Origin of the sequence: Paenibacillus sp. OAE614, assembly GCF_040546645.1 — a bacterium.
Lineage (GTDB): Bacteria > Bacillota > Bacilli > Paenibacillales > Paenibacillaceae > Paenibacillus_AQ > Paenibacillus_AQ favisporus.
The window spans coordinates 5,864,704-5,922,374 of record NZ_JBEPOD010000001.1 but is presented as its reverse complement, the minus strand read 5'-3'; the positions used below and the strand labels follow the sequence as shown (position 1 = coordinate 5,922,374).

Annotated in this window: 57 protein-coding genes and 2 pseudogenes (1 of these 59 running past the window's edge); 54 read left to right on the top strand and 5 right to left on the bottom strand. The window is 47.8% G+C overall.

Going from position 1 to position 57,671, the window contains the following annotated elements:
- The first annotated feature begins 321 nt into the window (after positions 1-321).
- The 17 genes from ABIE48_RS27225 (at position 322) to ABIE48_RS27145 (ending at position 16,035) form a co-directional block, all read left to right on the top strand.
- A complete protein-coding gene (locus ABIE48_RS27225) occupies positions 322-612 on the top strand; it encodes a YerC/YecD family TrpR-related protein (protein ID WP_076176780.1) in 291 nt (96 codons plus the stop codon).
- A gap of 1 nt (position 613) precedes the next feature.
- Positions 614-1,393, top strand: coding sequence for a sirohydrochlorin chelatase (locus ABIE48_RS27220; RefSeq protein ID WP_192717185.1), 780 nt, complete (start codon positions 614-616; stop codon positions 1,391-1,393).
- A 48-nt stretch (positions 1,394-1,441) separates the two neighbouring features.
- Positions 1,442-2,323, top strand: a complete 882-nt coding sequence (locus ABIE48_RS27215; RefSeq protein ID WP_076176778.1) for a diacylglycerol kinase — start codon at positions 1,442-1,444, stop codon at positions 2,321-2,323.
- A gap of 550 nt (positions 2,324-2,873) precedes the next feature.
- Positions 2,874-4,217: a 23S rRNA (uracil(1939)-C(5))-methyltransferase RlmD gene (gene rlmD, locus ABIE48_RS27210; RefSeq protein WP_483312670.1), complete on the top strand. Its 1,344-nt coding sequence runs from the start codon at positions 2,874-2,876 to the stop codon at positions 4,215-4,217.
- Between the two features lie 346 nt (positions 4,218-4,563).
- The gene (locus ABIE48_RS27205; RefSeq protein WP_192717183.1) at positions 4,564-5,142 is read left to right on the top strand and encodes a TetR/AcrR family transcriptional regulator; all 579 of its coding nucleotides are present in this window, start codon (positions 4,564-4,566) and stop codon (positions 5,140-5,142) included.
- 516 nt (positions 5,143-5,658) lie between these two features.
- Positions 5,659-6,174 (top strand): hypothetical protein, encoded by a 516-nt coding sequence (locus ABIE48_RS27200; protein WP_192717182.1) that lies wholly within the window; start codon positions 5,659-5,661, stop codon positions 6,172-6,174.
- 100 nt (positions 6,175-6,274) lie between these two features.
- The gene (locus ABIE48_RS27195) at positions 6,275-6,916 is read left to right on the top strand and encodes a peroxiredoxin-like family protein (RefSeq protein WP_192717181.1); all 642 of its coding nucleotides are present in this window, start codon (positions 6,275-6,277) and stop codon (positions 6,914-6,916) included.
- A 790-nt stretch (positions 6,917-7,706) separates the two neighbouring features.
- A complete protein-coding gene (locus ABIE48_RS27190) occupies positions 7,707-8,636 on the top strand; it encodes a tRNA dihydrouridine synthase (protein ID WP_483312697.1) in 930 nt (309 codons plus the stop codon).
- 155 nt (positions 8,637-8,791) lie between these two features.
- Positions 8,792-9,067 (top strand): hypothetical protein, encoded by a 276-nt coding sequence (locus ABIE48_RS27185; RefSeq protein WP_354520028.1) that lies wholly within the window; start codon positions 8,792-8,794, stop codon positions 9,065-9,067.
- Between the two features lie 69 nt (positions 9,068-9,136).
- Positions 9,137-9,859 (top strand): nucleotidyltransferase domain-containing protein, encoded by a 723-nt coding sequence (locus ABIE48_RS27180; RefSeq protein WP_192717179.1) that lies wholly within the window; start codon positions 9,137-9,139, stop codon positions 9,857-9,859.
- 153 nt (positions 9,860-10,012) lie between these two features.
- Positions 10,013-10,609 carry a chloramphenicol phosphotransferase CPT family protein gene (locus tag ABIE48_RS27175; RefSeq protein WP_192717178.1) on the top strand — a complete coding sequence of 199 codons (597 nt, stop codon included), beginning with the start codon at positions 10,013-10,015 and terminating at the stop codon, positions 10,607-10,609.
- Between the two features lie 187 nt (positions 10,610-10,796).
- Positions 10,797-11,462, top strand: a complete 666-nt coding sequence (locus tag ABIE48_RS27170) for an HAD family hydrolase (RefSeq protein ID WP_192717177.1) — start codon at positions 10,797-10,799, stop codon at positions 11,460-11,462.
- Between the two features lie 97 nt (positions 11,463-11,559).
- On the top strand, positions 11,560-12,093 hold the full coding sequence (locus tag ABIE48_RS27165; protein ID WP_192717176.1) for a GNAT family N-acetyltransferase: 534 nt from the start codon (positions 11,560-11,562) through the stop codon (positions 12,091-12,093).
- 239 nt (positions 12,094-12,332) lie between these two features.
- Complete coding sequence (locus ABIE48_RS27160) at positions 12,333-12,998, top strand: TetR/AcrR family transcriptional regulator (RefSeq protein ID WP_145164658.1); 666 nt, start codon at positions 12,333-12,335, stop codon at positions 12,996-12,998.
- Positions 12,999-13,112: 114 nt separating this feature from the next.
- The gene (locus tag ABIE48_RS27155) at positions 13,113-13,790 is read left to right on the top strand and encodes a pentapeptide repeat-containing protein (protein ID WP_260867104.1); all 678 of its coding nucleotides are present in this window, start codon (positions 13,113-13,115) and stop codon (positions 13,788-13,790) included.
- Positions 13,791-14,000: 210 nt separating this feature from the next.
- Positions 14,001-15,185: a serine hydrolase domain-containing protein gene (locus ABIE48_RS27150; protein ID WP_354520025.1), complete on the top strand. Its 1,185-nt coding sequence runs from the start codon at positions 14,001-14,003 to the stop codon at positions 15,183-15,185.
- Positions 15,186-15,393: 208 nt separating this feature from the next.
- A complete protein-coding gene (locus ABIE48_RS27145) occupies positions 15,394-16,035 on the top strand; it encodes an HAD family hydrolase (RefSeq protein WP_192717175.1) in 642 nt (213 codons plus the stop codon).
- A 58-nt stretch (positions 16,036-16,093) separates the two neighbouring features.
- Here the strand turns inward: ABIE48_RS27145 and ABIE48_RS27140 are convergent, their stop codons facing one another.
- Positions 16,094-17,044, bottom strand: a complete 951-nt coding sequence (locus tag ABIE48_RS27140; protein WP_145164652.1) for an aldo/keto reductase — start codon at positions 17,042-17,044, stop codon at positions 16,094-16,096.
- Between the two features lie 210 nt (positions 17,045-17,254).
- Positions 17,255-18,202 (bottom strand): helix-turn-helix domain-containing protein, encoded by a 948-nt coding sequence (locus ABIE48_RS27135; RefSeq protein WP_354520022.1) that lies wholly within the window; start codon positions 18,200-18,202, stop codon positions 17,255-17,257.
- A gap of 792 nt (positions 18,203-18,994) precedes the next feature.
- Between ABIE48_RS27135 and yidC the strand changes: the two genes are divergently transcribed.
- The 5 genes from yidC to ABIE48_RS27110 all read left to right on the top strand — a co-directional run bounded on the left by yidC (position 18,995) and on the right by ABIE48_RS27110 (position 22,887).
- Positions 18,995-19,837, top strand: coding sequence for a membrane protein insertase YidC (gene yidC, locus ABIE48_RS27130; RefSeq protein ID WP_192717174.1), 843 nt, complete (start codon positions 18,995-18,997; stop codon positions 19,835-19,837).
- Positions 19,838-20,165: 328 nt separating this feature from the next.
- Positions 20,166-21,104, top strand: coding sequence for a phosphotransferase (locus tag ABIE48_RS27125; RefSeq protein ID WP_192717173.1), 939 nt, complete (start codon positions 20,166-20,168; stop codon positions 21,102-21,104).
- A gap of 126 nt (positions 21,105-21,230) precedes the next feature.
- Positions 21,231-21,704, top strand: a complete 474-nt coding sequence (locus ABIE48_RS27120) for an HIT family protein (RefSeq protein WP_192717235.1) — start codon at positions 21,231-21,233, stop codon at positions 21,702-21,704.
- 229 nt (positions 21,705-21,933) lie between these two features.
- Positions 21,934-22,401, top strand: a complete 468-nt coding sequence (locus ABIE48_RS27115) for an SRPBCC family protein (protein ID WP_192717172.1) — start codon at positions 21,934-21,936, stop codon at positions 22,399-22,401.
- 189 nt (positions 22,402-22,590) lie between these two features.
- The gene (locus ABIE48_RS27110) at positions 22,591-22,887 is read left to right on the top strand and encodes a hypothetical protein (RefSeq protein ID WP_354520019.1); all 297 of its coding nucleotides are present in this window, start codon (positions 22,591-22,593) and stop codon (positions 22,885-22,887) included.
- Positions 22,888-23,117: 230 nt separating this feature from the next.
- Here ABIE48_RS27110 and ABIE48_RS27105 read toward each other — a convergent pair whose 3' ends face one another.
- Positions 23,118-23,912: an SDR family NAD(P)-dependent oxidoreductase gene (locus ABIE48_RS27105; protein ID WP_192717171.1), complete on the bottom strand. Its 795-nt coding sequence runs from the start codon at positions 23,910-23,912 to the stop codon at positions 23,118-23,120.
- A gap of 148 nt (positions 23,913-24,060) precedes the next feature.
- Here ABIE48_RS27105 and ABIE48_RS27100 point away from each other — a divergent pair, with 148 nt between their 5' ends.
- The 15 genes and pseudogenes from ABIE48_RS27100 (at position 24,061) to ABIE48_RS27030 (ending at position 39,078) form a co-directional block, all read left to right on the top strand.
- Entirely contained in the window at positions 24,061-24,912 is an 852-nt protein-coding gene (locus tag ABIE48_RS27100) for a helix-turn-helix transcriptional regulator (protein WP_192717170.1), read from the top strand.
- A gap of 400 nt (positions 24,913-25,312) precedes the next feature.
- Positions 25,313-25,771, top strand: a complete 459-nt coding sequence (locus ABIE48_RS27095; RefSeq protein ID WP_192717169.1) for a hypothetical protein — start codon at positions 25,313-25,315, stop codon at positions 25,769-25,771.
- A 196-nt stretch (positions 25,772-25,967) separates the two neighbouring features.
- Positions 25,968-26,792 (top strand): copper amine oxidase N-terminal domain-containing protein, encoded by an 825-nt coding sequence (locus tag ABIE48_RS27090; protein WP_192717168.1) that lies wholly within the window; start codon positions 25,968-25,970, stop codon positions 26,790-26,792.
- Positions 26,793-26,857: 65 nt separating this feature from the next.
- Positions 26,858-27,490 carry a Type 1 glutamine amidotransferase-like domain-containing protein gene (locus tag ABIE48_RS27085; RefSeq protein WP_192717167.1) on the top strand — a complete coding sequence of 211 codons (633 nt, stop codon included), beginning with the start codon at positions 26,858-26,860 and terminating at the stop codon, positions 27,488-27,490.
- A 63-nt stretch (positions 27,491-27,553) separates the two neighbouring features.
- Positions 27,554-28,042 carry an NUDIX hydrolase gene (locus ABIE48_RS27080; RefSeq protein WP_192717233.1) on the top strand — a complete coding sequence of 163 codons (489 nt, stop codon included), beginning with the start codon at positions 27,554-27,556 and terminating at the stop codon, positions 28,040-28,042.
- 32 nt (positions 28,043-28,074) lie between these two features.
- Positions 28,075-28,287 (top strand): annotated as a pseudogene (locus ABIE48_RS27075) (GNAT family N-acetyltransferase); the annotation flags it as partial.
- A gap of 402 nt (positions 28,288-28,689) precedes the next feature.
- Entirely contained in the window at positions 28,690-31,011 is a 2,322-nt protein-coding gene (locus ABIE48_RS27070; RefSeq protein WP_192717166.1) for a helix-turn-helix domain-containing protein, read from the top strand.
- A 295-nt stretch (positions 31,012-31,306) separates the two neighbouring features.
- A complete protein-coding gene (locus ABIE48_RS27065) occupies positions 31,307-32,164 on the top strand; it encodes an ABC transporter permease (RefSeq protein WP_084204339.1) in 858 nt (285 codons plus the stop codon).
- A gap of 13 nt (positions 32,165-32,177) precedes the next feature.
- Complete coding sequence (locus ABIE48_RS27060) at positions 32,178-33,098, top strand: carbohydrate ABC transporter permease (protein ID WP_354520015.1); 921 nt, start codon at positions 32,178-32,180, stop codon at positions 33,096-33,098.
- A gap of 4 nt (positions 33,099-33,102) precedes the next feature.
- The gene (locus ABIE48_RS27055; protein ID WP_354520013.1) at positions 33,103-34,665 is read left to right on the top strand and encodes an extracellular solute-binding protein; all 1,563 of its coding nucleotides are present in this window, start codon (positions 33,103-33,105) and stop codon (positions 34,663-34,665) included.
- A 32-nt stretch (positions 34,666-34,697) separates the two neighbouring features.
- Positions 34,698-35,792, top strand: coding sequence for an amidohydrolase family protein (locus ABIE48_RS27050; RefSeq protein WP_192717164.1), 1,095 nt, complete (start codon positions 34,698-34,700; stop codon positions 35,790-35,792).
- Complete coding sequence (locus tag ABIE48_RS27045; RefSeq protein WP_145028394.1) at positions 35,789-36,151, top strand: Rieske (2Fe-2S) protein; 363 nt, start codon at positions 35,789-35,791, stop codon at positions 36,149-36,151. The genes ABIE48_RS27050 and ABIE48_RS27045 overlap by 4 nt, the downstream gene beginning before the upstream one ends.
- Positions 36,152-36,331: 180 nt before the next feature.
- Positions 36,332-37,027, top strand: coding sequence for an SDR family NAD(P)-dependent oxidoreductase (locus ABIE48_RS27040; protein WP_192717163.1), 696 nt, complete (start codon positions 36,332-36,334; stop codon positions 37,025-37,027).
- 267 nt (positions 37,028-37,294) lie between these two features.
- Complete coding sequence (locus ABIE48_RS27035; protein ID WP_354520010.1) at positions 37,295-37,714, top strand: MerR family transcriptional regulator; 420 nt, start codon at positions 37,295-37,297, stop codon at positions 37,712-37,714.
- Positions 37,715-37,914: 200 nt separating this feature from the next.
- Positions 37,915-39,078: an iron-containing alcohol dehydrogenase gene (locus tag ABIE48_RS27030; protein WP_192717162.1), complete on the top strand. Its 1,164-nt coding sequence runs from the start codon at positions 37,915-37,917 to the stop codon at positions 39,076-39,078.
- Between the two features lie 200 nt (positions 39,079-39,278).
- On the opposite strand, the gene ABIE48_RS27025 is transcribed toward ABIE48_RS27030, so the two are convergent.
- A complete protein-coding gene (locus ABIE48_RS27025) occupies positions 39,279-39,863 on the bottom strand; it encodes a TetR/AcrR family transcriptional regulator (protein ID WP_192717161.1) in 585 nt (194 codons plus the stop codon).
- Positions 39,864-40,122: 259 nt separating this feature from the next.
- On the opposite strand from ABIE48_RS27025, the gene ABIE48_RS27020 reads away from it, so the two are divergent.
- The 11 genes and pseudogenes from ABIE48_RS27020 (at position 40,123) to ABIE48_RS26970 (ending at position 48,328) form a co-directional block, all read left to right on the top strand.
- Entirely contained in the window at positions 40,123-40,881 is a 759-nt protein-coding gene (locus ABIE48_RS27020; RefSeq protein ID WP_145028404.1) for a glucose 1-dehydrogenase, read from the top strand.
- A gap of 93 nt (positions 40,882-40,974) precedes the next feature.
- Positions 40,975-41,874: an oxidoreductase gene (locus ABIE48_RS27015; RefSeq protein WP_192717160.1), complete on the top strand. Its 900-nt coding sequence runs from the start codon at positions 40,975-40,977 to the stop codon at positions 41,872-41,874.
- A 39-nt stretch (positions 41,875-41,913) separates the two neighbouring features.
- The gene (locus ABIE48_RS27010; RefSeq protein ID WP_354520006.1) at positions 41,914-42,906 is read left to right on the top strand and encodes an NADP-dependent oxidoreductase; all 993 of its coding nucleotides are present in this window, start codon (positions 41,914-41,916) and stop codon (positions 42,904-42,906) included.
- 270 nt (positions 42,907-43,176) lie between these two features.
- Positions 43,177-43,482: pseudogene (locus ABIE48_RS27005) on the top strand (amidase domain-containing protein); the annotation flags it as partial.
- A gap of 182 nt (positions 43,483-43,664) precedes the next feature.
- Entirely contained in the window at positions 43,665-44,162 is a 498-nt protein-coding gene (locus tag ABIE48_RS27000; protein ID WP_192717159.1) for an AAA family ATPase, read from the top strand.
- A 106-nt stretch (positions 44,163-44,268) separates the two neighbouring features.
- Positions 44,269-44,724, top strand: a complete 456-nt coding sequence (locus ABIE48_RS26995) for a ParB N-terminal domain-containing protein (RefSeq protein ID WP_192717158.1) — start codon at positions 44,269-44,271, stop codon at positions 44,722-44,724.
- Between the two features lie 166 nt (positions 44,725-44,890).
- Entirely contained in the window at positions 44,891-45,331 is a 441-nt protein-coding gene (locus ABIE48_RS26990) for a C2 domain-containing protein (protein ID WP_192717157.1), read from the top strand.
- 303 nt (positions 45,332-45,634) lie between these two features.
- A complete protein-coding gene (locus tag ABIE48_RS26985) occupies positions 45,635-46,090 on the top strand; it encodes a YdcF family protein (RefSeq protein WP_354520003.1) in 456 nt (151 codons plus the stop codon).
- Between the two features lie 229 nt (positions 46,091-46,319).
- Entirely contained in the window at positions 46,320-46,925 is a 606-nt protein-coding gene (locus tag ABIE48_RS26980) for a dihydrofolate reductase family protein (protein ID WP_192717156.1), read from the top strand.
- A 24-nt stretch (positions 46,926-46,949) separates the two neighbouring features.
- Positions 46,950-47,618, top strand: coding sequence for a Type 1 glutamine amidotransferase-like domain-containing protein (locus tag ABIE48_RS26975; RefSeq protein ID WP_192717155.1), 669 nt, complete (start codon positions 46,950-46,952; stop codon positions 47,616-47,618).
- Positions 47,619-47,791: 173 nt separating this feature from the next.
- Positions 47,792-48,328 (top strand): dihydrofolate reductase family protein, encoded by a 537-nt coding sequence (locus ABIE48_RS26970; protein ID WP_192717154.1) that lies wholly within the window; start codon positions 47,792-47,794, stop codon positions 48,326-48,328.
- A gap of 289 nt (positions 48,329-48,617) precedes the next feature.
- On the opposite strand, the gene ABIE48_RS26965 is transcribed toward ABIE48_RS26970, so the two are convergent.
- Positions 48,618-49,085, bottom strand: coding sequence for a DinB family protein (locus ABIE48_RS26965; protein ID WP_192717153.1), 468 nt, complete (start codon positions 49,083-49,085; stop codon positions 48,618-48,620).
- A gap of 194 nt (positions 49,086-49,279) precedes the next feature.
- Between ABIE48_RS26965 and ABIE48_RS26960 the strand changes: the two genes are divergently transcribed.
- The 6 genes from ABIE48_RS26960 to ABIE48_RS26935 form a co-directional block, all read left to right on the top strand.
- On the top strand, positions 49,280-50,179 hold the full coding sequence (locus ABIE48_RS26960; RefSeq protein WP_192717152.1) for a LysR family transcriptional regulator: 900 nt from the start codon (positions 49,280-49,282) through the stop codon (positions 50,177-50,179).
- 280 nt (positions 50,180-50,459) lie between these two features.
- Positions 50,460-51,551, top strand: a complete 1,092-nt coding sequence (locus ABIE48_RS26955) for a WG repeat-containing protein (RefSeq protein ID WP_354520000.1) — start codon at positions 50,460-50,462, stop codon at positions 51,549-51,551.
- Position 51,552: 1 nt separating this feature from the next.
- Positions 51,553-53,109: a copper amine oxidase N-terminal domain-containing protein gene (locus tag ABIE48_RS26950; RefSeq protein ID WP_192717150.1), complete on the top strand. Its 1,557-nt coding sequence runs from the start codon at positions 51,553-51,555 to the stop codon at positions 53,107-53,109.
- A gap of 242 nt (positions 53,110-53,351) precedes the next feature.
- Complete coding sequence (locus ABIE48_RS26945; RefSeq protein WP_192717149.1) at positions 53,352-54,836, top strand: amidase family protein; 1,485 nt, start codon at positions 53,352-53,354, stop codon at positions 54,834-54,836.
- 544 nt (positions 54,837-55,380) lie between these two features.
- Complete coding sequence (locus tag ABIE48_RS26940) at positions 55,381-56,067, top strand: DUF6199 family natural product biosynthesis protein (RefSeq protein WP_192717148.1); 687 nt, start codon at positions 55,381-55,383, stop codon at positions 56,065-56,067.
- 467 nt (positions 56,068-56,534) lie between these two features.
- Positions 56,535-57,671, top strand: partial view of a DUF5054 domain-containing protein gene (locus tag ABIE48_RS26935; RefSeq protein ID WP_354519996.1) — the 5' portion only. It continues 870 nt past the right edge of the window; only the first 1,137 of its 2,007 coding nucleotides appear in the window; its start codon is at positions 56,535-56,537; its stop codon lies beyond the right edge, outside the window.

Below are 57,671 nucleotides of genomic sequence, written 5' to 3'. Positions count from 1 at the left end.
CACCAAAACATGTACAAGCCCGTCAAGATGATGTATAATTTAAGCGCTTTCAAGTGGAAGGTGGTGTTCTATGCATTTTAACCGTGGAAGGGCATCGGGGACCGGGCGGCGGATCCATGTCGCTTTATTTGGCCTGCTGCCATGCAACTCTTCAGTGCGTGAATCCGTTAACGCTTGAAAAGTTCATACCGGCTCGGTACAATGGGAGTACATAGAGGACTATCATTTGAACACGGATTGACCGATATTAAATGTGGAAAGACCCTGTGACGGGAGCAAAATCCTGAATAGGCAATAGTTACAATAGGGGATGATATTTCAGTGCAGCTGAAGAAACTTAATGATAAAAGCATCGACCAACTTTTTGAAGCCATTTTAACTCTTAAAGATGTAGAGGAATGCTACGTATTTTTCGATGATCTGTGTACCGTCAACGAAATCCAATCCCTCTCCCAGCGTCTGGAAGTGGCGCGCATGCTCGGCAAGGGCAGCACGTACAATCAGATCGAGGCGGAGACGGGAGCCAGCACGGCCACCATTTCGCGTGTGAAGCGCTGTTTGAATTATGGCAACGAAGGGTATAAAATGACGTTAGAGCGTCTCGGGCGTTAATATGCGCAAACCGGGGGTACTTGTTATCAGTCACGGCTCCAGGGAATCCTCCTGGGTCCAGCTGGTCGACGATGCCGTTGGGCAGCTGCCGCTGCGGGGAGAACTCCCTGTGGCGGCTTCGTTCTTGGAGATCGTGGAAGGCCGCTTGATTCAGGACGGGATCGATGATCTGGAGCGTCAGGGCGTAACGGATATACTGGTGATTCCGCTGTTTGTCTCTTCGGGCAGCACCCATGTGAATGAAATCGCATATGCGCTCGGTGTCATTGACGCCCCGACCATCGACACGGACCTGGAGCCATTTCGCATCCGGGCGAATATTCTGTACGGAGAGCCGATCGACAACGATCCGGACGTGGCCCGCATGGTGTGGGATAAAGTGAAGACGGAATCGAAGAACCCCGGCGAGGAGGTTCTTATTCTTGTTGGTCACGGCAGCAGCCACGACGGCTTCCGCCAGCGCTGGGAGGAAGGTCTCTCGCGCCTGGCGGAGAGCACCCGGGCGATCGGCGGCCTGGCCGCGGCGGACTATGCCCTGCTTCGGCCCGACAGCGTGCGGGCGAAGGTGGAATACTGGCAGAAGGAACGCGGAATGCAGGTGATTGCAGCTCCGCTCTTTTTGAGTGACGGCTATTTCACCCGGACGGTGATTCCGCAGCGGCTGGACGGGTTAAATTACCGGTATTCAGGTGAAGCGCTGCTGCCGCACCCGCTGCTGACCCATTGGATGGAACGGCAGATCCGGAGCTGGCTTGGGCGTGATGCTGATGCGTCATTGTAAGGAACAGGCGCTTATTCGGAAATTATCAACTTATTAGGTGGCGTATGTATGAAAAGAGCACGTTTGATTTATAATCCCACCTCAGGCCGGGAGGAAATGCGCCGGCGTCTGCCGGACATTCTGCACCGGCTCGATCAGGGCGGCATCGAGGCTTCCTGCCATGCCACAATGGGCGAAGGGGACGCCACGAAGGCGGCCATCGACGCCGTGGAGCGGGGGTACGACATGATCATTGCCGCCGGCGGGGACGGCACGCTGTACGAGGTCGTCAACGGCATGGCGGAGCGGGATAACCTGCCGCCGCTCGGCGTGTTCCCGGTCGGAACGACAAACGATTTTGCGCGGGGGCTGGGCATTCCGAGGAACTGGGAAGACTACTGCGATCTGGTCATCCGCCAGCAGACCCGGCCGATCGACGTGGGCAAGGCGAATGACCGGTATTTCATCAACATCGCGGGCGGAGGCACGCTCACAGAGCTGACATACGACGTGCCCAGCCGGCTGAAGACGATGATCGGCCAGCTCGCTTATTATATTAAAGGCGTGGAGAAGATGGTCAGCCTGTCTCCGCAGGAGCTGATCATCAATGCCGAGGGCCAGGAGACGATCCATGACGAGTTCATGATCTTCCTGATCACGAACACGAACTCCGTCGGCGGCTTCGAGAAGCTCGCGCCGGGCGCGCGGATCGACGACGGCCTGCTCGACGTGATCGCCCTCAAGAAATGCAATCTGGCCGAATTCGTGCGGCTGGTCAGCCTCGCGCTGCGCGGCGAGCATTTCAACGACAAGAAGGTTGTCTACTTCCGCACGAGATCGATGGAAGTGACGTCCCCAGGCAAGGTGCTGCTCAACCTGGACGGAGAGCTTGGCGGAACGCTGCCGGGGCAGTTTTCGGTGCTGCCGCAGCACTTGCGGATTTTTGCGTAAGGCTTGTTTTTGACATACTTCGATATAGACAACAGGGATAGGAACAGAATGGTTCATCCGGCCGTAGGGAAGCTGGGCAGGCGGTGGATCATCGCAGGGGAGTTAAGGTGTCGGCATGCGGCTCATCCGCCAGGGATGGGGGCAGGGCATCTTGACTTTTTTTGTGCGCTTTTCTGTTATAATGGGAAGGATGCGGGGAAGAAATGAAGCCAGAGGGTTGTGGGGCTTATGACCCGCGGGATAAATCATAGATCAGTATCATTCCTCAACTTAACTTTGACGAAGACAAGTGGACAGGCCGCCGTACATCGGGGCTTTCCCTTTCAAAATATACTTGAAAGAAGTGAATCAAGCAGCATGAACAAGCGACACAGCCACCGGAACCCCGGCCGCCGCAGTACGCCTGCAGCGATTGCCGGCTTGCCGGTAGCCAAAAACGATGAGGCCGTCATCGACATCATCGGCATGAACCATGACGGAGAAGGAGTAGGCCGCGCCGAAGGCTATACCCCTGTTCGTCGCGGGAGCCCTTCCCGGCGAGAAGGTCCGCGTGAAGGTGCTCAAGACCAAGAAGCAGTACGGCTACGCCAAGCTGCTCGACATCGTGCAGGCGAGCCCCGACCGGATCGCGGCGCCCTGCCCGATCTATGACCAGTGCGGCGGCTGCCAGCTGCAGCACATGGACTACGCCGCACAGCTCGCGTGGAAGCGCCAGCTGGTCGTGGACAACCTGACGCGCATCGGCAAGCTGCAGGTGCTCGGCGAGCCCGAGCTGCGCGGGTCGCAGGCCGCCCAGGGGGCGGAAGGCGCGGACGCTGCTGCTCCGGCGTCCGTCGCCGCAGCGGGCAGTGCAGCGCAGCAGGGCATCCAGGTTCATGCCACGCTGGGCATGAACGAGCCGTGGCGCTACCGCAACAAAGCCCAGGTGCCGATCGGCGTCACCGAAGGCGGCCTGGTGGGCGGCTTTTACGCGCGCGGCAGCCACCGCATCATCGACATGGAGGCCTGCCTCATCCAGCACGAGCACAACGATGAGGTCGTTGCCCGTGTGAAGGCCATCGGGCGGAAGCTTGGCATCACCGCGTACGACGAAGAAGCCGGCCAGGGCCTGCTGCGCCACGTTGTCGTGAAGGTGGCCTTCCGCACCGGCGAGATGATGATCGTTCTGGTCACGAATGGGGACAAGGTACCTCATGCGGACGAGTGGATCTCGGAGATCCGCGGACAGCTGCCGTCGGTGGTGAGCATCTGCCAGAACGTGAACACGAAGCAGACGAATGTGATTTTCGGTGACGTGACTCGTGTACTTTGGGGCAGCGAAGTCATCTATGACTATATCGGCGACGTGAAATTCGCCATCTCGGCGCGGTCGTTCTATCAGGTGAATCCTGCTCAGACCGAGGTGCTGTACGGAAAGACGGTCGAGTATGCGCAGCTTATCGGGAAGGAAACGGTCATCGACGCGTACTGCGGTATCGGGACGATTTCGCTGTTTCTGGCCCAGCATGCGGGCAAGGTGTACGGCGTCGAGATCGTGCCGGAGGCGATTGAGGATGCACGCCGCAATGCAGAGCTGAACGGAATGAGCAACGTCACGTTTGAGGTCGGAGCGTCCGAGGATGTCATTCCTGCTTGGAAGGAGCAGGGCATTGAAGCGGACGTCATCGTCGTCGACCCGCCGCGCAAGGGCTGCGATCCGAAGCTGCTGGAGACGATTCTGGAGATGAAGCCGGAGCGGGTGGTGTATGTGAGCTGTAATCCTTCCACGCTGGCGCGGGATCTGCGGGTGCTGGAGGACGGCGGTTATCGCACGGTGGAAGTGACGCCGGTGGATATGTTCCCGCATACGGTGCACGTGGAATCGGTGGCTTGGTTGGTGAAGGATAGTCCGTAAATAGCAGTCAAAGTTCATCCAGAGCCTAAATATTCTGCCCAAAGCCTAATTAGTCTGCATAAAGCATAAATAGTTTGCCTAAGAGCCGAACGAAATTCAGGGATTCACTCCTGTTTTTCCTCGGCTTTTTTAAACCGAATCGATATCCGCCGGGGGAACCCAGGTGGCAGGGAATATTATTTTTAGGGAGCGGGACAGGATACGTGCATACCGTTTCCCCTCGATCCTGAACCCAGAACCCGCTAAAACCTTTGCACCGCCTGCATTTTGACTACTGATGATTCCATCCAGCTTTGCCCTTATGCCACCATTTGACAAACTACCTACCAGAAGGTAGAATGACAATATGAACAATTTATCTAACACCTATGACGAAATCCTGGCTTGTGCGCGTTCTCTGATCATCGCTGGTGGCTACAACGGCTTCAGTTATGCTGACATCGCTGATGTGGTTGGGATTCGTAAGGCGAGCATCCATCACCATTTCCCAAGCAAGGTCGATCTGGTCCGAACGCTGGTTGCGCGGTATCGGAAAGAAGCTGAAGAGGGGATGGCGAATCTCGAGCATCAGGTATCCGATCCGCTCGAACTGCTTCGGTTCTACTCTGGTTATTGGGAAGCCTGCATCATGGACGACAGCGCTCCGTTTTGTGTCTGCGCGCTGTTGGCAAGCCAGCTCCCCGTCCTGCCCGAGGAAGTTGGCCTAGAGGTCCGGGCGCATTTCCGCTCCCTGTCGGCTTGGTTGACATCCGTGCTGGAGCGCGGTGCACGGCAAGGGGAGCTTCAACTGATGGGTACCCCTCATGATGAGGCCGAAGCGTTTATGGCGACGGTTCACGGCGCGATGCTCTCGGCGCGTGCCTATGGCGATCCGAAGATATTCGGCGTCGTGACAAGCTCGCTTTTGGAGCGATTCTCTTCGTGATGAAAGCCGTGATGGCGATGGTTTGTAGCCATGTTCTATAAGAAAAGAGGTGAACCCTTTAGCTTTACCCATCTTGAGAGCAGGCTATGTTCTAATGAGGATCAGCCCGCTATATTACGAACGAATCGCATCTCATCCGCCAAGTGCAGATACGAGGCATGCCGTCTACATATCGTCAGTCTACTGTGAGAACGGCGTATTCTTGTCGCTGAATGTTTGCCAAACGGCCCCTGCTGCCCGTCGATGAATCAGACATACATCAAGAACTGCTGAGTATGGGATATCGGCTGTGGCCGGTCCCGTCGAGTGGTCCGAGCGTGGTGTCTTTTATCGATGGGCACGGGGGGACGTTTAAAGCAGCTGGCGGAGTCTTGTCTTTTTAACCTACCTATTAGTAGGTAGCGAAAAATGACGACCATATGAATTTTTGATCAGGAATGCTGTCAGCGGCTAGTATCGTTTCGCGCCAAGACAGAACAAATCAACCTTGTCCTTAAGGACTGGAAGGAGACTATTATGTTTGGAATTTCATCACTCGGCTGGGTGCATACACTCAGCAGCTTGCCCGCCATTCCGCTGGCAATCTATATGTTTGCTCGCTACGGACGGATTGTGCCCCGGTCAAAGCCCGGTGTCGTCTACTTTATTTCGATGCTGATTGGCGCGATCACTGTATTCCCCATCGCACATCAGTCGGCTAGCTATGCCATTGGTACCGCAACGCTCTTGCTGCTGCTCGCCGGATACGGCGTCGGGCGTATTTCGAGCTTAGGGCGTGCGGGGAAGTACCTCGAAACCATCTTCCTGAGCCTGACGGCGTTTCTGCTGATGTTGCCGACCATTACCGAAACCCTGACCCGTGTTCCTAACGGCCATCCCTTCGTCACCGATCTGAGTTCGCCCATTCTCCGCGGCGCCCAAGCCAGTCTCTTCGTCATTCTCATTGTTGGCTTGACAGCCCAAATCATCCATTTGCGCAGGCAAAGCAAGCTTGCGGAATTCGCCTCACCAGCCGAGATTTCTGCCGAATGAAGCTTCATGATTTGAGATTTCACCTGAACTAATAACCAGCAAGTCTATCTAATTTATAGCCGCTTCTATGAGAAAGTTTTAATTAAAAGGAGAGCAAAACATGTCATTAACTCAAGCTTTAGCGGAAGCCAAACAGCAATTTATCGCGCATACCCCTTTGGAAATTCAATCAGAGATGTTCCGTCAGATCCGGGAGCAGCAGGAATCCGGTATTCCTTACGGCCGGCAGGAGGGGGAGAAGGCCAAAGATTTTACACTCAAGAATGCCTTGGGTGAAACGGTGAACCTTTATGATGAACTGTCCAGAGGACCTGTTGTCCTCACTTTCTACCGGGGCGGATGGTGCCCATTCTGCAACAGTCAGCTGAAGGCGTATCAGAAGTTACTGCCGGACATCGAAGCCCTGGGGGGCCAGTTGATCGCGGTCAGCCCGCAAAGCCCCGACAACACGCTTTCCCAGCAGGAGAAAGAAGAGCTAACCTTCCAAGTACTGAGCGACACCAACGGTCTCGTGGCTGCTTTTTATAACATCCTTTACGACGTTCCGGATTACATCCAGAACGTGATGAAACAAATAGGCATGGACCTGGCGGAATACAATGCGACGAACCGCTGGATCCTGCCGATTCCTTCCACTTTTATGATCGACGAATCCGGTATCATCCGTTCTGCCTACGTGAATCCGGACTTTATGCAGCGGTTGGATCCGGGAAATATTTTGCATGAATTGAGAAAGCTGTAAACCCTACGATAATAATTGCTATACCTGTGTTTCATAGGAATGGCATGATTAAATGAATGGAATAAAGAACGGATTTCTCTGATAGGGGGGGTCGTTCTTTTTCTTATAATATCAGAAAGTATAAACTCCAGAGCCATGGCTTCCTGATATTGCAAGAAAAACTTCCTTTAAACGCGGTCTGTCTTCTTGGAAGGTACGTCGATAGAGTTTTTCTTATAATATCAGAAAGTATAAACTCCAGAGCCATGGCTTCCTGATATTGCAAGAAAAACTTCCTTTAAACGCGGTCTGTCTTCTTGGAAGTTACGTCGATAGAGTTTTTCTTATAATATCAGAAAGCATAAACTCCAGAGCCATGGCCTCTTGATATTGCAAGAAAAACTTCCTTTAAACGCGGTCTGTCTTCTTGGAAGGTACGTCGATAGAGTTTTTCTTATAATATCAGAAAGTATAAACTCCAGAGCCATGGCTTCCTGATATTGCAAGAAAAACTTCCTTTAAACGCGGTCTGTCTTCTTGGAAGTTACGTCGATAGAGTTTTTCTTATATCTGACAATATAAAAATTTCAGAGTAATTTGATATATAATATGGTCAGAAGGGTTGGAAATCCGAGTGTACTTTGATTTAATCATTATGTTATGAAGCATGATATAAGTGGATAAGAAGTCAAATATGAGGCGTTATATTTTTGGATAATGGCTGAAGCTTTATTATTACGAGAGGATTGAGTTTGAAGTGAACGATAATTTTTGGCTCGATTTACCCCGGCCTTTTTTTATACTTGCACCAATGGAAGATGTGACGCATGTTGTTTTTCGTCATGTCGTGAGTAAAGCAGGAAGACCGGATGTGTTTTTTACCGAGTTTGCGAATACGGAGAGCTACTGTCATCCAGAAGGCAATCATAGCGTGCGCGGCCGTTTGCTATTTACCGAGGATGAACAACCGATGGTTGCACATATATGGGGCGATAAGCCGGAATATTTTGAAAAGATGAGTATCGGGATGGCGAAGGCAGGATTTAAAGGGATCGATATCAATATGGGGTGTCCTGTTCCTAATGTGGCATCCAACGGGAAGGGAAGCGGATTGATTCTCCGCCCAGAGGTTGCCGCTGAAATCATCCAAGCCGCCAAAGCAGGAGGTTTGCCTGTAAGTGTAAAGACCAGACTTGGTTTTACCAGGGTAGATGAATGGCAGGACTGGCTGACCCATATTTTGAAGCAGGACATCGCTAATCTTTCGATCCATTTGCGTACACGAGAGGAAATGAGCCAAGTCGATGCGCATTGGGAGCTGATTCCTGAAATTAAGGCACTTCGGGATCGTGTGGCGCCACAGACGCTGCTCACGATTAATGGAGATATTCCTGACCGTCAAACGGGCCTGAAGCTGGCTAAACAATATGGTGTGGACGGGATCATGATCGGGCGTGGTATTTTTAAAAATCCGTTTGCCTTTGAAAAAGAACCGAAGGAACATAGCAGCGCCGAATACCTTGATCTTTTAAGATTGCAGCTGGATCTTCATGATCAGTATTCCCAACAATTAGAGACCCGGCCGTTCAAAGCTCTTCATCGCTTTTTCAAGATTTATGTCAAAGGGTTCAGAGGGGCAAGCGAACTCAGAAATCAATTGATGAGCACGGCGTCTACCGATGAAGTGCGTGCGCTTTTGGACGAATTTGCACAGCGTATGGATGAGGGCGGGGACAGTTAAATAAGGTATGCGGAGTAACTCCGTCCCTTAGGGGGATGGAGTTTTTTTGCGTTCTACGATGGATGAATTTAGTCTTATTCGGTTGTGATTGTGTTGTACTGAAAGGCAGATTATGATAATTGTACGATAATGATGATCCCTATGGAGTGATGACCTTGAGATACACCGATTACATCCGTCTGAAAACAGGCAGATACCAATCTGTAGGAAAGTTTGGCGATGATATCTATGCGTATGAGGTCTTAACGGGGATCGCCGACACCCCGGAGTACCACCAAATTTCCAAGGAAGAATTCGAATCGTTTGAAACCTGGAGCCAAGAGTACATTACGGATCTTAAAAAACTCTATGAAATCATGAACCGCCCTGTCATCTGCAGCGGTTACCTGGGAAGAGCGGAGCTGAATACTTCACTGCTTCGGGAAATGTAGGCGCAAGGAGTGTAAAAGAACTTGTATTCATAGTGACAACAAAAAGTATACAATCGTGGGGGTGTTCGTATGATTGATCAAATCAAACAGGTAGTATATGAAAATTGTAGTCAGCCCAATGTGTTAGGTGTACTTTTAATGGGTTCGGTTTCAGCTGACGCTCATGACCAGCACTCGGATGTCGATTTACTTGTCGTCTATCAACAGTCCGAGCCCGTGTTGCGTCTTCCCAACGCGGCTTGGAAATGGGATGTATCCTACATAAGCGAAAAGGAGATGAAAGGGCTTCAAAAATTATCGGATTGGCGAGCAAACGCCTTTTTAACTGCTCAAATCATCGTTGACCATACCACATGGCTGCCATCGGTTATTCATGAAATCTGTACACTATCTGATCAAGAATCTGAGAAACATGTCACGAGATGGCTGGATGCCTATCTGAATGCTTTTTACCGATCTATGAAGGCCGTAAGAAGAAATAATGAACTTGGGTCTTTACTGCAGGCTTCATCGTCTATTATGTGCTTAATCAATTGCTTGTTTAGTATGAATAAGCTTATTCCCCCTTATTTGGATAGAGTCGATATACTACTCGATCGTTTGGAGCATCTTCCTATGCAGAAGACAGCTTTAAGCGAACGGTTTGCAGCGATATCCAAATCCGCTAACCCCAAGGATCAGATCATATTGTTTAGAGCTACCGAAAAATTGCTAAGATCTTTTGGTTTTAATCAAGTGTATGAGGCATGGGGAGACCAGCTGGAAAATGAAGTGAATTACTGGGAAAAGTGAAGATGAGGGATTTGTTTCAGCGATGAAAAGCTCTCTTAGTCATCCAAAAAGGAAGTGGTCCGTACATCAGGCGGTTCAATGGATTAGAACAAAAAACTAGCCGTTGGAATTCAACGCTTAAGTACGCAAATCTTATAGGTAAGGGTGGTTCGTTTGAAGCAAGGACTTATTGTGTTGTTGAACGGAACTTCAAGTGCAGGAAAGACGAGTATTTCCATGGAACTGACCAACCAGAAAGAGATTCTTTTTCATCATTTATCCATTGATGATTTTTATCATAATTACAATGATTTTATTAATAATAAATTTCCAGATTCTAAACCTGTAAGAAAATTGGATGATGAAGTTATCGGACAAATAATATTTGATCCCATAATCTCCATGTACTACGCGACAATTAAATTGTTTTCCGAAATGGGACTGAATGTCATAGTTGATACCGTAATCGAAAATGATAAGTGGTTTAATGATTATCTTGATGTACTTTTTGATTATCCTACATTATTTGTAGGTGTCATATGCTCGAAAGAAGAACTCGCAAGAAGAGAGCAAATTAGAGGAGATCGAAAGATTGGACTAGCAGCTTCCCAATTCGACAAAGTATATTCCTTTAATGAATATGACCTTGAAGTAAATACTGAAGAGTTGAGTCCGACAGAATGTGCCGAAAAAATATTAAGTTTGATTAAGTCCGATCAGAATTATGCTGCATTTAAGAAATTAAGTAAAAGAGAGGTCAGTGTTTCATAGAAGGCGAATCCATCAGATAACAACATATTCAAGATGGGGGCTATTGCCCCTGTCTGGCGGGGGATTTGGAATGATGCTAATGGAAACAATGGTCCAGCATGACGTCAGCCGGACAAAATAATAGGCTGTCGTCGTTAAGTTAACGGGCAAGGATAATGGAGTGATTTTGCGAAGGAATCGAGTTGAGATGGTGGCACTTTTGATCAGAGTGGTTCTGTGGGACTTGGATGGGACAATTCAAGATAGTGATTCGTTCGCAAAGGAAGGTACACGTTATGGATTTAAACAGGTGCTTGGAAGAGAGCCGACAGACGACGAATTTTCTCAGCTGGTTGGACGCCCCGTTCCTGTAGTCTATAAAGAATGGTTCGATGACAGTTTGGCACAACAAATTCTAGATACTGGAACACGTTACTACCAAGAACGTGCGGAACAGATCCCTTGCTACCCAGATGTACCCGAGCTACTGGACGAATTGAAGCAGAGAGGTTATCGGATGGGAATCGTATCTTCTAAACGGCGGTTTCATGTCGTAAAAGAATTACAAAACAAATCATTGGACATCTTGTTTGACGTTATCGTAGCCCAGGAAGACACTCTACAACACAAACCTCACCCTGATCCTCTAGTTCTCGCTGCAAGTTACTTTAATTCACTCCCTGAAAATTGTCTTTATATCGGAGACCAACCCTCAGATATAAGAGCAGCTCATGCAGCACGAATGAAGTGTATTGCGGCACTTTGGGGAGACGGCAATTATGAACGACTTAAGCCGATATGTCCAACAATGTTTGCCCATACCCCGATGGATGTAATTAACTTTCTGCCCAATATCCATATGAAGTTAATCTAACGGACAGTGTAGCTGAATAATGACCAGCAGATTTATTAAGCTAATAGGCAGATTACATTAGAGATGATTCACATAGCCACAGAAAGGGGTTATTACCATGAGTATCACTTTTGAATCTGTTAAACAGGAAGTTGAGGAGCTCGTACAGTTCCTCACATCAGATAGCTGGCCTTATCATGGAGTTGAGAACCCTACTGAATCCGATATCAGAAAGGCTTATGAAAATGGCGCCTATCACAATGAGAATACTCGAACGTTCTGGATCATTGATAAAGGCGGCCATCAGAAAATCGGGCTGATCCGATTGTTTGACGTCTCAGATCCGATTGTAATGTTCGATCTGAGAATCCAAAGCGAGTATCGGGGCAAGGGTATCGGAAAGTCAGCTTTGAGGTGGATCGTCTCACACGTGTTCTCTGAATATCCGGCAGCGATCCGCATTGAAGGCCATACCAGAGTGGATAACACGGGTATGCGGGCTCTGTTTGCTAAATCGTTGTTCGTGTTGGAAGCGTATCATCGTAAATCTTGGAGACAAGCCGGGCTATTGTTCGACTCCGTCGGTTACGCGGTGATTAGGGAAGACTGGGAGAACAATCAGGTTACACCTATTCCCTGGTCCATAAAATAATTGATGGAATCCAATTTGTTTCATTAGCAATTACGCTAACGGGTACGATAGCTTAATGAAAATATTATTACGAGACGTGAGCATCTTGTACATTCAAATCATCGTGAAAAGCTAGCTGAAGAGCTGCTTCGCGCCCGAACACCCAAATCAAATGATTTTGTTTTTTTTGGTGTTGACATTAAAAGGATGATCGGATATATTTGTTACATACCAACCGAATGTATGAAAAGAGGAGACGTATGGCAAGGAATAAATATCCTGAAGAAACAATCAACCAGATCTTAACCGTGGCTCTTAACCTGTTCATTCAAAAGGGATACGAGCAGACTTCCGTTCAGGATATCATCAACGAGCTGGGCGGGCTGACAAAAGGGGCAATTTACCATCACTTCAAGTCGAAGGAGGAGATCCTGCAGGCTGTCACCGATCATTTGTTCCAAGGTGTTGATGATATGCTGTCCAGTGTCCGGGACGACAAGGAGCTGAACGGACGGGAAAAGCTTCGCAAGATTTCCCTCGTCTCTCTCGACAATCCCGCCCAAGACGAATTGGCATCGGTGGCACCAAACCTCTTGCGTAATCCGAAGATGCTGGCGGCACTGATCGAGAACATCATCGATAAAGCCGTACCCATCTATATCCAGCCCATTATCGAACAGGGTATGCGAGACGGATCGATCCAAACTGACTATCCTAGGGAGCTTAGCGAAGTGCTGATGGTACTCACCAACATTTGGTTAAACCCGGCGATCATTCCAGCTTCGCCCGAGGTAGTGTTGCGCAAGGTAAAGCTTTTCGATGAAATATTGAAAGGCCTGGGGCTTGACCTGTTCGATGAGCAAATGATTCAACGGTACGAGGAACTGTTGCGTATGTCAGCTAGGGAAGTCAGCAAAGAAAACTAAACTGCCGAGAGGCAGCTTATTTTTAAGCCTATTCATACCAACGGTTGGTATGAATAGGTGACCCGGATTCAAAGTGCTTGTTAGAAAACTTAATTATAAGGAGATGTGAATGTAATGAATCAGAAATTGACAATGACCACCCGCTCGCTGGAACAGCAAGTCGTGACCAACTTTAGTGGAAGCAACCTGGTGAAGAGTGACTTAGCGGGCGTTACGGCCCATAAAGGACAGTTTAAGGGCAGCGCGCTCGCCGGTTCCGACTTTTCGGGCTCGGATTTGACCGGCAGTACGTTTAATAGAAGCGACGTACGCGAAGCCAACTTTGACGGCACGAATCTGACGGACTGCAGCCTGTCTTCGCTTGACCTGACCAATGCAAGCTTCAATAAGTCGATTCTTGTACGAACCAACTTCAGCAGCGCGAATCTTAACGGAGCCAAATTCACGGGCGTAAGGATGACCGACGTCACGTTAACGACAACGGATCTGAAAACAACGATTTTTGAGGGCTGTTGGTTTGACGGGGTTGACTTCAAGTACTCCGATCTGAGCGGGCAGCGTTTCGACGGACAGACGTTTATCGGTGTGAAGTTTGACAGAGCGGATTTAAGCAACGCTTCGTTCAAGGGCGCTACATTAAAAAATGTTTCTTTCCAACCGGGGTTTACCTTTACTAAGAAGTACTATCGCATGATCAAAACGATCTGCTTTGACGGCGCGACGATGGATAAACTGACATTTGCTGCTCTCAAAGGCATGGATGCCAATTTGTCAAAAGTCACCGTCATTTAAGGGAGGGGATCCGATGCAAACCAAGACCACTCTGGCAAAAGGACTGCAAAAATCCAACAAGCAGCTCCAAGTGCTGAAAGGTGACGTTTCGGAGCCTTCTATAGTGAAAGAACACAAGCGGATTCTTTGATAAAGGAGAACGCCAAGCCGGGAGAGAGTTTGTAGTTTAAACCAATTGGACTGATAAAAAAGTAAAGTGAGGGAAACGAAATGGAAAAGAAAACAACAGAAAATTATAGTTCGTCAGAAAATATGAAGGAAAAAGGATTCGCTGCCGGACAGGATCGACCGGAGCTGCAGAAGGCCATCCAGGAGATCGTCGATTCCGGTTTCCTCGGGGTACAGCTGCGCGTGAACGATGAGCAGGGCGAGTGGGTCGGCAGCGCCGGGGTGAGCAGGTTGGGCGAGGAGGCGAAGCCGCCTACAAACGGGCACTTCCGGATAGGCAGCAACACCAAGACCTTCACCGCGACCGTGGTGCTGCAATTGGTTGCCGAGGGCAGGATCGGGCTGGACGACTCAGTGGTAGACTACCTGCCTGAGTTCGGGATGGACCCGCGGATCACGGTGCGGATGCTGCTGCAACACACCAGCGGGGTGTTCAACTTCACCGGCGAGTACTACGAAGACGGGACGGTCGTGCCGGGGATCCCCTGGCAGGGCCAGGAGTGGGTAGACAACCGGTTCAAGACCTACCGGCCGGAGGAACTGGTACAGCTGGCTTTATCCAAGCCGGCGCGATTCGAGCCGGGAACGGACTGGAGCTATTCCAACACCAACTACGTGCTGGCCAGGCTGCTGATCGAGAAGGTCACCGGCAGCTCGCTCGCCGAGGAGATGCAGCGGCTGATACTGGGGCCGCTTGGGCTGTCGGGTACCGTGGTACCAGACACCCAGCCGGAGATCCCCGAACCGCATGCCCACGCCTACTACCGGTACGAGGAGGCCGGCGAGCAGAAGACGGTCGACATTACCCGCCAGAACCCCTCCTGGATCTCCACCGGCGGCGACATGATCTCGACCACCCAGGATCTCCACACGTTCATCTCCGCGCTGATGGGCGGCAAGCTCCTCCCGGCCCCGCTGCTGGCCGAGATGTGCAAGCCGTATCCCAAAATCGGCTATGGCCTGGGGGTGTTCGTGCAGAACGCCGGTCCGAACGGCGACGTTACCATCATCACCCACAACGGCGGCATTTCGGGCTACGCGGCATTGATGTACAGCACGCCAGACGGTAGCAAGACCCTGACCGCCTCCGTGAATTATGTGGACGACGTCGCCATGTCCCTGGCAGCGGCGTTCCAGAAGGCGATTCCGAGGCTCGTCGAGGAGGTGTTCGGCGGCGGGCAGGCCGGGTCGGCTGACGCGGCCGAGCCAGCCAGTAAACAGGACTGACCACCTTGGCCCCGTACGAACAAGAAGCCAGCCGATTACTTTGATCGGCTGGCTTTATTCAACTAACGGGCAGGATAGAGTAATTGTAGAACCGAAATTATTTAATAACTTATTTTCTTCAGTAACACATCAGGCCCGTCTATTTAGGGTGATCAACAGCGCGTGATGGCACGAATGGTTGCCACAGCTGCCAAAGGAGAACCAAACAATGAAGAAGTACATACTTTTCGATCATGATGGTGTTCTGGTGGATACTGAATTCTGGTATTACAAAGCGGGAGAACGCGCTCTGGCTGACATTGGATTTACCTTGGATAAAGATCAGTACCTCCGTGACATGACCCAGTCATTAGGCACTTGGTCCCAAGCTAGGGCGGCTGGTATTGATGAACAGACCATCAGCAAGCAGCGTGAGGTCCGCAACGTCTATTATCAGGAGTATCTAAGAACAGAAGCCATAGAGATTGAAGGTGTGGTTGAAACTCTAGCCGAACTGTCAAAGTACGTCCGCATGGCCATCGTGACGACTGCCAAACGTGCGGATTTTCAACTTATTCATGAAAAGCGCCAGATCATACAATTCATGGAATTCGTCCTTGTACGTGAAGACTACGAGCACACCAAGCCGCACCCGGAACCATACTTGACCGGCCTAAAGCGCTTCGGGGCTAGCAAAGAAGAGACCCTGGTTGTAGAGGATTCAAACAGAGGGTTGAACTCAGCCGTGGCGGCTGGTATCGACTGTGCTATTGTCCATAACGACTTCACCAAAACACATGACTTCTCACAGGCCAACTATCGAATCAAGACTCTGAGTGAACTAAAGGACATTATCCTGAAAGTAACCTGAGAGACCCTAGAACCTTCGTTTGGGCCTGGTAAGGCCGGCACAAGACGGATTATAGTGATTAATGCATCGGCTTTTCCCATTCACCTTTGATTACTATCCCCGTCTCCTTCGCCGCTGCTTCAAGATCATGGACTTCCTGTGCTGTCAGCGTGATTTCGGCGGCTTTAACAGCATCAGCAATTTGGGAAGTTCTCGTAACGCCGATGATCGGAACGGTTCCTTTCGCAATGGCCCAAGCGATGGCAACTTGTGCAGAATTCGCATTGTGCTTATGGCCGACTTCCTTCATAACATGGATCAGGCCTTCCAGCTTCGCAAGCACGTCTTCATCAAACGCCTCTCCTCTTCTGGTGCCGCTGGGGAGAGGATTTTTCGCATTGTATTTGTCAGTTAATGCGCCTTGTTCCAACACCATATAGGAGAAGAACACAATGTTGTTTTCGTTGCAGTAATCAATAATTCCGGCTTCTTCGGACGAACGGTACAGTAAGCTGTAATGATTTTGTACAGCAGAGATTTTCAGCCCTTCTTCAGCCAAAATACTTTGTGCTAGTTGGATTTCCTCCAGAGTGTGGTTGGAGACGCCTGAATATTTTACTTTTTCGCTTTTCATGAGCGGAATCAGCTCGGGAGTCCATCTTTTTACATCAAGAGGATTATGGATCCAATAGATATCCGTCTGGTCTGCGCCGAGCCGATCCAGGCTGCTGTTCAAGCGGTCTACAACAGGGCCGCCAAGTTGCGGAGTGAATTTCGTTGAGAGCAGCACATCGTCGCGGCCTTTGGTAAACTCGCCCAGAATGCTTTCGGAGGCTCCCATTCCGTACACAGTCGCAGTGTCCCATAAATGGAGTCCGGCTTTCATCGCCGAATCAAAAACCGGTTTTAAGTCTTCCGCGGTAAGATGATTCCCGAAAATAGCATCCCCGCCGCCTTGACCGGTTCCCCATGACCAGGTGCCAAGAGCGATCGGAGGAATCATTTCATTTTGCAATTTTACTTTTTTCATTTGTTTCAACACCTTTCTAAATTAGTGAAACGTTTACCGCATGAGATAAGAATATCAAGGAGACGTATGAATTTCTTTGCCTACAAGCTCATTTCTATTTGTTTATTTAGCTCATTTTGGTTTCTGTACATAACAAAATACCGTTCCGCTGTAAGTTCCGCGAAACGGTATCTTCAAATCAGGTGCCTGTGCAGCCATTTTTCAGCCCCTTTAGGCATCCTCCTTCAACCTCAGCTGCCGTCTAAACTCTGAAGGCGGGAGTCCGAATTTTTCCTTAAATACTTTGGAAAAGTGAGCGATATTTTCAAATCCGGTCGAAAAACAGACTTCCGTAACAGATAACATGGTTTCCGCTAACAGTTCCTTGGCTTTATCCAGCCTTCGATTGCGAACCCATTTGAGCGGGGAGGTGTTGTATATTGCTTGAAAATCCCTTTTGAACGCCGCCAGGCTTCTGCCGGACAAATAGGCCAGGTCGTTAAGGGAAACGGGATTCATGAAGTTCTCCTCCATGATCTTTGCAATGCTGCCTCTTTCCTTGCTTATGGGTTGCATCATTTGATGCAACAAACGATCATTCGAATCTGCGATATGAAACAGCAATTCCATCAGCTTTACACGAACGAGTCCTTCTTTGACTTCGTCATGGTTCTCAAAATAGGGTTTTAACGATTCGATATAGCTTCCAATGCGGTCATTGATCGGAAAGACGGTTATCGGAACGACATCATTCACGAGATAAATTGGTTGTAAACCGGCGAATTTGAGGAATTCACCTACGATCTTCTCGTTCAGGAAAAACATCGTATAGTCGAGAATATAATCGGAATCGGGTTCACCCGCTTTCTCGTACTCGACTCCCATTGATTTATGAATAAACATCATTTCGTTGCTCCGTATTGTGTATTCTCGATCACCGAAGCGAATGGTATAGATACCCGACTTGACGATTAGCAGAAGATGATCCTGCAAAAAAAAGCTTCCTTTTATGCCTTGCGTGTAAAAACAGAATTCGATAACGGACATCCCATCCAGCTTCAAGCTCCCTTTTTTATTCGGGGACTTTACCAGTTCCTGAGGCACCCTGACCATTTTGCTTGATCTCATAGTCGTGGACGTCCCCGCCTTACTTGTTCCTGCGATTGCTCTAGTTTCCATTTCATAATCATCCTTTCGGATATGCCCGTCTGCGCTTACCTGTAGAATAATTAGAAGCCGTTTGGACGGTACCTGATAAAGATGTGCTTATACGTTTAGTATAACTGGAACCCGACGAGAATACTTTGCTGAAAAGCTCAAACGACTTGTTCATTTAGCTCCAAACGAGCAAGTTCTCCTGGTTTCTATTTTCAACTATGAAGATGACCGGGGCTTACTACGAAAAACTGAATCGTGCCTGTTAAGTGATTAGAAAGTAAATTACTATGATTAGACAAGAAATGGATAAAGAGCGAAGGAGTTGGCGGCGCCAGCTCCTTTCGTAATTTTTGCTGTTATGACGGTTAAAATGAACCGTATTATAAGTGTAACGATTAGAACCTAACGGAGTTACAGTGCTAAGCTGGCTTCAGGCATTAAGCTAACGGGCAGATTAGTGAAACTACACAGTTTTTTAAAGCGTATAATTATTATAAAAAAAACCCATATCGCTCATGCGGAGGTGAACTTGACTGGAGCATTTTTATGACTTGGTTCAATTGGCATTCTCGATTGCTCTCATCTCTTCCGTAGTGTTACTTCCATTCACCTATCTTTCTTCACAAAAGATACACTGGGGGCATGAAATTGCTGCAGCCGGTTCAACTTGGTTTGTGGCTGTCAGACTGTCACAACCCAGCAGCATTCAGCGGTGGATAGTACGTATCGCCAGACGAAGAGAAGCACCTGATGAAGACGACAATAGTCCTTCCCCACATTGATATTCCATACTTTCAAATAGGGAGGACAACGATGAAAAAGATTTTGTTGCTCCAAAAATGGGCCAAGTCCATTCTCGTCATGTTGATTGGAGTTATTCCGATCATTGTGCTCAGCGGGTGTTCGACAGCATCCCAATCAAACTCGATTAATGCCGACTCATCAGGGATATTTAACCACTTTTTTATTTATCCATTTTCGATCTTGATCAAATTCTTCGCGGATGCATTTCACGGAAACTACGGATTATCGATCGTGCTGATGACTTTCATCATCAGACTTGCGATCATGCCACTCATGATGAATCAAACCAAGAAACAAATGGACATGAAAGAAAAGATGGCCGTCCTCCAACCGGAGTTAACTGCACTTAAGGAAAAGTATAAGAACGACGTCAGTGCGGATGCAAAAAAACAACAGCAAGCCGAGATGATGCAGCTCTACCAGAAGCATCAATTTAATCCCTTAAACATGGGGTGTTTACCGATGCTTCTCCAATGGCCAATCACCCTAGCATTTTACTACGCCATACGTCGTACCCCAGAGATTGCAGCTCACGATTTTTTGTGGTTTAGCTTGGGGAAAACAGATATGATTTTGCCGTTTATTGCCGCTGCGGTGTATTACGTTCAGTTCCGCGTGTCTCAATCCGTTTCAGCGCAGTATCAGCAAAATCAAAATAACCAAATGGCTTTCATCGGGTTGTTATCACCGATCATGATGGGTGTATTTTCTTTTGGGATGCCCGCCGCGTTACCATTATATTGGGCTGTTGGCGGTATATTCATTATCGTGCAAACGATCATACTCAATAAAATGTACATGAAGCCAAAGGCAGCGATTAAAAACCTACCTACTGGTGCAGATGATTTATAAAATCGAACCAGTTATAAAATAATACTGAATACAGAGCATCTGAGGCGTAACCTCAGATGCTTTGTTATTTTTGTTGTTGGCTCGTTAACGGGGAAACTGAGGCTATGCGACAGGCCGAAATGAAAAGGACAACTTTTTACCGACGAGTCATAGAGGGCAGGCGAGTCAGGAAGCGCAAGAGCAGAAACTGAAGGGTTGAAGGCAAGGCATTAATTTATTTGGCATTATCGCCTTAAGCTAACGGGCAGGGTAGTTTAATAAACGATCTCCTAAAAAAGTCGTGGTAAACTATTCAAAGCAAGGTACTTGAGGGAGGATAAAACTCACAATGGACGACTCTTTAGTTAAACAAGCAGCACGAATTGCAGGCAATTTTCTTCAGGAAAAAGTTATAGCTTCTTATCAGATCAAAGGTAAAGGCATCACAAATCAGGTATGCGTAGTTGAAACAGAGCTTCATAAAGTGGTTGTCCGTATGAACGGAAAAGATGAATATCCTAGCTTTATCAAAGAGAAATGGTGTATCGAGCGAGCAGCTGAAGCAGGCGTTCCTGGACCTGAGGTGTTGTCCATTGGCATAGTTGATGAGACAGCATATATGATTCAAGCCTTTATTGAGGGAGTCAACGGGGTAGACAGTACTGTACCAAAGTCTATTATTTGGAGAAGACTGGGCGAATATGCCAAGCTTATTCATTCTATTCAAGTGAAGGGATACGGAGAAAATCTGATTGATCCTATCCATGGGGAGTTTCAGTCACCGCCTCATGCTGGATCAGACGGTACTTGGCAAGGGTATGTACAGCATAATATAAATAGTTTGACTGAGCATGATCCCTTGATTGAACTTGGAGTAATCAATCAGGTGGAATCGCAGAGAATAAAACAACGGTTTGAGGATATAAAGAGTGAACCGTTCCGTTTCGGATTAAACCATGGAGATATCTCATTAAAGAATACGATTGTCAATCAGGGAAACCAAGTGATCTTGCTGGATTGGAATGCAAAAGTAAGCGTGGTGCCCCATGCAACTGTTGCTCAATTGATGCATTACCAAATCCTAGGGCTGGATGAAAGCCCAAATGCTGAAGAATTCGAAGCGTTTATAGATGGATACGGAATAAGTGGAGAAGACCTTTCTGGCATAAGGAATTATCTGTTATTACGGGCTTTTGATAACCTTAGGTGGGCTATTAATCAAAGGCCGGATCTGGTCAGACCCTATGCTGCTTTCGCGAAACAAGTAGTAGATATTACTATGGATTAGCAGATGCGATGGCATTATAACTCATTTAAAACCAAGGGTGGAGAACGGGTAGGTTAACGGAACGAACAGAAGTTGCCCGCGTCAAATAGCTGGTTGAAAAAATATGAAAGGAGTTGAATGAGAAAGATGACAGCATCATTTTCACATAAGCCCGAAGGATACGAATGCCCATTTTGTCGTGTCTGGGGTATCGAGCGGCCTAATCAGGGAACAAAACAAAGGGATATCATTTATCAGAATGAAAAGGTAACGGCATTTATAGCGAGCAAATGGTGGCCAAACAATAAAGGACATGTTCTTGTTGTTCCTAATCAACATTTCGAGAACATCTATGATCTCCCCGCGGATTACGCTGTTGAAATTCACCTTGCGGCTCAGCTTACAGCATTTGCAATGAAAAGCACATATGGATGTGAGGGGATTTCTACGCGGCAACATAATGAGCCTGCCGGCAATCAAGACGTGTGGCATTATCACCTCCATGTTTACCCTAGATATGTGAATGATCAACTTTATCTGTCAAAGGGTTATCAGTCCGATCCAGATGAACGCTCATTCTATGCTGATAAGTTGCGTTCTTGGATAAAGGAAAACAACTAATGATATCCCCTAGTAGGAGATGAACCTGAAACTACGTGGTCTCTACTAGAGAAAAAAAATAAGGTTCTCTCATTAAACTAACGGGCAGGATAGTTGAACAGCCACAGCAACTTGTGCTGTACCAACAGCGTCTTATCAGTATTTTTTATTGGGGAAAGTATGAAGAAAACAATATAGTTTAGAAAATGATAAAATTGGGTCAAAAGCTGATGAAGAAGGAGGGATGCTCTTGCCAATTATACAATTAACCCTGCTCATTAACGCACCTATTGAGGTATGTTTTGATTTGTCCCGCAGCATTGATCTCCATATGGAATCGACCTCACACACAAATGAAATAGCGATAAAAGGTCGAACAAGTGGATTAATTACAGCAGAGGAAACTGTGACTTGGGAAGCTACGCATTTCGGCATTCGCCAACAACTAACATCAATCATTACTGAGTTTGATCCACCTCATAAATTTGTGGATGAGATGGTCAGCGGCGCTTTTAAAAGGTTTAGGCACGAGCATACATTTGAAAGACAAAATGGTGGTACGTTGATGATAGATAAATTCGATTACACGTCACCTTTTGGACCACTTGGTAAGTTAACAGACGTGATGTTTTTACGATCGTACATGGAACGTTTACTCATTCGGCGAAACGAATATATAAAAAATAAAGCCGAAAGTGAAAAGCGATACCCATTTTAAGTTCGTTAAGCTAACGGGAAACGATAGCTCAATAAATACACAAATACGCGGCTGCCGTATTATCGGCAGCCGCGTTTTGCTAACGGGCAGGATACTTCCAATTGCTGTATAATTAATATGCGAAATGGTTTGGCATAAGGGATCCAGTTTGCGAAGCTGGATCAAATGCTTCAGGTTGGAGGTGCTCCGGTGAATGAAAAGTCCATTGCTAAGCTTTACGTAATGACGGCAAAGCTTCCGGAAGAAGGCGTAGAGAAATTTAATGATTATGAAAGTCATGTACTACCTTTACTTAATGAGTACGGCGCGAAATTGGAAAGAAGACTCCAAAGCCCTGATCGTCTCATTGAGATTCATATCATCTGGTTTCCATCTTCTCAATCGTTTGAGAATTATTGTACAGACCCTAGGCGCAACGAGCATATCTATCTTCTTGTTGAATCAGGCGCTGAGATTGAGTTAAGAGTGATGAAAGACTTGAAGTAATAAGCTATCGGGGAACGATAGCTCAATGAAGACATTTGAAGGCAGCCGCCACAAAAGCCGGTTGCCTTTTTCTTAAACTAACGGGCAGGTTAGTTATAATGTACTCAGCCGTGGAATGTCTGAAATTCCATTGTAGTTTAGAGCGCCAGCAATTGTTGGAGCGATTCATAACATGCGGAAGGAGTATCCCCGGGGCAATGGGCCTTATGGGATAATCCCTCCGTTAGGGACTACGCCCTTGCTCCGCCGTCCACCGGCAGAACGACGCCTGTCACGTAAGAAGCGCGATCGCTCAATAACCAGGCAGCCGCTTGTGCGATCTCATGAGGGTCGGCAGGACGCCTAAGAGGCGTCACAGAGTTGCTTTTTTCGATTATATCTGGAACTTGTGCAACTAACCCCTCGATCATCTCGGTCATGGTGGTGCCAGGTGCAATAGCGTTTACGCGGATACCCGAAGGCCCGTATTCAATGGCAGCCGTCTCGGTCAGACTATTAACAGCCCGTTTGGCGGCTCCGTAGACAGACAACCCGGGATTACCTCTGAAGCTGCCCACGCTGCTGTTATTGACAATGGCACCGGTACCTGCAGTATCGAGCATTGCCTTGATTTCCGCTTTCATTGCCACCCAGATTCCTTTGTAATTTACAGCTTGAAGAAGGTCGAAATCCTCTTCTGTGACCTCTGTTAAGGGCGAAAGGGGAGCCCCAATTCCAGCATTATTGAATGCTATATCCAGGCGACCGTGACGCTCAACGGTCGTTTGAACCGCCCGTTCGATGCTGGCGGAATCGGCTAGGTCGGCTACAATGTAATCGGCTTTACCGCCTTTCGCGATAATTTCCTCAACTTCAGAGCGTAGAGCTGCTTCTGTTCTTGCGACGAGAGTAACCGCCGCTCCTTCTTCTGCGAAGAGTTTGGCTGCCGCTGCTCCGATGCCGCGGCTGGCCCCTGTAACCAGAGCTACTTTATTGATAAGCATTTCCTGAGAATTGTAATTTTGGTGCTGTGTTATTGATTGCATGGCCTGTCTCCTTTAAAGTCGGTAATGGTTTGAAACGTTTCAAACTGAGTTGAAGCGATTTCTATGATTGAGTATAATTTTCTAATACACTTTTAACGAGAGGTTGCTTAATCATAGGTTTCCGAGTAATAGGTTAGGAGGGGTTGAGATGAACGATCGCGAGCGCCGTTCGGCTCTTGGTGATTTTTTGCGTAAACATAGGTCAAGCCTTTCTCCAGAGGATGTGGGTTTGCCGACTGGGTCGCGCCGCCGGACAGCCGGATTGCGCAGGGAAGAGGTCGCACAGCTGTCGAATATCGGCACATCCTGGTATATGTGGCTGGAGCAGGGACGTGATGTCCGTCCGTCAGTACAAGTGTTGGAAAGCCTAGCTGCGGCACTAAAGCTTAATCCCAATGAACGACGCCATCTTTTTTTTCTTGCAGGAGAATCACTTCCTCCTTACTTGTCTCCTCATAAAGAAAGTATCGGGTCAGCATTTCAAAGGATGCTGGATGACCTTACTCCGAATCCTGTATATATTCTGGGAAGACGCTGGGATTTTGTGGCCTGGAATGATGCTGCAAATGAGGTTTTCTCTATTTCCTCGGCAGCACCGCCTCATGAATTCAATTTAATCTGGCGGTTTTTCACCGACCCGGTATGGAAGGGACGCTTCAAAAATTTCGACCAAAAGGCTACAGGAATGATTGCGGAATTCCACACGGCATCAGCCCGCTACGTTGAAGATTCGTCGTTTGCCGAATTAATAGAAGATCTTAAACGAATAAATCCTGAATTTGGCCGGCTATGGCTGCAGCATGAAACGCCCGGCTCTCTTGAAGGATTTAAAGAAGTGGAGCATCCCTACATGGGGCACCTTGAGTTTGATCATATTACCCTGCAAATCCCCAATGATCCTGATATGAGAGTGATGATTTACATGCCTCTACCATCAACAAGATCAAAGCTAGAAAAATATTTGGCAAAGGGATCACCAGCAAAAGAAAGTAAGGGATAATAACATCATTATCCAAGCGCGGGGGGCTTTCGATGTGGGAGTTTTATAATGTCGGAGGATAAGAACATACACGCAAAAGAAGTCGCGGGATCCGCGGCTTCTTTTGTTTTAAAGATACAAGTTCTTGCCCTCAGCTAGGGACATGAACTTGCATCTCTACCTGTGCTACTGGATGCCGGCAATCCGGGCTAAGGTAGAACCGTAGTGTATTTATTACGGTCGGTTTAGAGGAGCATTAGTCGAAAGGGAATGTTGTCCAAAAGCCGGCTGCCTTTTCCTCAATTAACGGGCAGGGGAGTTCAATGTTTTTCACGAATACCCTATATATGGATTATTTACGAAGATTTTGAATAAGTCGTTAGCCGAAAGCTGAATATAGCATAAAGTAGAGGAGCCTGAAATGAATAAATCTAAAAATATCATAACTATATTAGCAGTTGTAGTTATTATTCTAGTAGTTTTTCTAATATATTCTAGGAATGTACAAATGAACAGTAAAGAGATTTTAAAATACAAACAAAACATGATTGATATGGAATTTAAATATCAGTTAGGTGAATCAGCTACATGTTTTAGTAGGGATTTTACCGGTGGAAACAACAGTAATTATGAAAGTTGTGTAGGTTCAGTAGCTGCAGCTTCTGCCGTATCTAAACCCTCGTCTTATGAAGCCACCAATGATTTGATAGATGTAGGACTTGATGGTTTATACAAAGCAATGATAAATGGAGACAAGAAAGAAATAGTAATAGGTAAGGCTGAAGAGATAAGTAATATCTTCATGAAATTAAATCTAGATCCAACGGATATAGAAACCACAGATGAACTAAACAGTCTTGTTGCAAGTCTTTATAAATAAAGAATCTTCAAAACAGCCCGACTGGCAAGTCAGATTTACGCTCATACAGGGGTTGCCTAAAGTCCGCAATCGTAGTGCGGGTTACGTGGTTAATGCTGATTTGGCCATTATGAATGCCGTGGTAAGACTTGTAGACTGTCTACTTCTCGTCATAATATTAGTTCACTAAAATATGCCAAGAAAGGAATAGAATATTATGAAAAAGGTTCTAACAGGAATTATCGCTGCATTCATTTTATCTATCTCTTCACCTGCATACGCGGCAGATATGCAAATAAAAGTTGAAGGTATTACTATTACCTCCGCTGTGAAGCCCGAAATGAAGAACAATCGAACAATGGTGCCTTTGCGTTTTATCAGTGAAAATTTGGGAGCCAAGGTCAACTGGTCGGGTTCGGAAGTTACGCTCACAAAAAGCGATATGCTGGTAATCTTAAAATTGAAGAGCCATACAGCGATGAAAAATGGTAAACCCGCGTTACTCGATGCAACCCCATATATCAAGAATGATCGCATCATGGTTCCGCTCCGCTTTATTGCAGAAACGTTTAACTGCAGCGTCGGATTCAGAAATTCGACAGTATCTGTTGAACCTGCCCCATTTGTTCTCGATGGAGTGAAAGTCAAAGCATTGCAGTACGAAGTTAACTATACAATGGGCAGCATAGTAAAAGAAATTAATGGGAGTGCCTATATCGAAGCGATTTATCATGTTTTTGACAACAAAGGAAGTAAGGTGAATCCCCCTGCTAGTTACACTTCGAGTGTTATAGAGCTTACAAGGGGGGATTATTACATGAGTGGAAAGTTTGATTTTTTGGATCAAAAAGGGAACAGCATTAAACAATTTTATCTCTATACTTTATCTCATTCCGAGGGCAACCCCAGTGTTATGTTATACGCTGCGACTGAAAAACAATGGTACTCGTTTACCTACCCAGCATTTCAATCGATTGATCAGTTCATTGAAACTGCCGGGAAGAACGGTTTTCTGACGACGATCAGTGATACAAATCCATAAGGCAACCAATTAGAGGCTGCATTCTCATAGTTCAGAAAATGGCAGTTTTAAGGAGAAGATACAGAATGGAAAGAACAATCCTCGCAATTTCTGGCGGTGGTTTTTCCGAAGAAGATCAGGCCTACATTGATGAATACTTATTAAAAATACCTAGAAAGCAAGGACCATTAAAAATTGCATTTATTGCAACAGCCAGTAATGATGCACAAGGTTATATCGATAAGTTTTATAAGGCTTTTAAAAATGAACAATCAAGCCATCTTACTATATATGATTTTGACTCACCCCACATTCAAGAAATTGTTAATGATTTAGATATTGTGTATGTAGGCGGCGGGAATACCCAATATATGCTTGAAATTTGGAAAAAAACAGGCTTCGACGTTGTGTTGAGAAATGCTTATCAAAAAGGTGTCATATTAGCAGGTATAAGTGCAGGGGCCATGTGTTGGTTTGAAACTTGTTTTAGTGAAAAAAATGAAGAAGAATTCGAGGAATTTGAAGGTTTAGGATTGTTAAAAGGCAGCCTTTGTCCGCACTATAATGATAAAGAACGTCGTATTGCATTTGATCATTGGGCTTCTACTCAAAAAAACAGCACGCTTTATACTTTATTGGATAATGAGAATTTACACTTTAAAAATGAAAATATACTTTATTGGATAATGAGAATTTACACTTTAAAAATGAAAAGTTAGTTGCAAAAATAATTACGTGACGCTCTAAAGATCAGTGTGCTTTTTATTATACAAACGTTCCGCATAAGGGGGTCAACGCACATCGTAGCCGCAGGTGGATTTGTGGAAGATGAGCAAGGAAATATCCTTTTAGTAAACACTCGTGACGGTGGTTGGGTTTACCCTGGTGGACAAGTGGAAGTTGGAGAAAACTTGATGGATGCTATGGTTCGTGAAATTAAAGAGGAAAGCGGAATTGACATCACGGTTAGCAGCTTAATTGGTGTTTATTCAAATACAGGGATTTTTAAATGGAATGATGGCGTGACTGATGTTCCTACACAAGTTATTTTTGATTTCGTATGCAAACCTGTAGGAGGGGAGTTAGCTGTTTCTGAAGAAACAACCGATAGCCGTTGGGTAGCGAAGGAGAGAGTTCTTGATTTCATTACACATCCAGCGATTCGCACTCGCTATCAGGCTTATTTTGAGTTTAACGGAGCCGTAAATTACATAGAGTATGTAACGAACCCCGAGTTCCTAATCAAACATCAAACACATATATCGAAGTAGATTGTTTCTTCTGACACAATGTTGCCGGAGAGGGAATAGGTAAATCCTTGGTTCTAGAATTGATTAATAAGGCGAAACTTTGTGAGGGACTTGAACAGATTAACCTCACTGTCATCTCAAATAATAACGCGGCAAAGCGGCTTTATGAGACTATCGGTTTTGTAACTTACGGAACAGAGCAGAATGCCCTAAAGAATGGATATCAATATTGGGATGAAAATTTAATGGTCTTGCGGTTGAACTAAAGGGAAAAGGCAGCCATGGACGGTTGCCTTATAAAAAAAATAATGTTTAATCACTGTTTATAACTTTAGCAAATAGGAAATCGCTTTTTATTCGAATCGATGCATGGCTCAATTGCGATATACTGCAACAGATTCGCAAGATGGTGTGGTAATACCCCATTAAGACATACGGCTAACAATAAATACAATAATAATGGCTAGACTGGGGCAAGTGCTCCAGTCTTTTTTTGTTGCACTCATGGGCATGTAACCCAAAAGCGCGATCCGGCTGCCTTTCAGGAAGAAGCAGTGACATTTTTGCAAAGTAAACAAGTACAAATTTAATGAAAATAGTTTAAGATAGGGGTGAAAAAATATTTTGCAATTGAATTATATTTATGAAATTTTATTAGGAGGGTTGTCATGGTGAACCGTTTCTGGCAAACGTATCGCACTGTGCTGTTTTGTCGGTTATTCGCTAACTACTTTGCGCTGATTCTTACCCCAGTCATCGTAGCCGCCGTACTGACCAATTTTTTTGTCGTCCGGTTGATTGAGCATGATGCGGAAAGGTTGAACAATACCATCATGCAGCATTTCTCGGAGCAAACCGATGACACCTTCGCCTCTCTCGAACGTGATATGGTGAACATGCTGTCAACTGCAAGCCTCAAGAACTTTCCCGGAACGTCCGGCGATCCGGCCGACCTCACGCAGCACTATGAATGGATTCACTCGCTCATGCAACAAATGAATAAACTGGATTCGGAAGATCTGGTGTACAAATCGTTCCTGTACTTTGCGAGCGAAGATCTTGTCATCGACGGCAATACATACAGCAGCAAAGACGATTATTTCCGGGAACAGTATCTGATTAAAGATACGGATATGCCATCCTACTTTGCCAATTTTACTGGCAAGAAATCGATGGTTTTTACAAGACCGCATACCGTATTTGAAAGGCCGCCGTTCACTCGTGACATCGTCTCAACCCACTCGAACACCGCCATGCTGATGAGCTATCCATTCAACAATAGCAATCCCGAAGTCTATTTGGTCGTGAATCTTGATCTAGATAAGCTTCGCGGGCGATTGGGCATTCAAGAGAAGTGGGTAACGGATACGATGCTGGTCAACTCGTCCGGCTCCGTCCTGATCTCAAACGGATCGTCCGAGCTACAGCCTGATTCATTTGCAGAGATGATCCGTATGAATCCGGAACAGACTTTATTTTTAACCCAAAATAAGAAAGCGCTGTCATTCACCAAATCCCGGTTCAACGATACTTGGTATTATGTAAGCATGATCGATCTGCCCACCCTAATGAAGCCGGCAAGCACGATCCGCACGATAACGTTCGTACTGCTTGGCATGTTTATCATCGTAGGCGGCTTGGTTTCTTATTATTTGAGCCGGAGATTGTACAACCCGATTCGCGAAATTAAAACGGGGCTGGAATCGCAGCATCCGCATCTGGACGACGCACCCGGCTCCCACAGCGGCAACGAGTTCGATACGATAAAACGGTTTTCGCATTTGCTAATCTCTAAGAACAAAGAGCTGACACAGACCGTAAACGGCATGTTCCCGATCGTTCAGGAGCAATTTATTGTTCGAGTGTTGTTTGGTGAATACCGCGACAGCTTGTCCATCGAATATTACGCAAAAGAAATTGCCTTCCCGTACAAGCCGGTATCAGCCGCAACCGTCCTCTGCATTGATATCCAATACTATTCGCCATTCGCGGAACAACTGTCTGAAACGTCCAAATCATTTACGCTGGCCGAGCTGAAGGAGAAAATTCGCAAGCTGTCCCCGGCAATGATTTGGGTATGTCAAACACGTTCCGAACAATTGTCCTGCGTATTACATCACGAAGAGAATGGGCTTTGTGACCCCATGGAAACAGCGAATGTAATAAAGCTGCTCCTGGAGCATCCTTATTACAAGGCTTCCATTGGGATCGGGGAAACAGTCCATTCCGTCGCCGCCCTCCATCAGTCTTACAACCATGCACATTCGATGCTCCATTATAAGAGTTTGCACTCTGGTGCGGAAATTTGCAGCGAACAAAGGGTATGGAAGGAGCGATCGTCAGGAGACAGTTTCTTGTCTGCTCAAGAAGTGAACCGGATCTTCAATAGGTACAAAGCTGGTGATTGCAAAAACTTGCTTCAGTCCGTGTTCGACTTGCTGGACGCAGGAATGCGAAACAATGCGAACGCAGATCAGATGAAGAACTTGGGCACCGATGTACTGAATACTTGGGCCAGGGCCATCGAAAGTGAGCAAAACGATTTTGACATCTCGGTCTATTCCGAGTTGTTTGCCTCCATCAACCGCTGTGTAACCTGGGAAGAAATGAGGCAAACATTTCGGGAAATACACGGCGTATTGTTCCGGAAAATCGAAGTGCCGGATCGTAAACAACAGTTTGCCGAAATTTTGGACTATATTCGGACCCATTATAACGAAGAACTCTCCATTGAGCATTTCGCGGAGCAAATGAACATGTCCGCCGGGCATTTCAGCCGCATGTTCAAGGAAGAGGTGGGTGAGAAGTATGTGGAATACATCGCCAAGTACAGGATTTCGAAAGCAAAGCAATTTTTGCTCGAAACCGATCTGAAAATCGATGAAATAGCCGAACAAATCGGTTATTGGGGAAGGAACTCGTTCATCCGTAATTTTCGCCGTTACGAAGGAATTACCCCGGCTAAATATCGCACGATCCATCAATCATGAGTCTTCTTTTTTTCGAAGTCTCATTTTTTTCACCTGCTTATCATGCGAGTGGCGTTGTCATGCGGTTTGTAAAAATGGGGACATCCCGAAAACATGGTGCTTTACCCGCGGCGTGCCACCACATATAGTCAGAGCAAAGATTCGGTTGGCGTTCAAACGCCTACCAAAGGAGGTGAAACCGTTGTCATTCGATCGAAGCGACGCCGCGAACGCACAAATACCAGCCCGAGATCAAAGTGGAAAGGGCACTTCTCTCCGATTCAAGCTGAAGAAATACAAAACGTTATATTTGCTGATGCTGCCCGGCATTCTGTATTACATCCTCTTCAAGTACGCGCCGATGTACGGGGTGATCATCGCGTTTCAGAATTTCTCGATCGGCCGTGGGATCATGGGCAGCAAGTTTGTCGGCCTGCAGCATTTTATTGATTTTTTCCTCAACACGCCGGATGCCTGGAAGCTGGTCCGGAATACGGTCATGCTGAATGTGTACGACCTGATATTTCGTTTTCCGGCACCAATCATCCTTGCCTTGCTGTTCCATGAAATCCGAAGCCGGAAGTTCAAATGGTTCGTGCAGAGCGTCAGCTACATGCCTCACTTTTTATCTACCGTCGTGATCGCCGGCATTATGGTTACCTTTTTGTCGCAGCAGACCGGAATCGTCAATCATATACTCGACTGGCTCGGCTTCGGGCGAATTATGTTTCTCGGGGAGCCAGGTTGGTTCCGTACGATCTACGTAGGCTCGGAAATTTGGCAGACGATCGGCTGGGGCACCATCCTGTACTTGGCGGCTATTGCCGGCGTCGATCCGACGTTGTATGAGGCTGCTAAAATCGATGGCGCCAATCGCTTTCAACAAATGCGTCATGTGACCTTTATCGGTATGATTCCGGTTATGATCGTCCTGTTTGTTCTGACGCTTAGCCACTTTATGGAAACCGGCTTCCAAAAAATTATTTTGTTGTACAATCCGATGACCTATGAAACCGCGGACGTCCTCAACACATACATTTATCGCCGCGGCATCCTATCCGCCGACTTCAGCTTCGCTACGGCTGTCGGTTTGTTCCAGTCGGTGATCGGATTCGTGCTAGTCGTCTCAGCGAACCGTGTCGTCAAGAAATTTTCGGACACTAGTCTCTGGTGAAGGAGGCCGAGAAATGAAAATTAAGGAAAGCTTCGGCTCGAAGCTGTTTGACACTTTCAACATCTTCCTCATGGCCGTCCTTATTATCGTCATGGTATATCCGCTCGTATATGTGTTTTCCGCTTCCATCAGTGACAATGCCATGGTCATGAGCGGCCAGGTCGTTCTCTGGCCCAAATCGATCACCTTGATTGCTTATCAACGGCTTCTCGGCAATCCGGATCTATGGATCAGTTATTGGAACACGATTCGCTATACCGCCGTTCAAACCTTCTTATCGCTCGCCGTTACCTCTGCCATGGCTTATCCGCTTGCCAAAAAAGGGCTCCCTGGCCGTCCGCTGATTCTGTTCCTGGCGGCCTTCACGCTCATGTTCGGAGGAGGAATGATCCCGACCTTCCTTGTTGTGCAGAAACTGGGACTGCTGGATACGATGTGGGCGATCGTGCTGCCGTCGCTAGTCAGCACTTGGTATTTGTTCATCATGCGCACCTTTTTCGAAGGTTTGCCGGAAGAGCTTGAAGATGCGGCTACCATTGATGGCTGTGGCACGATGCAGGTGTTCCTAAAGATTGTACTGCCGCTTTCGCTCCCGGTACTCGTCTCCATTGGTCTGTTCACCGCCGTCAATCAATGGAACTCGTTCTTCGATGCGCTGATCTATTTGAAACGATCGGAGTATGTACCCTTTGCAGATCATGTTGCGCAACATTATTATCGCCGGCTCGAATGTCCAGGGCGAAGGCAACACGGACTATATAGAGACGCTGAAATACGCCATGATCACGATCGCTACGGTACCGATATTATGCGTGTATCCGTTTATTCAAAAATATTTCGTACAAGGCACCATGATCGGCGGAATCAAAGGATAGATGTAGATTCCACCGGAACTTATTCCTATATATCCGATGTCAATATAAGGAGGGTATAAACAAGTGAGTAAAAGAATGATGGCTATCATCCTTTCTGCCGTTATGCTGAGCGTTCTGACCGCCGGCTGCAGTGGAAAAGGCGGGAAGCAAGAAGGGGCAAATGGAGGAGGGACAGACTCGCAAAAGCCAATTTCGTTCTCCTGGCTAGTTTACGATCGCCCGGAAGGAAAGGTAAAGAATGATTGGGAGATTTTCAAGGAAATCGAAGCGAAAACGGGCGTTAAAGTGGATTGGCAGGTCGTCAGCCAAGAAGGCCTGACGGAGAAGCGGCAGATTATGATCGCTACCAACACGGTCACTGATTTTAGTCAGCCGACAAATCAAGAGGCTAGGGAGAACGGGCCGGAGAACGTGTTCCTGAATTTGAACGATTATTTGGATATCGCGCCCAATCTCAAAAAGTTCTATGAAACTTATCCCGAAGCGAAAGCTGTGGCAACTGGAGCGGATGGCGGTATCTACGACGTTCCTGTACTCGAAGGTGACCCTGCTGGGAAAGGTTTCAATTATATTTGGATGGCGCGCAAAGATTTGATGGATAAATACAACTTGAAAGCCCCGACAAATATTAATGAATTTTATCAATTCCTGAAAGACTTGAAGGCTAAAGAGCCGGACAGCTACCCGCTCAGCTTTAATACTCCGGTCACGGCGGATACCGGAATGTATACCGTATTCGGAAAGATTTTTACGGGTATTACAGGCTTTTTCAATCAAAGTCCGACGGAAGAGAAGTACGAGTTCGCGCCGTACAATAGCGGATATAAAGATGCACTTGTATTTATGAATAAGCTGTATACCGAGCAGCTGCTCGACCCCGAATTTTATTTGTTGACTCCGGATCAGTGGGAAGAACGGTTCTTAAAAGGGAAGTCGTCGGTAACCTACTACTGGAAGGCGGAAGTGAACCCAACGATCGACAAAGCGAAGCAAGCGGGCACGCCGGATTACGATCTGGATGCGCTTCCCGAGTTTGCCGCAGACGGCGTAAAGACCTACCAGTTTTCCCGTCCGGTCGTAGGATCGGTTGGGCGGGCCATTTCGGCGAAAGTCAAAGATAAGGAAAGAGCCGTCAAATTTCTTGATTATCTAGTGAGTGAAGAGGGCACCAATTATTTGTCGCTCGGTATTGAAGGCAAATCGTATACCCTTGAGGACGGGAAGCCGGTCTACATGAAAGAATTCGGAGCTAGCCCCTATGTGCCGCTGCGCCGCGATTTCGGCGTATGGTACGACAACATTTCGCTGAACAACGCATTGGCACGTCAAACGTGGGAGAGAGGTCTCGACGACAAAAGCAAAGCGATCAACAGCAGCTATGAGAAGTTCATCATTCCCGCCCCTAAGGCACTCGTGAAGACGACGGAAGAGCTCGATCTGGAAAAATCGAAGCTGACCCCGCTCACCAAGTTTCTGGAGCAGAAAATTACCGAATTCGTCACAGGCAAGACACCAATTACCGACGCGAACTACCAGCAGTTCTTGGATCAATTGAAGAAGCTCGGCTCCGATGAACTGCTTGAGATGTACAATACGGCATATAAGCGCACGTATGGTTCCAAGTAAGCGGTAAGATTCAAATCAAAGGAGGGCATGGAATGCGATCCGCATCGTTTATCGTTGATGCTGACATCCACAATGCGATCGACAAACTGCAGGACTTGCTGCCTTATTTACCGAAAGTATGGCACCAACAATGGCTCGAAAGTGGAATCGGTGTGCACGGGCAGTATTACTCGCCCGTAGGTGTATTGCGTCAGGATGCAAAGCCCGACAATGGCGCTACGCCCGGAAGCGATCCGCAGTTTGTCCTGAAGCATTATATGGAACCGTTCGGAATCGATTACGGCATACTAACGGGTGGGGGAGAACAGGGCCTTTCTCTTCACGCCGATCCGGACTATGCGAATGCCGTAGCTGCTGCCTTCAATGATTGGCTGGCGGATCATTGGCTTAGCGTCAGCCCAAAATTCAAAGGCTCCATTCAGATTAACCATTCCGATCCGGCCGAAGCCGTCAAAGAGATCGACAGGATGGGGCCGCATCCGGGCATGGTGCAGGTCGTTATGGGAAGCGGAGCGCGTATGCCGTACGGCAACCGCTTTTACCATCCGATCTACGAAGCAGCAGAACGGAATGGACTGCCGGTCGCCATTCATCCGGGCACGGAAGGGAAGGGAATATCCGGCGCCCCGACACCGGCCGGGTACCCGACCCGGTATATGGAATGGCACAATATTCTACCTGCGAATTTTATGACTCATATCAATAGCCTGGTATGCGAAGGGGTGTTCGAAAAATACCCGAAGCTTAAATTTGTAGCGATCGAAGGCGGTATAGCCTGGCTGCCCCATTTGATGTGGCGCATGGACAAAAACTATAAAGCGCTGCGCGATACCACGCCATGGCTCAAGCGTCTACCATCGGAGTATATTGTGGAGCATGTGCGGGTAACAACGCAACCGATCGAAGAACCGAAGCAGCCGGAACATCTGCTGCAAATCTTTCAGATGATGCATGCTGAACAGATCGCTATGTTCTCATCCGACTACCCGCATTGGGACTTCGACAATCCGAAAGTCGTGCTGAGAAACCTTCCTCAGAAGTTGAAAGAGCGTATTCTAGGGGATAACGCGGCAGAGCTGTACGGCTTCCCGATCCCGGAGAGGCCTAAGGAGGCGGGTCCCGCATGAGAGTGAAAGTGGCAGAGCCAGATGCGATCAGCGACGGCGGCAAACTTATCGTAAAAGTGAAAGAGATGGAAATCGGCCTGTTTCGGATCGAAGGTCAATACTATGCGTGGCGTAACGTTTGCCCGCATGCGGCGGCGCCGGTATGCGCGGGGGTGATTCGAGGGACCCGGCTTCCTTCCGATGTTTACGATTATTGTTACGGATTGGAAGATCGAGTGCTGCGATGCCCATGGCACGGTTGGGAATTTGACCTGAAGAGCGGTCATCACCTGGCTCCAGGCAGCGACGCGAAGCTGCGTGGTTATCCGGTGGAAACCGACGATACCGGGGTATATGTTGTGTTACGTAAGAGAAATTGAAGCTTGGTTTGCGGCTAGGGATATGATTCCTTAGCCGTTTTTTTCAAGAACAAACATGCTTAACAGCCGCGTCACTGCGGCTTTTTTTCATTTAACAATATAAGTACTTGTCAGCAGGAATACATAAGAACGAATCGAAGCAATAGATGATCGCCAAACAAATGGAAAGAGGAAAACTGGATGAGAGCATTTATTATTACAGGTACGTCTCGTGGTTTGGGTTATGAGATCTGTAAGCAGCTTATTAACCGTAATCATCTTATCTTTGCAGTTGCAAGGAACCATAATGACTCTCTGTTCGAATTTGCAGCTCAACACGGTTGTAAATTACATTTTGTAAAATATGATCTACAAAACACAGATGGCATATCAGAATTAATTAGAGGAATAATGGAACGAGTTCATGACGAAATAGAGTCGATTACATTGATTAATAACGCAGCTCAGGTAACACCTTTAGGGAATATAGAAGATTGTAGACCTGAAGACGCAATAAAAAGTATACAAACAAACTTGTTAGCGCCGATCTTGTTAACCCGGTCTTTAATAAACCAAACGGATGAGATGAGTGTCCATCGAATCATTGTAAACGTATCCTCTGGTTCCGCTAAAGATGCGGCGGCCGGCATGAGCGTGTACTGTGCTTCAAAGGCAGCTTTGAATATGTTCACGTCCTGCATACAATTAGAGGATCATAAATCGTTAACTGTATACAGAGTAGATCCGGGTATGGTTGATACCTCTATGCAGGAGGTGGCACGGAACCAAGAAGGACTAGCAGTTGCGAATTTTTTTAGGGAAGCCAAAGAAACAGGTGCTTTGAAATCTGCGGAAGATGCTGCCAAAAAAATTGTTAGGAGGGTTTTAGCTTCCTAGAGTAAAGCAGGATACGATTGTTCAATAACATAGGAAAAATGTGCTGACGCTGATCGGCAGCTTCATTAGGTTAACGGGCAGACTAGTTCCATAATGGGACTCACGTCGAAGCCAATAATAGATATGGTCACAAATAATCAATGATGAATGATATAGTGGAGATAGAAGCCAATATTTCAAGAAACTGGACTGTACGGTGAATAAAGTGTTAGACTGGGGGCTACTGAACTATCGTTCAAAAGATTTGAGTAAGGGGGTAACGCTTAAATGGAAATGGATACGAATCAGGAACTGACTATTGGTCAAGTTACCGAGCGCACCGGACTTAGCGTCCACTCGCTTCGATTCTACGAGCGTGAAGGCCTGCTGCTATCCACCCGGATTGCGCGGGACAGCGGCGGCGGCCGCCGCTACAGTCCAGCCGACATCGAGTGGCTGGGCATTTGCACCAAGCTGCGGGCTTCGGGAATGCCGCTTTCTCAGATCAAGCGATACGCGGAGCTGGTCCGCCAGGGAAGAGGAAACGAGCACGAACGACTTGAAATCCTCCTCGAGCACCAACGTCGAATTGCCGCTCAAGTTGCAGAACTGAACGACTGTATGGAACTCATCAACTGGAAAGTTGACGTCTACGAGCAGCACCTCGAGCAAGGAACCGCGCAGCACCTTTGGACCGCCGGCAGGTGAGCAATTTTGCCGCTATATAGAGAAATCCTAGGAAAAATAGAGAACGGCTCTTTCGCAAAAAAAGCGAACAGAGCCGTTTTTTCGCATTCGGGTCGCAATGGAACAGAAAGTTACAACAAAATCCCCTTTGACATAGAGTACTCTCTAGGTATTAGGATGAAGTGGTCAATCACATTGTATTTTTTTTAGGAGGGAAATTTATGAACACTTTTACCTTTTATAATCCGACCACATTGTATTTCGGCAGCGGCCAGCTGGAGCAATTAACAACCGAGGTACCTAAATTCGGGAAAAACGTGCTGCTCGTCTATGGCGGCGGAAGCATTAAGCAGAACGGCATCTACGATAACGTATTAAAGCTGCTCAAAGGCGTGGACGCTAATGTCGTGGAGCTAAGCGGTGTGGAACCGAATCCACGGCTTACGACCGTGCATCGTGGCGTGGAATTGTGCCGCAGCCAGCACATTGACCTCATTCTTGCAGTTGGCGGCGGCAGCGTCATCGATTGTGCCAAAGCCATTGCGGTAGGCGCGAAATACGAAGGCGACTTCTGGGACATCGTTACGCGCAAAGCTGCAGCGACAGGCGCTCTGCCGCTCGGTACTGTGCTGACAATAGCCGCCACAGGCTCGGAAATGAATTCAAGCTCGGTTATTACGAACTGGGAGACGAAAGAGAAATTGCTCTGGGGTACTCCTTATGCGTTTCCTAAGTTTTCGATTCTCGATCCGGCACATACGGCTTCCTTACCTGCAAATCAAACCGTCTACGGCATGGTCGATATGATGTCTCATGTATTTGAACAGTATTTTCATCATGTGACGAATACGCCGGTGCAGGACGGCTTCTGTGAAACCATCCTTCGCACCGTAATTGAAACGGCACCTCGGCTGCTTGAAGATTTGCAAAATCTAGAAGAGAGAGCCACCATTCTCTACAGCGGTACGATGGCTCTCAATGGCGTGTTAAGAATGGGCATCCTTGGCGACTGGGCAACCCATAACCTGGAGCATGCCGTTTCGGCGGTGTATGACATTCCGCATGGCGGCGGCCTGGCCATCCTGTTCCCGAACTGGATGACCTACACGCTGGACGCTAATGTAGCGCGGTTCAAACAATTCGCGCAGCGCGTCTTCGGCATCGAAGCCCCAGGCAAATCCGACCGCCAGGTCGCTGAAGAAGGCATCGCGGCGCTTCGCCAGTTCTTCAATTCCATTGGCGCGCCAGCCCGATTGGCCGATTACGACATCGACGACTCCTCCATCGAGCTGATGGCCGATAAGGCGATGGTGTGCGGCGACTTCGGCAACTTCAAAAAACTGACTCGCGACGATGTCGTGAACATTTATCGCATGTCCCTGTAAGCGGGGCAGGCTGGAAAAAGGAGTGCAGGCCGCCGAGGGCGGTCTTGGGCTCCTTTTTTTTGTGTGTTGATATAAGGATAAATGCGTCATAAATCTACTGTTCAATCAAAGGTAACAGACCGACTCTCAAGGTGCCCCTCATCTTGACGAGTATTTGCTTCAGGCACTCTATTCGACGCACCGCCTGTTCGCGGGACCAATTATTCCCCTATTACGGGTGCTATACCAGCAGCAACGACCACCAAAACTTCTCGCGCCATGTCTTCCGCCGATCGATATTCCGGATGTCTGCTCCACTCCAGGGCTGATCCAAATATGCCCCAGCTTGCAATCCGGGCGGCAGTTTCCACCGTCTCTCGTGAAACGGATGGTTCCGATTGTTCACTTAACCAGGTGAATAATAGGTCATACAGCTCCTTTTGCATCGCGACCTCAAATAACGGTTCATACTGACGATCAGCTAAAGTCATATACGGACGAGTACAGAAAAGAAAATCAAAAACGATTAAAATAAGCGTTCGCAGGCTCCCTATATCGGATAAAGCAGCATTAGGCAGCTCATCCTTCAGCTTCTCTAGAAATTTTTCCCGCATCCAGCTCTCAAGAAATGCGAATTTGTCTTCAAAATGCGCATAGAACGTGGAGCGGTTTACGGTCGCGTATGCCGTAATATCTTGTACGGTAATAGAAGTGACATTCCTCTTCTGCTCAAGCAATTCCATAAAAGCTTGCATCAATAGTTGACGCGTCCTTTTCACACGGGGATCGTTTATGTTAGTCAGCATGTTATGCTCCACCCTCTCTCTCAGGATAAATTGGTTATCATGCGTTTAGGAAAACTAAAGGCCAACAAATAAGTACGTGTGTTGGAAAACCCACAAAAACGGTTTTTTACTGGTTGTATAACCCAAACCGCTTAGATAAGATTAGCACAGACAGTGTTGCTTTTACTACACTGTTGGGTCAATCGTTGGTTCAAAGTAAAGGCTTCTTATCCAACATTTGACGTTAGTTTAGCACATAAACCAAGGGAGGACGATGGAGATGGCAAACAATACTGGAAGTAAATATGCAGGCAAGAATGTAGTGATCACAGGAGGCAGCAGCGGGATCGGCCTCGTAACAGCACAGCTGCTGGCGGATGAAGGAGCGCGTGTTCTGATCACTGGTCGTAACCAGGATAAGCTTGACACAGCTCGTGAAAAAATTGGCAGCAACGCGGTCGCAGTGCTGAGCGACGCCGCGTCTTTAACGGATATCGATAAATTGGCTGAACGGGTAAAGGTTGAATTTGGAACGATCGATGCCTTGTTCATAAACGCCGGCATCACGCATTTTATCCCCTTCGAGTCGGTGACCGAGGAAGTGTACGACGAGTTATTTACAATCAACGCCAAAGGCCCGTACTTCACCGTGCAGAGACTGACCCCGTTGCTAAACGCAGGAAGCAGCGTGGTGTTCACCACCTCGATCGCGAACGCAGTGGGTATCCCGATGCTTAATGCTTATGGGGCCAGTAAAGCAGCGCTTCGCTCCATGACGCGCAGTCTGGCCCGTGAGCTGTTGCCGAAGCAGATTCGCGTCAACGCGGTCAGCCCCGGCCCTATTGACACCGGCATCATGGAGAAGTCGATGCCGAAGGAAGCTGCAGAACAGACCAAGGCACAGATGAGTCAGCAGATCCCCATGCTGCGTTTCGGTGACCCCCTCGAGGTTGCCAAAGCAGCCGCATTCCTTGCGTTCGACGCGACTTACACAACCGGAGCCGAAATTCCCGTGGACGGAGGCGGCTCTCAGATCTAAGTTCGTGTCCAAGCTCGCAGCTGGATAAACATGTTGTACCTGATCAGAGCATGCCACTAGTTTTTGGATTGAACAGAGGAAGGAAGAAACCACATGACAACACCATGGACAGAAGACCACATGCCAGATCAGACCGGTCGAGTGGCCATTGTAACCGGATCAAACAGCGGGATTGGTTGGGAAGCAGCACGGGTGCTAGCCACCAAAGGGGCGACGGTTATTATGGCCTGCCGCAGTATCGCTAACGCCAACACGGCCGCTGACCAGATTAAAGCACTTAAGCCGTCGGGCAAGGTCGTAGTCATGAAGCTCGATTTGGGTGATCTGGAGTCCGTCCACGCTTTTGCGGCTGCCTTTCGCCAGCACTACGATCGGCTGGATCTCCTGATCAACAACGCCGGTGTGGCGAAGCCGCCTTACGGGAAGACAGCGCAGGGCTTCGAGCAGCAGTTTGGGATCAATCACCTGGGGCACTTCGCGCTGACCGGTTTGATGCTGGATATGCTCGACGCGACGCCGGGCGCACGCATTGTAACCGTAAGCAGTTTGTCGCATCGGTCGGGAGTGATTCGCTTTGATGATCTGAACTGGGAGCGGAATTACCATCCAGCGCGCGCCTACGCTCAGAGCAAGCTGGCGAATCTGCTGTTCACCTATGAGTTGCAGCGCAGGCTTGTTGCAGCAGGCCAATCAACGCTGGCAGTAGCTTCGCATCCGGGCTGGTCAGCGACCAATGCGCTGCGGCATTCCAGCATGATGCGGAGCCTGAATCCGATTTTTGCGCAGTCCCCGAAAATGGGTGTTTTGCCGACCCTTTATGCAGCCACTGCGCCAGGCGTCCGAGGTGGTGATTACTACGGGCCAACGAGTCTCGAATTGCGCGGCTACCCCAAGAAGGTCGTTTCGAGTACGAGCTCGCATGACGAAGCCGTTGCGCGGCGGTTGTGGACGGTTTCCGAGGAGCTGACACAAGTGAAGTATATACTTATGTAAAAACACGATTTGCTAAAACAAACGGGAGGGGATATCCAATTGGAGAATTTAGATACGTCAAGCAAAGATGTGAACAATCAGACATCCAGCCCTGCTACTATGCGGGCGATCCGCCTCCACGACTACGGCGAACCGGCTGATGTCCTGCGCATGGAACAGGTCGAGATCCCTTCCCCAGGCCCGGGACGCATTCGTGTAACGGTGCGAGCTTGCGGACTGAATCCGGTTGACTGGGTCTTGTGCAAAGGGTTATATCCTGGTAAGCTGCCCCGCGGTATCGGGCTGGAAGTGTCCGGGATTGTGGAAGCGGTCGGTGAGGGGGTTACCGATGTCGTTATCGGTGACGCCGTCCTGGGCTCCGCCGACTTTGTCGGCGCCCCAAGCGCCGGCGCAGCGGATCGGGCGATCATGGACTATTGGATCCGCATCCCTGCAGGACTCGAGTTCGTGCAAGCTGCGGCGCTTCCAATGGCAGTCACCATTGCATACAACCATCTTAAAACACTTGGTGTTAAGTCGGGCCACACCCTGCTGGTGCACGGAGCAGGCACAATGATGGGCTTCGCTGCCGTCCAGATCGCCCTCATGGACGGCGCTAACGTGATCGCTACCGCCGGTGACACTTACGCCGACCGGCTCCGTTCGATGGGAGCGGCGGTGACCTCTTACGGTGACGGAATGGTCGAGCGGGTAACCGAGCTCGCCAGACAGCCGGTGGACCTGGTTCTGGACACCGCTCCGGTCAGCGGCATATTGCCCGACCTTATCCGGATCGCCGGTGGTGATCCCCGCCGTGTTCTAACCATCAGCGACTTCGGCGCAGCTGCCAAACTCGGCGTCCGCGCCAGCAGCGGAGAAGACCAGACCTTACGCTATGATGTTCTCGGCGAGTTCGCCCAGTTAGCTGCAGACGGCAAGTTCACCGTTCCGGTCGCCCAGACTTTCGCCCTTGAGGACTGGCGTAGAGCACTCGACATCAGCCAGAGCGGACATGCCCGTGGCAAACTGATCCTCCTGCCTGCCGGCGACTGATGTGGAGAAGATCGGGACAAAGGACATCCATTGAATGGCCTGAGCGGCATTTTCATTTCTGAATATAAGCGCGGAAAGCTCGTCCGCATGAAAGGACAGGATCAGGGCAGAGCTTATCCCCCATAACCATCCGATTTCCAGGCAAAAGTTCGAGCTTTCCATAAAATCCTTCCTGTCGTGATTTTGCCAGCTGGCGGACAGTTTAGGGGCAACCGTATAAGATAATGCGGCCGTAACGATGGCAGGCAGGTATACGATGATCGAGGCCAGCAGACGGACGCTTTTCAACGCTTCCTGCTGTACTCCGGATACGGCCGCATGATTGCAAAGGGAACCTTTGAAGAAATCACGCGACCCAGTGACAAGCATCCGCATAGCGCTGTGGCCAGGCTGCAGCCTGGAGATCTGATCGGCTACGAGCTGAAAGGAGACACCGATCACTTCTCGATCGTCGTCGGGCAGGACGCCAACGGCTACCCTCTTGTGAACTCGCATACGGCGGACCGGTACCGTGTCCCTTTCGATTTGGGCTGGGATCGAACGACGAAGTATATTTTGATTCATGTTAGGGGCTAGAGGGGCGGGATGCTTACTGGCGCCGAGGATTAGGCGAATGATATGGTGAATAATGAACCGGAAGGCCTTATTGGGGCTTTCCGGTTTTTTTGCGGCAAAATAAGCATGTGGGAAGTACCGCAGCCTTATTCAGGATTGTTGCTATAATTGAGAAAATAAGCAAATGGGCGGGGGGACAACTAATGGATCATAAAATTCCTTTGTTTATCGTAACAGGTGCAAGTGGGTCAGGGAAAACATATGTCGTTAAGGAGCTACGGAGAATGATGCCTGACTTTGATATTTTTGACCCTGATGATCTTGTTGAATTTCTTGGGCATGATTGGGAGAAAATTCGAAATATTTGGCTTCGGGTTGCACGAAATATCGCTCAAAGTGGACGCATGACTATCATATGCGGAACCATGATGCCTTGGGATATTGAAAAATGTGCGGACTATCCTTTTTTTAAGCATGTATATTACCTGAACCTACATTGTGATGAAGAAACTCGCGAGAAACGTCTACGTGAAAGGAATTGGTCAGAGGAAGAGATCCAAAACCACAAAAACTTTGCTAAACGATTGCTTGAAATTGCTGATGAGGTCTATGACCCGCCTATGCCTACTATTGATACAACGGATACTGATGTAACCGAAGTTGCTTCTCGGATAAAAGAGTGGGTTCTACAATACGCTTGAAGTAAGTAACGGACAGTTTAGTTATATCTGTTAAGTACCATTTTGTCCCATTTGGAAGTGGTATACAATAGGTTGTACTAGCCCAATCAAGGAGAGTGTAAACCTAATGATATACGGCAGTACAAAATGTGCAATTGAATATGCCCAACGTGGTGCCATTGATGAGTGGATTCAGTTATTTCTTAGAAATGACGGAGACAATGTTGCATTGGCAGACGGGTTATTGGAGGAGAAGAGATACTATATCGGTCCTGTCATAACGGATATATCGGAGTTTGGAATTGAAGAGGGAGCTCCATCATATCTGACTAAGGAGAATGATATAGCATGGTTTTTCCATGTCGTCGATAAAATGAAGGACGCATACGGTGATTGGGATTTTCCGCCGCTAATTGTCTTTTATTCCGCTGGCAAATATGAAATCGCTGATGGGCGTCACCGCAATGAAGCATTTCGACAAATGAAAATAAAACAAGTACCGGTTATTTTTTGGACCGATACTGAGGAAGACTTTCGTTATATGATCGAGCATAATTCATCTATGGGAATGAACCTTGGATGACTCGCTAACGGAGAACGATAGCTCTATAAGAAAGAAGAGACGGCAGCCGGTAAAGAGGCTGCTGTTTTCTCAGCTAATGGACAGGACAGCGCAACAAAGTTCGAGAATACAGGTAACTGAGGAGGCCTTCATTGATTGGCTTAATTTAACGAATAGGAGAGTTAAAATGGATCATGCATTGTCAAATAAGTGGTGGAAATTAGTTTTTAGAATCGTTAAAGACCTTGATGAAGGAAATGTTCCATATAGCTTCGATGCTTCAACTTCACTTTTTGTACATGGTATTGAAGATTTTGAAATGGATGATCTAGATATTATGATTCAGTGGGATTCCTTTGAGATTGCCCACAAGTTATTTCAAAAATATAATCCTAGCCCAATAAATAAAGGCGGGTTTTGGCAATTCAATTTCTTTGTTGACGGAATGGAAGTACATATTATGTCTTCAGAACAAATAACTTGTCTTGAGAAAGATAGAGAACGTACAGCGATCCAAAAGGAAAACAGGACCATATGGTCCAAATCAATTCTTTTTTATCGTCGACATACAAAGAATCCCCATCTAATTGAATTAATTGATGATTTCCTTAACGCAAAGAATAACTGAGATTAATATTATTACGCGAACGTGCAACGATAAATCAATGAAGACCTTCAATGGCAGCAGGAATTTTGCTGCTAAAATGATCATAGCCATTTCAAAAGGAGTAATGAAATCTGAAATGGTACAGCTTACATTGGGGGTTAGTTCCATGCTTATTTCTAAGATTAACCCAGCAGATTAACTATAGATCAAATTACCAAAGTGGTGTTTGGTTATGGTAAGTACACCGATGACGGAGCTGCGAATGGAGATTGCATATTTGTTTTTGGTGGGTCGTATTTATCAAGAGCGGTAAAGGCGGCTGGATTGTTTAAGAATGGTCGAGCCCCTTATATTTTGTTTACTGGTGGAGATAAATTTGGACAAATAAATCCACCAGAGGCAATTGTCCTGCAGGACGAGGCAAGAAGACTGGGCGTGCCTAATGAATCAATTTTAATAGAGACACAGTCTAATCATACGAAAGAAAATATACTGTGTTCACTCACCGTTCTTGATCGAGCAATCGGCTTAGAAAACATCAATCGGTTGTTGTTAGTTAGTTCGCCTGGGCACATGCGTAGATGCCTCCTGATGTTAAAAACATTTATGCCACCATGGTATCAATATGTGTGGTGCCCTGATGATCGAGTTATAGGGCAGGCTAACAACTGGTGGCAGGATGAGCAGGAAGTTATTAGGGTCAGAGCTGAACTGCATAAAGTCATCAACGGTGTGAAAGGGAAATATTTCGTAGACGACGACGTGGAGTTAGATCGTTGATTATTTTGAAGCCACCTAAACGAGCGAGAATTTTACTAACTTAAACGTTAATGTAACTAAATGAAGAAGCGGTTTGCCGGCGGCAGCTGCTTCTTTTATTTATTAAGCCAACGGGAGATTAGATGAGCAATCTGCAAGAAACAATCCGAACTGAAATGCCCTAAAATTAGTTTAAGTAGAAGACAACCCACCTGTGAACAAATTTGATTTGAAAGGAATGAAAAGCGAAATGGGAAATCTAGTTGTGCATATGTTCATGACCTTGGATGGCATAGTCCAATCTCCCGGGTCGCCCAATGAAGATCGTGAAGGCGGTTTCGGCTACGGCGGGTGGCAGGAACCGTTTCGGGATCCGGTGACAGGACAACGGATCGCGGCTGGTTATGCGAGCCTCGACGCTATGTTGATCGGGCGTAAAACGTACGAAATTTTTGCGTCGTACTGGCCGCAAGCGCCTGACACCAACCCGTTCACCAAGCTGATGAACGAGAAACCGAAATATGTCGCATCCCGGACATTGACCAACGTCGATTGGAATAATACAAAACTGCTCGACGCGGATGTGACCACAAGTGTGCCTTTGTTGAAGGAGCGTTACAAGGAGGTGCATGTCGTCGGCAGCAGCGACCTGGTCCAGACATTGTTGCGTCACGAGCTGATTGACAGAATGAACATCTGGCAGTTTCCAGTAATACTCGGAGAGGGAAAACGATTCTTCGGCGATGGAACGATACCGACGAATCTGGAATTACTTGAATCCAGAGCGTTCTCCAAAGGCACGGTTCTATTGCGCTACGCGCTTGCGGGAAAACCGTCTTTTGGCAGCATGGCTTGAGATGATACACAAAGGAGTGAGGTTATGAAATTTCTGCTCACATCTGCAGGCATCAATAATAAAAGCATACAGGACGCGCTGGTTGACATGTTGGGCAAACCCATTGCCGAGTCTAGCGCCCTGTGCATTCCCACCGCAATGTACGGACACCCTTGGGTGGGCCCAGGTGTGAAAGCCTGGCAGTTCATCAGCGGGAATTCCGAGAATCCCTTGGTCGACCTGGGCTGGAAGTCCGTCGGAGTGCTGGAGCTCACAGCGCTGCCAAGCATCGCCGAAGACCGCTGGGTGCCGCTGGTCCGGGAGACGGACGTACTGCTGGTGGCGGGCGGCGACGCCCTCTACCTTTGCCACTGGATGCGGCAATCCGGGCTGGCAGACCTCTTGCCGTCGCTGCACGCAGTCTATGTGGGAATGAGTGCGGGGAGCATGGTGATGGCCCCTAACATTGGGGAGGACTTCGTTGGCTGGACTCCACCCAACGGTGGTGATGAAACGCTGGGACTGGTTGATTTTGCCATGTTTCCGCACCTGGATCACGAGATGCTGCCGGGCAACACCATGGCTGCTGCTGAGAGATGGGCCGCCGGGATTCAAGGGCCAGCCTATGCGATGGATGACCAGACCGCCATCAAAGTGATTGACGGAGCAGTTGAAGTTGTCTCCGAAGGGCATTGGAAACTGTTCTCACCCTGATCCTTCATTAAATTAAATTTGTATTCGGTCAGGCCAGGACTGTGCACATTAGCAATCCATGAGAAACCTGACATGCTGTTGGATGATAAAATGCAGACATAAAGGAGGCTGCATATGGAACGTGTAATCTTGATGATGAATGTGCGAGAAAACCAGGGAGGGGAGTCAGTCGCATGGCAAAGATCGTTTTCGCATTGAACCAGTCTCTGGACGGATTCGTCGACCACGACCACCCGGCATTTCAGCCCGACCCCGTGCTATTCCGTCATTTCATCGACGACGTAAGCGGCCTGGCGGGCTGCTTGTACGGGCGCCGCATGTACGAGACCATGCGGTATTGGGACGGAGACCATTTTGAATGGGATGCGCCGGAACGGGAATACGCAGCGGCGTGGCAAAGCAAACCGAAGTGGGTGGTGTCGAGAACGTTAAAGTCCGTCGGTCCGAACGCTTCTCTGATCGAGGGCGACCTCGCAGCGGCCATACGTGGGCTGAAGGCTCAGCATGAAGGGGAGATTGAAGTTGCCGGGCCGGAGTTGGCCCACAGTCTAACGGAGCTCGGTCTCGTTGATGAGTATCGACTCTATCTCCATCCAGTCGTGCTGGGTCGCGGCAAGCCGTTCTTCGCGGGTCCGCGTCCGCCGCTGCGCCTCGTGGCAAGCGATCGAATTGGCGAGAAGGTGATCAGGTTGACCTACGTTCCAGCTTAGTTGTGCGGTTGGCCCAGCGGCCTAAAGGGCACGTTACTTTAATAGGGATTCTCCGGCTGTAGAGGCAGTCAGAGGATCCTTTATTCTTTAAAATTTGTTCAGTTATGCGAAATGACATAGTTATTCAAGGAATTGACGATTGACCTTACGAGAAACGATAGTTCAATCTGTAAGGAGCATTTCGCTACGGTGAAGTGCTCCTTACATTTTTTTTGTTCAACAACCTATAGGTTAGCAAAGAGGTGTGGGATTCCAAAGTTTCTAGATACAATGACGGAAAATTCCTTGGTTAGCGCGACAGGACCTTTAACTGGCTCGATATCGTTCCAAGGTGAAAAGCTTCGTGAATCAGAGTGAAGTTTAACAACTCGCCTGGGGTGCTGAATTGGAACGGCCCCAAGGAAAACGGAGCAGAAAGCTTCTCGCCCAGCATTTCAGGTGTCAGATCAGATATGCGGGACAGCTGCGCTGTTAACATTTCGACCAACTCTTCCTTCGATGGAGGATCAAACGTCCAGTCCAAAGGTTTTGTTCCTGTGTTAAACAGCGCTTCATACGAGTCCGGTATGGCCGCGGGGGAGCCAAAAATGAAAGGAGAATACTTATCCATCCAATAAATCATATGGCCGAGATTCCAACGGATTGTATTGTTGAAACCTGCCGCTTGAATGTCGAACAATTCCTCAGGGATAGCTGTTACCTGCTGCAGCACCAATTGACGTCCGGTTTTTGCCGTGTTGATAATCATTTCAGACACGTCGATTTCCTCCTTTGTAATGAGAACGCTTGATATGTTCCTAGTGTAGGTCTCATGGAGCCTACCATCAATGCAGTGGGCATTACCGAAACGTTAAGTATGAGTTAACGATTATTCATTGACAGTCAAATAAGATGGCGTGACAATAATCATTGAATATTCATTCAGCCATGCAATGTGAGAGCGGGGTAGTCATGGAGTTAAAACAGCTACAGTATTTTATGGCGATTTGTGTGGAGCTTCACTTCACGAGAGCAGCCGAAAAGATGGGAGTCAGCCCACCCAACATCAGCCAGCAGATCAGGAGATTGGAAGAAGAGTTAGGGGTGCTATTATTCGATCGCGTGGGGAAAAAAATAGTACTAACTGAAGCCGGAGCGATTCTTCAACAACATGCTGCTGCCATGTTCGGGCATCTACAACAAGCGACCGACGCTATTGTTGATTTGAAACATATGCAAGGCGGATCGTTATCCATCGGCGTTTTGCCCGGTGACGCGGAATTCATGTTTAAAGCCTTTATACTGAACTTCCATCAGACCTATCCCACCATCTCACTGTCCCTTCTGGAAACCATGAAAATAACAGAACAAGTTCTGGACCGAAGCATCGATTTTGGCGTGACTGTTGGCCCTGTTATCGATACACGTATCACGTCTATTCCCCTGTATCACGAGGAGTTCTCATTGGCTGTAAGCAAGAATGATCCTCTTGCCACGGAATGCTTCATCCCCTTAAACAAACTGCAGACCTTGAAGATGGTCATGTTCCCGCCTGATCATCAATACCGGATGCTGATTGACCGCTTTTGCATGGACCAAGGGTTTACTTTGCAGCCGCATATGGTGACGACAACGTTATCCTCCCTCCTCCAGATGGTGCAGAGCGGAGTTGGCTCTTGCATTCTGCCGAAAATGCTGCTGGACAATCTTCACAATTCAGACATCAAAGTCTTGGACCTGAGGCATCCTACGCCATCTCAGGACTTTTGTCTGATTTACCGCAAAGACAGATATGTCGGATACGCCATGCGCACGTTCATCAAGACTTTGAGAGCCTACATTGAGACCGCTATCAATGATTCGAAGTCCTAATGCAGCATAGGGTTTGACCTGATCCGGCCTACGATTAATTACAGCTAAGAGAGCTGGGTCCTATAAGTAAGGAATCATCATATTTCACAAAATAGCAGCTCCTGTGTCCGTAAGACTGCGGAACGAAACAGCATTTTCTGGTCAGCAGTATGTGGGCGGGCGAAATGTGGGATTAAGAGAATGTTTTTGTGATTTATTTCCAATCACTCACAACAAAACCGGTACAAGCGTCGTCAATACTAAAGAATGGAAAATAGTCTCTGAGGAGCGTGGACAACAGTTGCTTAAAAAGATGGCTGTTACTCTTATATTTACGACGATTGTATTCAGTACAAACGTGGCGGAGCAATCTCAAGCTGCCAGTGCGACCGCTATGCAGGCGCAGACAGGCGATCAACTGTACCCGATTGAAGTTAACGGAAAATACGGTTTCATCAACGGCAAAGGCAAGGAGATTATCGAGCCGTTGTACGACGGATACGGATATTCAGGAGTATCCGGGGGGAAGGTGTATGTCGAGGACCATGCGGCTAAAAAGCAATATTACTTCAGTTCGGCGGGCAGCGAGCTGTTCGAATACAAGCTGAGAGGTGCCAGCGTTCTTTTTAATGACCGTGCGCTGTATACGACGCAGGTTCAGAACGCTGACGGAGGTACGGCAACACGGTACGGATATATAGACAGCCATGGCAAGGTGAGCATACAGCCCATCTACGCCAGGGCGTCTAATTTCTCCGAAGGTCTGGCTCGGGTCAATGTGGGCAAAGCAGCGGGGTACATCAACACGGAGGGCGAGCTGGTCATTCCGTACCGGTATAGCTCGACGTCCGATTTCTCCGAAGGTATGGCGGCCGTAATGCTTGCGTACGGCGGCAAATACGGCTATATCGACACCACCGGCAAGCTCCGCATTACACCCCGGTATGATCACGCCATGCCGTTTTCCAACGGGGCGGCAGTAGTTTACGTGAACGGAAAATACGGGTACATCGACAAAAACGGCAATTACCTGCTAACACCGCAGTTCAGCATGGCGCAGCCGTTCTCAGAAGGACTGGCTTTTGTCGAGCGTAATGGAGTCACCTTCTATATCAACAAGAAGGGCACCAAAGTCATCCAGGGCATTAGAGCCGGAGGTTTGTTCAAGGGCGGCCTGGCTCCGGCCAGCCAGGGGCAGAGGTACGGCTATATCAATACATCCGGCCGTTTTGTGATCAAGTCGAAATTTTATTGGGCTGACGATTTTAACGGCGAATTGGCTGTGATCAGTTTGCTCGTTCCGAATTCGCGCGAGGAAATCAGAGGGTACGTGAACCGCAGCGGAGCGATCGTCTGGCCGCCGGCTTCCGAACTTCCGAAGGAGGGACGATGAGATGAAAATGAAACAGTTCTATATGTTCACTCTGGCGGTGCTGCTCACTGTCGGAGTTCCCGTTTGGTCGGGCGGGACCGCGTGGGAGGCTGGGGCGGCAGCGTCAACAGCCGCCAATGTGTCACCTGCCGCCGAAAACAATATTGCGACCGTGCCGGCATCATCGGCTCAGCCAGCGGCCATTCAAGCGGATGCTGTTCAGCGGGTCCAAATGAGTCACGCCGATCTGTCGTGGGTGCCGCTGTTCGCCTCGCGCGCAGCAGATCAAAGCGCTATTGCGAAGACGGCGGGCTTCGTTAACCGGCTGCTTAAGGGCGCAAAGCCGTCGACGGAGCAGTTGGTCGGAGAGGACGCCTTTTTCGCCACTAGTGTCGATGTCATGCTAACCGACGGGACCGATATCTACTTGCAATTCAAGGATTCGAAGCACGTTCTCATCCATATCGGCGAAGATAAATATATCGCAACGGATGCCACAGCCTTCAAAGAGTTTTACGAATTGCTGGCGGTATCCCCGCAGACCGATGTAAGCACGCTCAAGCCGACCATTGGACAGACGGTTCGTATTAAGGGCAGTGACGCGAGTAACTATGAAGGAACGGTTCGGATCTTCGTCGAGACTTCCGGCTCATCCGGCGGCTATATGACAGCAAAGGGCGTGGATTATCCATCCCAAAGAGCACTGCTCGTCCATACCGCGCCTTACTCTGAAGCACGGTACGATTTTCAATTCACGATGCCGGCCTACGGCGAGGCGATTGACGGTACCTTCAAGCCGATCGTACCTGGCACTTATGACCTCTACATCGACACCGGCTCGAGAAGAACCATACGCAGCGTTATGGTCGCTCCTCCAGCCGCTCCTACGCTGGCCATCAACGGTGTCACGGTGAACGATCCGGCGCTTGCGCCGATCGTCTCGAACGGCGTCATGCTGCTGCCGATGCGCGCGCTTGCGGAGTCGTTCGGCTGGTATGTAAGATGGGACGCACCGTATAAAGCCGCCTTCGTTTCAACACAGCCTGATACGCAGGGAATCAACCCAGGAAAAGGCGGAGCGTTGTCGCTATGGGTGAACGGCAAGAAGCTTACCGGCACGAACGCCAAACCGGTGATTGTGAAGGATCGCATTTATTTGCCGCTGCGCGCGACGGCGGAAGCGTTCGGTTTCCAGCTGACGTGGACGCCAAGCGTTCGCGGCGCGCTGCTCGTATTCAGGCCGCAGTTACTCGATGAAGGCGCGTATGCGGGAGAAGCGAAGAAGTTGGCCGCTGCGAAGCTGCTCAACGGCTATGTCAACGCCATGAATGGTCGCGACGCCGCTGCGCTCGGCCGGCTGTTCGTGAAGAACGACACACCGGCGCAGTCGTTCGAGATTATCGGCCAGCGACTTATTACGGGCGTCCGCTCCGTGACGTTCGAAGACCGTCCCGGCGGCGCACTGCTGGCGTATGTGACGTTCAGTTACCTGTTCGATCAGCACGGCAATAAGTCGGGCACTCCAGGAATCGTGTTCATACAGGAAAATGGCGTGTGGAAAATCTCGGACGTCGACTGAGGGAACAATAGTTCAAAACAACAAACAGCAGCCGGCAAGTAATTGGCTGTTGTTTTTGTTAAGCTAACGGGCAGATTACTTTAGTTACAACATTAACCTTCAGGAAAATACAAGCTCTACTGCGATGCCCAACCGATACATTCTTATCTAATCAAAACTTTACCTATACCCTTGGCAAGGCAGCATGGTACCATATTACTGTTGTCCTATAATTTACCATCACTGGGGGGGTATCTTAATATATGAGCATCAACTTGCAAGATTGGATTCAGGACGCTGATTTGGTCAGCATTCAAAAGGCATTGGCTACGGGTGAATGTACCTCCGAAGCCCTCGTTCTAGCATATATCGAAAGAATTCATAGGTATAATCCTTTGATCAATGCTGTATTAGAGATTAATCCAGATGCGGTTGAAATCGCAAGGAATCTCGATTTTGAGCTAAAAACAACAGGTAGTCGGGGGCCTCTTCACGGAATACCAATCCTGCTCAAGGATAACATCGATACACACGACCGAATGCATACGAGCGCTGGTTCAATCGCATTGGCTGAGTCGTTTGCTCCTGAAGATTCGTTTATTGCCGCAAAACTCCGCGCTGCCGGCGCAGTTCTTCTAGGTAAGGCAAATATGACCGAGTGGTCGAATTTTATGTCCAGCCGTATGCCTGCTGGATTCAGTTCTAGGGGTGGATATGTGTTGAATCCATATGGACCTGGCAAGCTCTTCGTCAGCGGGTCAAGTTCAGGATCTGCTGCAGCACTAGCTGCGGACCTGGCAGCAGCAGCGATAGGAACAGAAACCGCAGGTTCGATTATTGGGCCGGCCAGCCAACATCTTCTCGTTGGAATAAAGCCTACTATAGGGCTTACGAGCCGCAGCGGCATAATCCCAATCTCCATAAGTCAGGATACACCAGGACCAATTTCCAAGACAGTCACTGATGCAGCGATTCTACTTGGAGCAATCGTCGGTTTTGACGAAAACGATGAGGCAACATGGACTAGCCCGCAACGTACTTCTCATGACTATACAACTTATCTCGACCGAGACTTTCTGCGTAAAGCTCGCATTGGGATTCCCCGACATTACTATGATTCATTGGATGAAGAAAGACTTTCAATCATGGAATCCGCCATTAATGTTCTACGTGAGCAAGGTGCTACAGTTATCGATCCTGTGGACCTCTATTTGGAACAGCATCCATGGAACAATGATGTTATCTGCTACGAATTCAAAACAGGCCTGAATCACTATTTATCGAAGTTGAGCTCGGATATGCCCGTGCATTCTCTTCAAGAATTGATTTCTTATAATCAGAAGCACGCTGCTTCCTCATTGAAGTTTGGCCAAGATAATCTGATTCGCTCGGAACAAAATGAACTAAACGAGACAACCTATCAACTTAAACGTCAAGAATATAACCATCCGACAGTATCGCAAGGAATTGACTATGCACTCGATCAACACGGCTTAGATGCATTAATGCTACCCGGTGATATTGATGGTATGTACATTGCTGCCAGATTAGGGTATCCCCTTATAACGGTGCCCGCCGGTTATTCAGCCAAAGGAACAATTGATGCGGATGGAGATTCGACGCAGGGTCCATTTGGTGTTGTCTTTTCCGGGAGGGCTTTCAGTGAGCCCACGTTAATAAGCATCGCCTATAGTTTCGAGCAGGCAACACTTTTTCGTCGTCCGCCAGATCTGGGTGAATTGATGTAGTCACTGATTCGTAATGATACCATTAGTCTTAACAGCTACGTATTGACCATGTCTCTGCAGGGGCTTAACCATCGTGATTACGCTAACGGGCAGTTATGCCGAATACAGAAGTTGAGGTTAATGGTAAAATTTGTTTGGAAGGATGCTGAGTCGAGTAATGAAACCAATTCTTAGTTGGGGTATTTATTTTTGTGCGATGTTTCTTATGAGTTATTACTTTGTGGATATGAGTTTTGTAAAATCCATTCAGTTTTCCGCAATCATCACAATAATACATATTGTGATGATCCTCATTGATAAGTTAACAAAGGGAAGCAGAACAATTAGTTGTCAGTTGCCACAACCCTTTATGTTACGCTATCAGGAGACATTTGTTTAAGATAGCAGCTGGCATGACGGTCCTCTGCCGTAAGCTTGATTGTAAAACGTAAGCACGTTATATCCTTGCATAAATGCTTGCAACCGCCTCTCTTATTAGGACGTAAAAGGGATAAAGCAGAAAGGATGAGCGCATATTTCTACCCGAGCGGTTTTATTCCGAAAAATGATAACACCTAGTTCTATTTTCTTCGTCTCCGTGCTCCTCGTGTCCGTCTTGACGGGCTTCTTTTCTAGACCCTATTTCACGGACCGCGTTTTCTACCTGAATGGGGATACATACAAATTCTCAAGGGAGCAAGACAGTCTAGTCACCTATCATAGCAGCACAGCCGGTCCCATCCAAGTACGCACCGACGACGAGTTGCACCGCACTTTGATCATCGGCGAGCAGTCCTATGCGATTGCGGATAAAAGCGTCCCTTACTCGACCAAGTTCCGCGTGACCTATCCGAACGGCCATGTCTACAGCGTCGAGGATAATAACGGCATGCTCTTGAGCTACGATGACAAAGGCAATATCGTCATGGTTATTCAGACGTACGTCAACGGCGAGCGGATCAAGGAGGAAGGGGAAGAAGATTTTCCGCCGTCGGCGCTCGTAAGCGCGGCTTACTCCGATTATCATGTCAAACGAGGCATGCCAGGGTTTCTAGTTCTTGCCCTCGGCTTGTTGATCTTTGGTTGGTGCAGCTTCCGGTACCAAGCCTTCCAGAATTTAATGTTCCGTCTATCCCCACAGCGGCTCATGTACGAGAACCCCGAACCGAGTGACTTCTATTATTTCATTAGCAAGGTCGGCGGCATTGTCGTGATGATCGGTTCGATTTTCATCGCTTTCAAAGCTTATTAGGCGCATGTGGACCGTTGCGCTGGCTGCGAACCATCCACCGAGCGGTGTATGGGTGGCTATTGACGAACCAGGCGGCGAGTGGTAAAGATCATCGGAGGACATTGGCTCCTGGATATAAACCGAATGGAAGAGTTGAGGAAACACTTTTTCTCCTGGAGGACAAGATAAATAGCTGGTTCATTGCGCTAACGGGAAACGATAATTCAACATAAGGGAGCAGAATGCCGTGGGCCGGCAGCTGTTCCTTTTTTGTTGAAGTAAACGGGCAGCATAGAGTATGCGAAGCACATCGCCGGCAGCTGATCATTTATTCATCATCATGTCCACACCATACAAAATGTTGTCTCATTCGTTCAAAGAATGATGTCGTTTGGGCGTTTATCATATCAGATAACACGATCCAATTTCATGTTCTCGTTAGTAGATATTCACGACGTATGATGACTAAGAAAGGCGTGATGATAGCAATGAAAAAAATCTATGTGGTCAACAAAACTCATTTGGACATTGGTTTTACCGATTTGGCAGAAAATGTCCTGCACAAGTATTGCCATGAATACATTCAAAACGCAATCACTTTAGCTGAAGACTTAAGAAAAGAGGGCAAAGACTTTGTTTGGACAACAGGCAGCTTTCTTATTGAATATTACTTCAAAAACATGGATGAAGAAGCTTGTCAAAAGCTGGACGACGCCATCAAGAAAGGTTACATACGCTGGCACGCGATCCCGTGTACGTTTCACTCTGAAGCGATGACATCTCAAACATTACATTACATCATTTCCATCTCCAAGAAGTTAGATGCTCGTTATGGATTCACAACAACAAGCGCAAAAATGACGGACGTCCCAGGACATACGATCGGGATTGTTGATGAGTTATATCGTCAAGGAGTTAAATTCCTGCACATTGGTGTAAATGGCTCGAGTTCCATTCCAGAGGTTCCGGATACATTTCTATGGAAGCATGGCGAAAGTGAGATCATTGTCTCTTATTCAGACGACTATGGCGGCGTCATCGGAGTGGATTGCATGGATAACAAGCTGGCGTTTATGCATACTCACGATAATAGTGGTCCAGGAACAAAGGAGAAAATTAACACGTATTTGTCAAAAATGGCCAATGAGTATCCAGACTATGAGCTTGAAATGACTTCCATGGATCAGTTTGCAAATGAACTTTGGGAAGTACGTGACCAACTGCCAGTGATTACAGAGGAGATTGGGGACACATGGATTCACGGAACGATGTCTGATCCGAAAATCATTCGGGATTACCGGATTTTAACGAATTACATGTCTGATCACCAAATCAAAAATGATGATGCGAATTTCTATGCGATGTTAGTTCCAGAGCACACTTGGGGAATGGATATCAAACGCTATTTCAGTGACTATATGAATTATGAAAAGAAAGACTTCCAGCGAGCGCGCAGTTTAGACCAAATTACCGATGCTGATTTAACCTACGCTTATGGCATTGTTAAAGATGCAACGGTTGGCGAAATGAAATTCACTTATAATGAGTGGACGGATCGTTCGTATAAATTTTATGAGTCTTCCTGGAAAGAACAACGGAAGAACATTGATCGTGCAATCGCTTGT

What these genes read in the sequence shown, in the direction of transcription:
- ABIE48_RS27140 (WP_145164652.1), bottom strand. Translation starts at nt 17,044, where the DNA reads ATGAAAAAAGTAAAATTGCAAAATGAAATGATTCCTCCGATCGCTCTT.
- ABIE48_RS26945 (WP_192717149.1), top strand. Translation starts at nt 53,352, where the DNA reads ATGAGCATCAACTTGCAAGATTGGATTCAGGACGCTGATTTGGTCAGC.
- ABIE48_RS27035 (WP_354520010.1), top strand. Translation starts at nt 37,295, where the DNA reads ATGGAAATGGATACGAATCAGGAACTGACTATTGGTCAAGTTACCGAG.
- ABIE48_RS26990 (WP_192717157.1), top strand. Translation starts at nt 44,891, where the DNA reads ATGGATCATGCATTGTCAAATAAGTGGTGGAAATTAGTTTTTAGAATC.
- ABIE48_RS27030 (WP_192717162.1), top strand. Translation starts at nt 37,915, where the DNA reads ATGAACACTTTTACCTTTTATAATCCGACCACATTGTATTTCGGCAGC.
- ABIE48_RS26960 (WP_192717152.1), top strand. Translation starts at nt 49,280, where the DNA reads ATGGAGTTAAAACAGCTACAGTATTTTATGGCGATTTGTGTGGAGCTT.
- ABIE48_RS26975 (WP_192717155.1), top strand. Translation starts at nt 46,950, where the DNA reads ATGAAATTTCTGCTCACATCTGCAGGCATCAATAATAAAAGCATACAG.
- ABIE48_RS27020 (WP_145028404.1), top strand. Translation starts at nt 40,123, where the DNA reads ATGGCAAACAATACTGGAAGTAAATATGCAGGCAAGAATGTAGTGATC.
- ABIE48_RS27125 (WP_192717173.1), top strand. Translation starts at nt 20,166, where the DNA reads ATGGACGACTCTTTAGTTAAACAAGCAGCACGAATTGCAGGCAATTTT.
- ABIE48_RS27000 (WP_192717159.1), top strand. Translation starts at nt 43,665, where the DNA reads ATGGATCATAAAATTCCTTTGTTTATCGTAACAGGTGCAAGTGGGTCA.
- ABIE48_RS27060 (WP_354520015.1), top strand. Translation starts at nt 32,178, where the DNA reads ATGAAAATTAAGGAAAGCTTCGGCTCGAAGCTGTTTGACACTTTCAAC.
- ABIE48_RS27135 (WP_354520022.1), bottom strand. Translation starts at nt 18,202, where the DNA reads ATGGAAACTAGAGCAATCGCAGGAACAAGTAAGGCGGGGACGTCCACG.
- ABIE48_RS27145 (WP_192717175.1), top strand. Translation starts at nt 15,394, where the DNA reads ATGAAGAAGTACATACTTTTCGATCATGATGGTGTTCTGGTGGATACT.
- ABIE48_RS27120 (WP_192717235.1), top strand. Translation starts at nt 21,231, where the DNA reads ATGACAGCATCATTTTCACATAAGCCCGAAGGATACGAATGCCCATTT.
- ABIE48_RS27070 (WP_192717166.1), top strand. Translation starts at nt 28,690, where the DNA reads ATGGTGAACCGTTTCTGGCAAACGTATCGCACTGTGCTGTTTTGTCGG.
- ABIE48_RS27050 (WP_192717164.1), top strand. Translation starts at nt 34,698, where the DNA reads ATGCGATCCGCATCGTTTATCGTTGATGCTGACATCCACAATGCGATC.
- ABIE48_RS26970 (WP_192717154.1), top strand. Translation starts at nt 47,792, where the DNA reads ATGGCAAAGATCGTTTTCGCATTGAACCAGTCTCTGGACGGATTCGTC.
- ABIE48_RS26950 (WP_192717150.1), top strand. Translation starts at nt 51,553, where the DNA reads ATGAAAATGAAACAGTTCTATATGTTCACTCTGGCGGTGCTGCTCACT.
- ABIE48_RS27095 (WP_192717169.1), top strand. Translation starts at nt 25,313, where the DNA reads ATGAATAAATCTAAAAATATCATAACTATATTAGCAGTTGTAGTTATT.
- yidC (WP_192717174.1), top strand. Translation starts at nt 18,995, where the DNA reads ATGAAAAAGATTTTGTTGCTCCAAAAATGGGCCAAGTCCATTCTCGTC.
- ABIE48_RS27195 (WP_192717181.1), top strand. Translation starts at nt 6,275, where the DNA reads ATGTCATTAACTCAAGCTTTAGCGGAAGCCAAACAGCAATTTATCGCG.
- ABIE48_RS27105 (WP_192717171.1), bottom strand. Translation starts at nt 23,912, where the DNA reads ATGCAATCAATAACACAGCACCAAAATTACAATTCTCAGGAAATGCTT.
- ABIE48_RS26940 (WP_192717148.1), top strand. Translation starts at nt 55,381, where the DNA reads ATGATAACACCTAGTTCTATTTTCTTCGTCTCCGTGCTCCTCGTGTCC.
- ABIE48_RS27150 (WP_354520025.1), top strand. Translation starts at nt 14,001, where the DNA reads ATGGAAAAGAAAACAACAGAAAATTATAGTTCGTCAGAAAATATGAAG.
- ABIE48_RS27155 (WP_260867104.1), top strand. Translation starts at nt 13,113, where the DNA reads ATGAATCAGAAATTGACAATGACCACCCGCTCGCTGGAACAGCAAGTC.
- ABIE48_RS27040 (WP_192717163.1), top strand. Translation starts at nt 36,332, where the DNA reads ATGAGAGCATTTATTATTACAGGTACGTCTCGTGGTTTGGGTTATGAG.
- ABIE48_RS27170 (WP_192717177.1), top strand. Translation starts at nt 10,797, where the DNA reads ATGGTGGCACTTTTGATCAGAGTGGTTCTGTGGGACTTGGATGGGACA.
- ABIE48_RS27090 (WP_192717168.1), top strand. Translation starts at nt 25,968, where the DNA reads ATGAAAAAGGTTCTAACAGGAATTATCGCTGCATTCATTTTATCTATC.
- ABIE48_RS27065 (WP_084204339.1), top strand. Translation starts at nt 31,307, where the DNA reads ATGCTGCCCGGCATTCTGTATTACATCCTCTTCAAGTACGCGCCGATG.
- ABIE48_RS27205 (WP_192717183.1), top strand. Translation starts at nt 4,564, where the DNA reads ATGAACAATTTATCTAACACCTATGACGAAATCCTGGCTTGTGCGCGT.
- ABIE48_RS27180 (WP_192717179.1), top strand. Translation starts at nt 9,137, where the DNA reads ATGATTGATCAAATCAAACAGGTAGTATATGAAAATTGTAGTCAGCCC.
- ABIE48_RS27165 (WP_192717176.1), top strand. Translation starts at nt 11,560, where the DNA reads ATGAGTATCACTTTTGAATCTGTTAAACAGGAAGTTGAGGAGCTCGTA.
- ABIE48_RS27215 (WP_076176778.1), top strand. Translation starts at nt 1,442, where the DNA reads ATGAAAAGAGCACGTTTGATTTATAATCCCACCTCAGGCCGGGAGGAA.
- ABIE48_RS27045 (WP_145028394.1), top strand. Translation starts at nt 35,789, where the DNA reads ATGAGAGTGAAAGTGGCAGAGCCAGATGCGATCAGCGACGGCGGCAAA.
- ABIE48_RS27200 (WP_192717182.1), top strand. Translation starts at nt 5,659, where the DNA reads ATGTTTGGAATTTCATCACTCGGCTGGGTGCATACACTCAGCAGCTTG.
- ABIE48_RS27220 (WP_192717185.1), top strand. Translation starts at nt 614, where the DNA reads ATGCGCAAACCGGGGGTACTTGTTATCAGTCACGGCTCCAGGGAATCC.
- ABIE48_RS27025 (WP_192717161.1), bottom strand. Translation starts at nt 39,863, where the DNA reads ATGCTGACTAACATAAACGATCCCCGTGTGAAAAGGACGCGTCAACTA.
- ABIE48_RS26995 (WP_192717158.1), top strand. Translation starts at nt 44,269, where the DNA reads ATGATATACGGCAGTACAAAATGTGCAATTGAATATGCCCAACGTGGT.
- ABIE48_RS27015 (WP_192717160.1), top strand. Translation starts at nt 40,975, where the DNA reads ATGACAACACCATGGACAGAAGACCACATGCCAGATCAGACCGGTCGA.
- ABIE48_RS27160 (WP_145164658.1), top strand. Translation starts at nt 12,333, where the DNA reads ATGGCAAGGAATAAATATCCTGAAGAAACAATCAACCAGATCTTAACC.
- ABIE48_RS27190 (WP_483312697.1), top strand. Translation starts at nt 7,707, where the DNA reads ATGGAAGATGTGACGCATGTTGTTTTTCGTCATGTCGTGAGTAAAGCA.
- ABIE48_RS26980 (WP_192717156.1), top strand. Translation starts at nt 46,320, where the DNA reads ATGGGAAATCTAGTTGTGCATATGTTCATGACCTTGGATGGCATAGTC.
- ABIE48_RS27085 (WP_192717167.1), top strand. Translation starts at nt 26,858, where the DNA reads ATGGAAAGAACAATCCTCGCAATTTCTGGCGGTGGTTTTTCCGAAGAA.
- ABIE48_RS27100 (WP_192717170.1), top strand. Translation starts at nt 24,061, where the DNA reads ATGAACGATCGCGAGCGCCGTTCGGCTCTTGGTGATTTTTTGCGTAAA.